The following is a 56,912-nucleotide window of genomic DNA, read 5'->3' as shown; positions in this document are numbered from 1 at the left end:
GTCTCGCGGAGCCGCGCCCCGTCGATGCGGTTCGAGGGGCCGATGACCGTTATCGCCCCCTTCACGTCGCCCTCGAAGACGACCGGCGATGCGACCGACGAGACGCCGGGGACGGTCTCGTCCTGCTCGGTGGCGATGCCCGTCTCGCGGACCGTCTCCAGTTGCTCGGACAGCGCCTCGCGGTCCGTGACTGTGTGTTCCGTCCGGGCCGGCAGGCCGTGCTCGTCGAGTATCTCGTCGACGCGTTCGTCGGGGAGATGTGCGAGGATGGCTTTCCCCGCCGCGAGGTGGTGGAGCCCCGACCGGCGGCCGATTCGGGCGTGAGTCTGGACCGCCCGCTCGCCCATCGCCCGGTAGAGGAACACCGCGTGCCCGTGTTCCTCGACGACGAACCACACCGCCTCGTCGACGTCGGCCGCGAGTTGGGTGATCACCGGCTCGACCACGCCCTCCATGCCGGCGCGGTCCCGGATGTAGACGCCGTGGTCGAGAAACCGGAGACTCAGCCGGTAGGTGTCGCCCTCCTTCACGACGTACTCCTTGCGTTCGAGCGTCGCGAGGTGGTCGTACACCGTGCTCTTGGCCATCCCTATTTCGCGTGCTAGCTCCGTGACGCCCGCACCGTCCCGCCGCTGTAACTCCTGGATGATGGTGAACAGCGTATCGGCGGTTTTCACCGTGCGGGTCGGCTTCATGCGTTGGGAAAGGCGACAACCCTACTAAAGCGTTTTGCGAGCGCCGTCGGGCCACCAGCGCCGCCCCGCGACCCGTCCTGCCAGGGTCGAGAAATCCGGGCCGCTGACGTCCGAACCGGGCGGTTCCCGATTCGGTATGCGGGAACGTCCGCCACGAACGATGATAACAGACACCACGGCCGAGAAACACCCGATTCTCCGTGACAGCGGCCCGTTATCAGGTATTATCGGCAGTGTTTGCCGCGACGTTCGTGTCAGTAGGCCATCTTGTGCGGTTTGGTATTACCGAACACGGTCTGCCGGCCGCATATCGACGTTCGTCCAGTTCCATCGGGAACCGTGACGGCGGATACGGGAGCCGCCACCACCCCCATAACAAGATTACTTTTGTTATTTCTTCGGCGGGGTCGCGGCGAGGGGAACGCGACCACTACGTCGACACCACTCGGACTTCTGCCACGCCACCTCCGGAGATGCACCGCGGCGGCCGCCTCACTCCGACCGGCTTGCAATCGTTGAGTTCTCGGCCGGAGCCAGCGCCGTCGACGGGAGCGGTCTGTGAGGAATATCCGGGTTCACATACCGTTTCTATCACGTATCGTTCGGTGGGCGTGGCTACGGTACCGGAGCGTTCCAGTCGAGGGGAGAACTCCGGATAGCAATATCTATCTTGCTGGCTCACGAAGCGGGGGTATGGGCGATTCGACATCGTCGACGACGGGGTCCGCCGGGCGGCGCACGAAGGTCGGGCGGCTCATCGATGAGTACGACCTCGTCGGCGTGGGCGGGGAGATGGAACAGCGTTGGACGGCGGAGGGCGACGAGCGGTCGAGCCTGCGTGACCTCGCGGACTACTTCAACCGTCGGCTACTGGAGTCGGCGATGGACGAGGCGGGGCTCCAGCCGCTCGCAGGGGAGGTGGAGAACGTCTACCGGTTGCTCGACGGCGAGGACGTCAGCGAGGCGGACCGGACGCGAGCGACGCGACGCCTCGAACGCGAAGGGGTCGACATCGAGCAACTCCGCGGCGAGTTCGTCACCTACCAGGCGGTCCGCACGTATCTGAAGGACCACCGCGGCGCGGAGTACGAGCAGGCCGACCGCGACCGGACCGAAGCGGAGACCGAGAACCTCCAGCGCATCAAGGGCCGGGCGACGACGGTCACGGAGAGCAAACTCGAGCAGTTGCGGACCGCCGACGAGATAACTCTCGGCGAGTTCCGCACGTTCGTCGACATCAACGTGCTCTGTGAGGAGTGCGACGCCCAGTACGGCGTCGAGGAACTCCTCCAGCGGGGGGGCTGTGACTGTCCGGACGACTGACGGTTGAGACGCTGTACCGTCCGTTACACTTCAAAAAGATTTATACAAAATACACACGAGTGAATCAGTATGGAACTCCAGCAGACGGGACTGCCAGACGGAACGGCACACATACGGAACATCGGCGGTATCCGGGACGCCGAGGTGACGTTCTCGCCCGGCGTGACCATCCTCGTCGGGCGGAACGCGACGAACCGGACGTCGTTCCTGCAGGCGGTCATGGCGGCGCTCGGTAGCGACAACGTCGCCATCAAGGGCGACGCCGACGAGGCCGAGGTGGAACTGGAACTCGGCGACGAGACGTACACCCGCCGGCTCCGGCGCCAGGGGGCCGGCCTCGTCACTGACGGCGAGCCGTACCTCGAAGACGCGACGCTTGCGGACCTGTTCGCCTTCCTCCTCGAATCGAACGAGGCGCGCCGTGCGGTGACCACCAGCGACGACCTGCGGGAACTCATCATGCGGCCGGTCGACACCGAGGACATCCAGCGCGAAATCGACCGCCTCGTCGACCGCCGGCAGTCCCTGCAGGCAGACCTCGAGGAGATCGACGACCTGAAGGGCGACCTCCCGGACCTGGAGGCGAAACGGAACCGGCTGGAGGAGCAGATAGACGAGAAGAAGGCGGAACTGGAGGCCAAGGAAGCCGAACTGGAGGAGGCCGACGCCGACGTCGAGGAGAGCCGCGAGGAGAAGTCGGAACTGGAGGAGAAACTGGAGGAACTGCGCTCGAAGCGGTCACAGCTCGACGACGTCCGGTACGACCTCGAGACGGAACGCGAGAGCCTCGACGCGCTCGAAACCGAGCGGCGTGAACTCGAGGACGACCACGACGAGCTACCCGAGGCGCCCGCCGGCGAGATACAGGAACTCGACGACGAAATCCGTCGGCTCCGCCAGCAGAAACAACAGCTCGAGACCGAGGTGAACGACCTCCAGAGCGTCATCAGCTTCAACGAGGAGATGCTCGAGGAGGGCGGCTCGAGCGCCTTCGCGGAGCTGACCGACTCCAGCGACGACAACGTCACCGACCAGCTGGTCGACGACGAGGTGTCCTGCTGGACCTGCGGCAGCAGCGTCGACCGCGACCAGATAGAGGCGACCGTCGACCGGCTCCGCGACCTCAGTCGCTCGACGGTCAGCGACGTGAACGAGCTCGAAGACGAGATCGAGGAGTTGCGCTCCGAGAAACGCGAGTACGAGCAGGCCCAGCGCGAGCGCGACCGCATCGAGCGCCGCCGGAGCGAACTCGACGAGGAGATCGAGGCGACCGAGGACCGCATCGAGTCCCTCCAGGAGCGGCGCGACGAACTCACCGAGGAGGTCGAAGACGTCGAGGCCGAGGTCGAGGAACTGGAGGACGAGGACCACAGCGCCGTCCTCGACCTCCACAAGGAGGCGAACCAGCTGGAGTACGAACTCGGCAAGCTCGAGACCGACCTCGAGCGGGTCGACGACGAGATCGGCGACATCGAGGACCGCATCGACGAGGAGGACGACGTCGAGAAGCGGCTCGACGACGTCAACGCGCAGGTCGAGGAGCTACGGACGAAGATCGAACGCATCGAGCAGGGCGCCGTCGACCAGTTCAACGAGCACATGGACACCGTGCTCGACCGGCTGGGCTACGCGAACCTCGACCGCATCTGGCTCGAACGCGTCGAGCGGGAGGTCCGCGAGGGGCGCCGGAAGGTGACCAAGAGCACCTTCGAACTCCACGTCGTCCGCACCGCCGAGTCGGGCGCCGCCTACGAGGACACCGTCGACCACCTCTCGGAGAGCGAACGCGAGGTGACCGGCCTCGTGTTCGCGCTGGCGGGCTATCTCGCCCACGAACTGTACGAGGAGTTCCCGTTCATGCTACTCGACTCCCTGGAGGCTATCGACTCCGAGCGCATCGCCGCGCTCGTCGATTACCTGACCGACTACACCGGCTACCTGTTCGTCGCACTCCTCCCCGAGGACGCCGCCGCGCTTCCCGACGAACACGAGCGCGTGACCGAAATCTAACGGTCAGGCGGTGTCTCTCGACGGCTCTATCACCCACCGGGAGCCACCGGCAAGTTGCGGGAGAGGTCGATAGAATTAATTGTATCCCATCATAAGGTCAGAGATACGATAAGACGGAGTCACATCAATCTCCGGGACGGACCAAATGTGGCTATTTCTTCGATAAAGCACGCAAATACGCCAAAATTGAGCGACGAGAGATATCCGTTCGCTCTGATAGCTCTGGATATTTCAGAATAACTCCTCACAAACAGAGAAGCACACATATATTCGAACTATCTTCGATATTATACAATTACACACCCAATACCAACCTACTGTACTAATTCTATCAAAATATTCGAGTAGACATACTAATGCTGTGGACCCCTCGCCTCGAATAGGACTTACAATTAATTCTGTTCGTTTTCGAGGTCACACACGCGACCCGGAGCCGGGACGAAGGCCGTCCGATGATGTTCGGGGTCACGACCGAGTCGGTTCCGGCCCGAACCTCGAGCATGTCCGACACTCGAACGCCGTTCCAGGGCATCGACCGCTTCCGTGCCGGCGTCGTCGCGCTGGCAGTCGGCATCGCGTGCATCCTCTCGCTGGCACGGATTACCCGCGACGTGGGCGGCCTCGAAGCGGCCGTCGCGTTCGTCGGCGTGGCACTGCTGGCGTCGGGGACCGTCGCCGTGGGGTCGTCCGCGGGGACCGGGGTGTGACCCGACCCCACCTCAAACGGTTTCCACGAGGCCCGCGATGGGTGTGACATGGAGAGCGTGAATCCGGCGACGGGCGAGCGCGTCGACAGCTACGAGACGGCCGACGACGGCGACGTCGAGGCCGCGCTCGAACGGGCCGACGAGACGTTCGAGGAGTGGCGCGACACCTCGTTCCAGCACCGGCGGGAACTGCTTGTCGACGCCGCCGACGTCCTGCGCGACCGGGTCGACGAGTACGGCGAGTTGATGACCCGAGAGATGGGCAAGCCCATCGAGCAGGCCCGCGCCGAAGTCGAGAAATGCGCGTGGGTCTGCGAGTACTACGCCGAGACGGCCGAGGCGCACCTCCAGGACGAGCAGGTGCGCGGCGACGAGTCCGCGAAGACGTACGTCTCGTACGAACCGCTCGGTCCCGTCCTCGCGGTCATGCCGTGGAACTTCCCGTTCTGGCAGGTGTTCCGGTTCGCGGCGCCGAATCTCGCGGCGGGCAACGTCGGCCTGCTGAAACACGCCTCGAACGTCCCCGGCTGTGCGGAGGCCATCGAGGCGGTGTTTCGCGACGCCGGCGTCCCCGAGGGCGCGTTCCAGTCGCTGTTGATAGGGTCCGACCGCGTCGAGGACGTCATCGAAGACGACCGCGTTCGGGCGGTGACGCTCACCGGGAGCGAGCCCGCGGGCCGTGCGGTCGCGGAGACCGCCGGCCGCGAACTGAAGAAGACGGTGCTGGAACTCGGCGGGTCGGACCCGTTCGTCGTCCTCGACGACGCGCCCGTCGAGGAGACGCTGGAGAAGGCCGTCTACGCCCGCACCCAGAACAACGGCGAGTCCTGCATCGCGGCCAAGCGGTTCATCGTCCACGAGGACGTCTACGAGGCGTTCGTCGGCGGCCTCGTCGAGAAACTCGACGCGCTGACGGTCGGTGACCCACTCGACGAGGACACCGACATCGGCCCGATGGCGCGTCCGGATTTGGTCGACCAGTTGCACGATCAGGTCCAGCGGAGCGTCGACGCCGGCGCGGAGGTGGCGCTGGGTGGCGAACCCCTCGACCGCGAGGGCGCGTTCTACCCGCCGACGGTGCTGACGGACGTGCCCCGCGACGCCGCCGCGGCCTGCGAGGAGACGTTCGGCCCCGCCGCCGCCGTGTTCGCCGTGAGCGACGAGCAGGAGGCGCTGGAACTCGCCAACGACGTCGACTACGGGCTCGGTGCGACCGTCTGGACCGCCGACCCCGAGCGCGGCGAGCGGTTCGCCCGCGAGTTCGAGGCCGGCTGTTGTTTCGTCAACGAGTACGTGAAGTCGGACCCGCGGCTCCCGTTCGGCGGCGTGAAGGACTCCGGCTACGGCCGGGAACTCTCGGCGCAGGGCATCCGGGAGTTCGTCAACCGCAAGACCGTCTGGGTCGACCACGGGCTGACCGATGAGTGAGACGGGCGCGGAGCTACTGGTCGACTGTCTGGAAGCGGAGGGCGTCGAGTACGTGTTCGGCCTGCCGGGCGAGGAGTTGGCGGAGCTGATGGTCGCGCTCGAGGACTCCTCCGTCGCGTTCGTCCCCGTCCGCCACGAGCAGGGCGCGGCGTTCATGGCCGACGTGTGGGGCCGGCTCACCGGCGAGGCCGGCGTCTGTCTGTCGACGCTCGGGCCGGGCGCGACGAACCTGCTGACGGGCGTGGCGGACGCTCACCTCGACAAGTCGCCGCTGGTCGCCATCACCGGCCAGGGCGCCCGCGAGCGGCTCCACCAGGAGAGCCACCAGCGGCTCGACGTGGTCGACATGTACCGGGCCATCGTCGAGTGGAACACCCAGCTCGACGACACGGCCATCATCGCCGAGTCCGTCCGCAAGGCGTTCAAGCTCGCCGAGTGGGAGAAGCCGGGTGCGACCCACCTCGAACTGCCCGAGGACGTGGCCGCCGAATCGGTCGCGGGGGAGCCGCTTCCCACCCGCCAGCCGGTCGCCCGCGCGGAGCCGAACGAGGGGGCCATCGACCGCGCGGTCGAGCATCTGGCGGCGGCCGACCAGCCGCTCGTGCTGGCGGGCAACGGTGCCGTCCGTGCCGACGCTTCCGAGCGGCTCCAGGCGTTCGTCGAGGCGACGGGCGTCCCCGTCGTCTCCACGTACATGGCGAAGGGCGCCGTCCCCGACTCCGACCCCCACTCGCTGATGACGCTCGACTCCGGCCCCGACGGGCAGGCGGGCGGCGCCGTCGCGGCCGCCGACTGCGTGCTCGCGGTCGGCTACGACATCGCGGAGCACGACCCCGAGGGGTGGAACCCCGACGGGCAGAAGACGGTCCTGCATCTCGACCACGAGCCAGCGGAGGTGTACGAACACTACAATCCGGAGGTGGAACTCGTCGCGGACGTGGCCGCCGGCCTCCGCCGGCTCACCGACGCCGTCGACGTCTCGTGGGACACGTGGTGCCGGGACGCCCACGACGCGGTGGTGGCGGCCGCGACCGAACGGCCCGACCCCGAGGAGCCGTTCTCGGTGCGGGGTACCCTCCCGCTCCTGCGCGACGCGATGGCCGACGACGACGTGCTCGTCTCGGACGTGGGGAGCCACAAGATGGCCATCGCCAAACACTACCCCGCCTACGAGCCGAACACCTGCATCGTCTCGAACGGGCTGGCGAGCATGGGCATCGGCGTCCCCGGCGGCGTCGCCGCGGACCTCGCGGTCGACGGGAACGTCGTGGTAGCGACGGGCGACGGCGGCTTCCTGATGAACGCCGCCGAGTTGAACACCGCCGACCGCCTGGACGCCTCCTTTACCGTACTGCTGTTCAACGACGACGAGTACGGCCTCATCACCGAGGAGTTCGAGCGGGAGGTCGGCGAATCGCCCGGCACGCGGCTGACGAACCCCGAGTTCGTGACGTTCGCCGAGAGCTTCGGCATCGAGGCCCGCCGCCCGGAGACGTGGGACGATCTCGACGCGACGCTGGAGGCGGCCGTCGACAGCGAGGAGTTGACGCTCGTCGAGGTGCCGCTCCCGTAGCGGGGCACGGGGCACAAGCTATTGGGCGCTCCTCGGAGTACCGTCGGCCATGCCCACGACGGACCCGCCGCCCGACGACGACCCCGGCGACCTGCCGCTCGTCACGGAGTCGGCCCGCGTCGTCGACGTGTCGCCGCTGGACCACAACCGGACCGACGAGGTGGCGCGCCGCGCCGCCGACCTGCTCGTCGAGCGCGACCGCCCGGACCTCCTCGACCGCGACGGCGACGGCCCCCCGGACGTCGACTGGGACGGCGTGGCTGACCTGCTGGACGACGACGAGGGCGCCGAGCAGTTGCGCCACCTCCGCGAACGCCACGAGCGACCGTACCCGTCGCTTCTGTCGGTCAGCGTCGACGTCGACGACGCGGTCGAGTTCCTGCCGGGCCAGTTCTTCGCGCTCCGGTTCGACGACACGCCGCGGGCGTACTCGGCGGCGAACTCCCCCGCGGACGGCGGCATCGAGTTCTGCATCCGCCGAGTGCCGGACGGCCGACTCACCGCCGACCTGTTCGAGCACGTCGAGGTCGGCGACGAGGTGACCGTCCGGGGGCCCAACGGCGAGTTCGTCGCCCGCGACCCCTCCGACAGGGACGCGGCACTGCTGGCGACGGGCACCGGCGTCGCCCCGCTCCGGAGCATCATCCGCTACGTGTTCCAGGAGGGCGAGGACAGCTTCGAGGGGGAACAGCGCGACATCTGGCTGTTCCTCGGCTGTTCGTGGGCCGACGACCTGGCGTACCACGACGAGTTCCGGAAACTCGCCGACGACCACGACAACTTCCACTTCGTGCCGACGCTCACCCGGGAGTCGTACCTCACCGACTGGGACGGCGAGACCGACTACGTCCAGCAGGCGTTCGTGAAGTATCTCGCGGACGACGCCGACGCGGACCTCTCGGAGGAACTGGCACCGTACCGCGAGGAGTCGCCGAACACGGACATCGAGGCGCGCATCGACCCCGAGAGCCTCGACGTGTACGCCTGCGGCGTCTCGGCGATGGTCGAGCAGTTGGTCGACGCGGTGACCGACGTCGGCGTGCCCGACGAGTTCGTGAGCGCCGAAGGGTACGGGTAGCGTGCTACGAGCGGCGACCACAGGGAGCCGCGAGTAGCACGGAACGGCGAGCGAGCGCGGCCGAGCCGTCGGTGGAGGCTTAACCCTCCACGTATCCCCGGCAGTAGCCCGATACGTCGGTGCGGACACCACACAGTATGGAGCGACGGACGTTTCTCCGGACCACGGGGCTCGCGCTCTCGGGAGCGGCCGCGACCGGGACGGCCGCGGGCGACGGGGAGACGAACCCGACGCCGGTCGACGGGAGCGAACCGTACCAGCCGAAGATACGGACACTGCGGGCGCCGCTCGCGGGCGTCCCGGCCATCGAGGAGGCCGGCGACGCGCTCCGCGTCGAGTTGGACGCGGAGGCGGGCGTCGACCCGGCGACGGTCACCGCTCGCCTCGTCCCGAGTTTCGGCGCGGTGACGACCCCGACTGAACTCGACCGCGAGACCGCGACCGAGGGCGCGACCAGCGAGGTCTGGAACGCCACGGAGGGCGAGGCGGACGCCGTCACCGCCGTCGAGTTCCGGATACCCGGCCTGCGCCCCCACGAGGGATTCACGCCGGGGCTGTACGACCTCGAAGTGTCGTGGGACGGGGGAGGCGACCGCCAGCCACGCGCCGTCAGCGTCCGCGAGCGGATACCCGACGAGCCGGAGGTCGCGGTCGTCGCGGACCCGCAACTGGGGGACCCGCGGGCGGGCCGGAGCGGCTTCCAGGAGGCACAGCGCGAGCAGTCGCCGGAGCCGTTCGTCACCCGGACGAGTCGGATGGCGGGCACGCCGACCGAGCGGTGGGGCGCGACCCGGCGGGCCATCGCGGAGGTGAACGCCCTCGACCCGGACCTCGTCCTGGTGGCGGGCGATTTGACGCTCGGGCAGGACGCCCCCGGGAAGTACTACCTGGAGTACGAGGACGCCTGGAGCATCCTGAACGAACTGCGGGTGCCCTCGTTTTGCACGCTCGGCAACCACGACGGCATCGTCCAGGGCGGCGTCGACGGGAAACGACTGTACAGGGAGACGTTCGGCCCGCCCTCCTACAGCGTGGACGTGGGCGACCTGCATCTCGTGGTCGCGGACACGTTCGACTGGACGTATCTCGACCGCCTCGGCGGGTCGGCGGCCGTCTCGACGTACGGCGGGCAGGTGCGCGACGCGCAACTGGAGTGGCTCCGCCGTGACCTCGCTGCCTACCGCGAGCGCAACCCCGACGGCACCGTCCTCGCGATGGGGCATCACAACCCCTCGTGGATACCCGACCCGGAGAACCGGGTCCGCGAGGAGACGGACGGCCGGCCCGTCCTCGAACAGGTGGGCCGCGGCAGTCGCTACGCCGAGAGCGGCCAGCTGTGGACCGGCGAGAACCAGTTCGCGCTCCGCGAGACGCTCGACGCGTTCGACGTGGCGGCGTACGTCTGCGGCCACAGCCACCGGGACCGGCTGGCCCGCACCGTCGGCGACGGCGTCGCGGACGTAATCGAGACGCCCGGTCCCCGCTCGGGTGGAGACCGCTACAACCGGGTGCGCTACGAGCGGACCGGCCCCTCGGAGTCGGACCCGGACGGCGAGTACAGCGAGTACGACTGGACCGTCGAGGACGCCCCCGCCGAGGCGGCGCTGTCGACGCTGTCGGACACCGGGGCGGGCACGCTGTACGTCAACTGCACGACCACACAGTCCTCAACCGGCCAGTACTGGGGGTTCCGGCCGTTGACGGTCGACACCGAAAGCGAGGGTATCGACCCGACCGACTTCGGCTACCCGTGGACCGAGGCCGAACTCGACGAGCGGGCGGTGAGTCCGGGCGCGTGGAGCGCCGACCTCGCGGCGTCGGGGCTGTACTCGCACCCATCGTATCGGCTGGCGGTCCAACAGCGCGAGGTGGACGCCCGCGAGACGGTCGTCGAGGTGACCAACGACCTCGCGACGCCGGTGGCGGGCGCGACGCTGGTCACGCTCCCGAACTACCCCGGCGTGCGCGTCGAGAACGGCGAGGCCGTGTGGCGCCGCCGGGGCGACGGCCGACAGACCGTGAAGGTGGCGTTCGAGGCGGCCGCGGAGGCAACGACCAGAATCGTCGTCGAGGGGCGGCCCCGGCGCTAGGCGTCGGCGGCCTCGACGACCTCGTAGCCGATGTTCTGCTCGCGGAGGCGGTCGGTGTGGGCCGACAGCAGGTTCGTCGCCGCCAGCAGTAACACGTCGAGCCCCTTCGCGGCGGCCTCCTCGACGGCGGCGGGCGTGCCGAACCGGACGTCCGGGTCCAGACCGGCGGCGTCGGCCGCCGCGAGCGCCTCCGTCCCGGCGACGGCCAGCAGGTCGTGGTCGGCCGCGAGCGCCCGCACCCGGCCGGGGTCGACGACCGAACTGCCGCCCTCCTGTACGGGAGGAACCGAGACGACCGTCACCGTGCCGAGTTCGTAGTCGACGACGCCCTCGAAGTTCGCCACGCCGACGTCCCGGCCGGCGTCGGCGTCGGTGACCGCGACCGCGGTCGCGCTCCCGGTGTCGCCGGCCCGCGCCCGGAGGACGCCCTCACGCATCGTCAGCGACACCGTCTGGCCCTCCTCGATGTCCGTGGTGGCCAGCGCCGTCTCCACGTCCACCTGCCCGATGACGTCCTCCGAGACGTGTTCGACCACCTCCCGGAGGGTGTCGGTCCGGGAGATGAGCCAGTCGACGCCCTCCTTGGTCACCTCGTAGCGGCCGCGGCCGTGTTTCTCGACGTACCCTTCCGCGACCAGTTCCTGCAGGTAGTCACTGACCGCCTGGGCGGTGATGCCGATGGCGTCGGCTACCTCCTGCTGGCTCACCGCCGGCTGTCGCTCGGCGATTTCGACGAGTATCTGATAGCGGGTGGCGTCGCGCTTGCTCCGGAGCACGCCGAACGCGGCGGGCCCCTCGTCGGGGTCTGCCATCGCCGACGGTTCGGCGCCCGAGGTAAAGTAGTTTTGCACAATCCCGACGAGAGTTGCGGAAACGGCCGCTTCTCTAGGCAGAAGCACAACTCCAGTTGCGACACGACAGCGACATTTGAGCCGGACCACTACCAGAGTTGGACGCGGCGCGGATGGGCCGCCGCCCGAACGGGTCACCCCCACGCCGTCACCGACCGACTGCGGAGCCGGGCGGGTCGAGCCCCGGTGAGGGGTCCATGGTCCGACAAATATCTTGTCCCGGTTCCAGCGTGGGCTGGAACCGACGAGGGGGAGTTTTGTCGGGGAGTGCAACCCGGAACCGCCGATGTCAGAGGACCACTCACAGAACAACGTCGTGGTGACCCGGCGGCGGGCACTGGTCGCGCTTGGGACCATCGGCGTCGGGAGCGCCGCGGCAGGGGCGGGCACGTTCGCGGCGTTCAGCGACACCGAGACCACGTCGACCGGAGATTTCAGCGCGGGAGAGCTCAACCTGAAACTCGGACAGGACGACTCGCTGAGCTTCAGCGCCACCGACATCGTTCCGGGCGACAGCGGGAGCTCCTTCGCCGACGTCAACAACACGGGCGGCGTCAACGGAACGCTGACGGTGTCGGTCACCGGCGTCTCGGGAACCGACAACACGGGCTCCGAGTTCGAGACGGTCGACGACGGTAGCGAACTGCCGGACAACCTGGAGTTGAAGATGTGGCTCGACAGCCCCAGTAGCACCGACGGGACGTTCGACTCCGCGAGCGACTACGGACTCCGGTCGGACGGCACCGTCGCCCACCAAAACAACACGAACAGCTCGGTCAGCTTCGCGACCGCCAGGAGCTACGACGGCGTCTCGTGGTCGCCAAGCGTGGACCTCGTCAACAACGAGTACAAGTTCTACGTCAGCTACCAGCTCCCGAGCGGCACGGGGAACAAAGCACAGGGCGACACCGCCACCGTCGACTACAAGTTCGAACTGAAATCGTAACGGGCGCGTGAGCCAGCCGTCACGGTTCCACGGGATGTCCATATGAGACCGGCCGGAGCAGAGCTCTCCCGCCGCGAACTGCTCGCGGGCGTCGCCGGCGTGGCCGGCGCGAGCGGCATCGCCGGCGCCGGCACCACGGCGGCGTTCACCGACACCGCGACCACCGACGGCTCGTTCGAGGCGGGGACGTGGATAGAGAAGGTCGCGTTCGGCGACGGGAAACTCGCGGTCGCACGCGACGAGGCGGGGACCGAGACGTTCGGCGTCTCGGGGGCGACCGTCGCCGGCCCCCCCACCGACGCGTTCGCCGGCGAGTCGGAGATCCCGTACACCACCGGCGGCGGCGAGCTCGGCCTCGTCGACGACGCGGGCACCCGCCGGACCCTGAACACCGGCGCCACGACACCCCGCTCGTCGAAGTCCATCGTCGCAACCGGACGCTGGGACGGGAGCCCGCAGTCCGTCTTCTACACCGACCCGCCGGCCATCTACCGGGTCGCGCCGGGCGAATCGTCACCGACGCAGGTGGCCAGCCTCGGCAACGGCGCGAAGGCGGTGCTGGGCGTCGTCGACATCGACTCCGACGGCACCGACGAACTCGTCTACGTCGACGGCTCGGCGGTCGCCCGCTACCTCAAGCCTGCGAGGAACACCGAACACAAGATAGGCGGCTTCGGGGCGAACAACCAGTACGGCGTCGGCGCGCCGATACGGATACCGGCCGGGCCGCGGGTCCCCCACATCGGGGGGAGCGGACAGGTCGCCGTCTTCGAACCGGACGGGACGCGGGTGTCGTTGACCCCCGGGTCGACCGCCAAGAAGACGTCGGTGGCCGGCCGCGACGTCGACGGCGACGGCTCGCTCGAAATCGTGTTCGTCGACCCGAACGGCTACTTGGAGTACATCGAGAAACTCGACGGGAAGAGCACGCCCAAGCGCATCGAAGACAGCGCCGAGAACCCAATCTCGGTGAGCGAACCCGCCGTGGGGGTCCACTGATGGACGCCGACCGAGCCGGGAGTGCCGGCCGGCATCTGCTCGCCGTGGCGATGCTGGCGGTGCTTGCGGTCGTCGCCGTGGTCGCCGTCCCGTCGGTCGTCGGCGCGGAGGCGAGCTACGTCGTCCTCTCGGACAGCATGGAGCCGGCGTTCTCGTCCGGCGACGTGGTCGTCGTGCGCTCCGTCGCGCCCGGTGACGTCTCGCCCGGCGACGTCATCACCTACCGGTCGCCGGCGGCCGACGGGTCGGACGTGCGGCGGGTCTCCCACCGAGTCGTCGCCGTCGAACGGGTCGACGGCGAGGTCGTCTACCGGACGAAGGGCGACGCCAACGAGGCGCCCGACGACTACGTGGTCGAGGAGTCGGCGCTCGTCGGCCGCGTCTGGGTCGTCCTCCCGCACGTCGGCCACGCGGTGCGGTTCGCGGGGTCGACGGTCGGCATCCTGACGCTGGTCGTACTTCCCGGTGTGGCGCTGGTGGCGACCGAGATATGGTCGCTGTACCGGGAGCTGACGGAGGGGGACGCGGCGTGAGACACGGCGGGCGCGGAGGGAGCCGCTGATGGCCCGACGGCGCCGACGGCTACTTCTCGCGGTGCTCGTGTTCGGGCTTTGTCTCGGGACGGTCGCGTCGCTGGAGCGGGCCGGCGACGACTCCGCGCTCGTTCCGGGCGACCCCCCGTCGGTTGACGTGCCGGCGCCGACGGCGACCGGACCGACGGCCGCGACGCCGACGCCGGGGGCCGGGACGCCGGCGACTGCGACCCCCGGAGCGCCGGCCGACACTCCGGCGACCACGCCGTCCCCCGACGCCCGACGCCTCGACCCGACGCTGTCGGTGTCGGTGCCGGAGACGCTCACCGTCCGCTCGGCGACCGGCGAGGTCGGGGCTCTTCGCGGGGAGTTCGGCGGCCGCCTCTCGTGGCACGGCTCCGCCGACAGCGCCGTCGTCGTCGTCCGGACGTGGGTGCCGGGCGACGGCTGGAGTCGGGTCGTCACGGCGACGACGACCCGCGGGACACCGGTCGACCTCGGGGCGGTCGTCGACCGGTCGCTGACGTACGCGACGGCGAACCGGACCGGCGGCGTCGACGCCCACGGCGACGGGACGACCGCCCGGCACCGGCTGGCGGTGGCGGTCACGGCCGTGCTGTTCGACGAGGGGGTCGAGCGGGCGCGCCGCACCCGGACGCGCAACGTCACCGTCGCGGTCCACGACGAACCATCCCCGCCGTCCGGGGGCGTCGACGTGGGGGTCCGGCTCGGTGGGTCGGCCACCCCGACGGACGACGGGAGCGGCACGACGGTCCGGCGGTCCCACGTGAAGCCCGGCTCGGCGTTCACCAGTTCGGTTCGGGTCACGAACACCGGCTCCGAGACGGGGAGTGTCGGCGTCGCCGCGAGCTACCGGTCGCTGGAGAACGGCATCGCCAACGAGGCGGAGGCCGCCGTCGACGACTCGGGCGGCGACCCCGGCGTCGGCAACGGCGAGCTACACGGCGAACTGGAGCTCCGCATCGCAGTCGTGACGGCGGACGGCGACCACCGCTACGTGTTCGGAACCCGGTCGGCGTTCCGCGAACTCGAGGACCTCACGGACGGGAGCGTGCCGCTCACGACGCTCGCCCCCGGGGAGACCGTCTCGCTCCGCATCGAGTACCGGGTCGACCCCGACGCCGGCAACGAAATCCAGACCGACCAGCTGACGGTCGACCTCGCGTTCGGCATCCGGGAGTGACGCAGTGGGGCTACGACGGTCCCTCGGCCGGCGGGTGCCGCTCGGTGTAGGTGGTGTCGGGTGTGGCGACGCGTATCTCCTCGTTCCACAGCGACACCTCGAGCGCGTCGACGCGACAGGCGTAGATGCTGTGGTGGTGGCCGTCCGGGTCGATGCGCGTCTCCTCGTCGAGCAAGTCGTACTCCGTCAGCACCTCGACCCGACGGTAGATGCCGGAGAGACAGCCGTCACACCGGTCGGCCAGTTCCCGGGCCGACCGCGGCGACGCCCTGGTCGACGCGAGTATCTGCCGGGCGGTCTCGTCAGCGAGGACGTCGAACGGGTCGTCGGGCGTCCACTCGTGGTTCACGGTCGCCCACCCCGACCGACGCGACCCGACGCGGTGGCGGCACAATCCAGTTCGGTTCCGTCTCGACACAGTCCCCCGTTCATACGACTACTGTCCGGCATTCGAGCCAAGGGCGTTGTTGCTACATACGGAAAGGTCGGCGCTCACCGGCTGTGCATACGTTCACCGGGGCATGTTCCCCGCCGCCGCCAGCCCCATCACATCGTCTCGAACAGCTCGACGAGGAGCCGCCGAAGCGCCTCGCGCAGGTGGCGGCTGGCGGTCGGCCGCGAGACGCCGAGCATCTCGGCGAGCTCCTCGGCCGAGCTGTCGCGGGGCCACTCGAAGTAGCCGGCGTGGTGGGCCGTCTGGAGCGCCGCCCACTGCCGGTCGGTGAGCGCGGTCTCCAGGTCCTCGCGGAACCCCACGTCGGGTCTGGCGTCCCGGTCGCGGCGTTGCTTGGCGAGCAGTTCGGCACCGGGGTACTCGGCGTCGAGCAACTCCGTGAGTTCCCCCCCGGCGTCTCCGGCAGGCACCTCGAGCGTGAGCCGCGTCGCGTCGCCGTCGACCGCCATCGACCGCGGGACGACGTTGTGGTCGACGAGCGTGGTGAGCGAGGCGCTGTCGTTGACCGTACACTCGTAGAGGTAGGCGCCGTCGCGTTCGGTCACCAGCCGTACGTCGTCGACGGAACGCGCCCGGTCCTCGAGCTGACGGACCCGCTCGGGCGGGGCGCCGATGGTCGCGTACATCTCGAACGAGCCCGCCCCCGCGGGCACGAGCCGCTCGAGTTCGAACCGGCAGTCGTCGGGCTCGAACTCGCGGACGAACGCGACCTGCTCGCTGGGTATCCGCAGTTCGACCTCGGCGACCCGGCGCCCGACCAGCGCCCGCTTCCGCTCGGCGCTGTGGATGCCGTGACCGACCAGCCGGGCGATGCGTTCGAGCGCCGCACGGGTCGTCTCCGTGACGGTGCCCGACTCCGAGACGTACAGCGACAACACGCCGTGGAGTTCGCCGTCGTACGCCAGCGCGAGGCTGACGGCCGACTGGACGCCCCGCCGGAGCGCCTCCTGTTGCCACGGGTGTTCGGGCGCGTCCTCCCGGATGTCGGGTTCGAACTGGTGGTCGCCGGTCGCCGCCGCCCGGAGCGTCGGCTCCCCGCCGGCCCACTCGCCGTCCGGCACCACCTCGTCGTAGTAGCCGTCGGGCGCGCCCGCGGTGTAGACGTGGTCGAGCGCCCCCGTGGTGGCGTCGATGGCGCCGATCCACGCGAACGCGACGCCGTCGGTGGCGGCCACCTCCTCGCAGACGCCCCGGCGCATCTCGGCCGGCGTCGACCCCTCGACCAGCACCGCAGTCAGGCGTTCGAACAGTTCGGTGAGGCGTTCGAGGCGAGCGAGCCGTTCGTCGCGGCGCCGGAGTTCGGCCGTGCGCTGTTCCAGTCGGTCCTCGTACGCGTGGCGGGTGAGCGCGGCCTCTGTCACGCCGGCAACCGCACGCAGGGCGTGCATCTCGGCGCCGGCGACGTCCCACGGCGGCGGGGCCGCCGCCACCAGCACGCCCTGACTGCTGAGCGGGAGCGCGACCCCCTGGAGCGGCGTCCCGTCCTCGGGCGGGGAGGGGACGGCCCGCTCGAACGGCACCACAGCCCGTTCGGTGAACGCCTCCCAGAGCGCGTCGTCGAGCGCGCCGTCGAGCGCGCCGTCGAGCGCGCCGGGGTCGAACGACGCCAGCGAGCAGGAGTCGGCGACGAGTTCGAGTCTCGCGTCGGTCTCGTCGTACGTCCAGACGGCGGCGACGTGGGCGTCGAACGCCGTGGTGACGGTGTCGGTGGCGCTCTGGAGCGTCTCGGCCGGGCCGGCGTCGTTCAGTCGCCGTATCGCCCGGTCGAGCGTCCGGAGGTGGTCGCGGTGCTCGACCGCCGCACGCTCGGCGTCGCGGTGGGCCGACACCATCCCCAGCTTCCGGTCGAGCGACGACTCGTGGCCGCCGGTCGACGGGCGATAGAAGGGGTTGCGCGCTGGCTCGGGCCCGTCGAGGACGCCGGTGTGTGCAGACAGCGTCTCCGAGAGGAACTCCGCCGGGAACGCCGACCGGTCGTAGATGCAGACGCCGTCGATCGGGCGCTCCTCGACGAGGTCGTTCACCGCCCGCTCGTAGGCCGCCCACGCGTCGAAATCGATGTCGTGGTCGCGGAGCCACGACTGCTCGCCGACGAAGCTGAGCCCGTCGTAGCCGTCGGCCAGCGCCTCCTCGACGGCGCGCTCGATACTCGCCATCGTCCGGTCGGTGTCGAACGTCCCGCCGTCGAGATACATCTCCGCCGGTGGGCGGAGCGAGAGGCGTCCGTCGGCACGCTCGGCGTCGACGTCGACGCCCGCCTCCGCCAGCGCCTCGAGGACCGACGCCCGCGTCTCCTCGTCGCCGACGAAGACGCATTTCCAGTTCGCGGCCAGCCCCTCCTGGACGAACGAAACCACGGAGTCGAGAAGCTCCGCGTGCGACTCGTAGATGAGCGTCGAGTGGTCGTGCGACGCGTGGTGGCTGGCCATGGGCGTTCGGTGACCACGGTCGACGCGGTGAACGGGCACCTCGGCAGTTCCCCCCGTCGGTTCCGTCGTCTCGGGGAAGACACGTCGCGGTGAAAAGCGTACTCCTTTATCAAGTCGAAGCGGACGATGAATGTATTCTCGGAACCGCACCGGGCGGAGCGGGCGCTCGGCCGGGCGGCTCCGGAGCCGCGTTCAGAGCAGGCGGAGCGGCGCGCTGACGGTCCGGGCGGCGACGGCGAGCGAGCGGCCGACCGTCGAGGCCAGCGTCCGCGAGGACCGCTCGGCGAACGCGGGCCGCCGTTCGATGACGGCACCACAGACCGGGCAGACGAACTCGGCGGCGCCGTGCCGTCGGCTGACCGTCCAGTCGCCGTCGACGCCGCTCCGGTGCCCACAGTCCGGACAGAACAGCACGGCCTTGGAGGGGCGGGATGACCGAGCCATGCCACGTCGTAGGGGCCGCCGACGGATAATCTTTCGGGGACAGAAACCATCTGTAACCATCGAATGGTATTGAAATCCATCCTCTGGAAGCCCTTCCGGGCCGCTCGAACCCACAGAGGGGCACGCGGCGGGCCGGTGTGTCCCCTGATGTAACCGAATCCAGTTTCCATCCCTAGACAACATCTAACAGAGTTTGGGCCGTAGTAAATGTTGCACGTAACTATGACAGATCTAGGCGGGTTCCACGACCACGTCGGGAGGGTCGACCTCTCTTCGGGCGAGGTACAGTACGAGAGCGTCGACGACGAGGACGCGAAGAAGTACATCGGCGCACGCGGGCTCGGCGTGAAGTACGTGTTCGACCAGGGGCCGGACGTGGACCCGATGGGGCCGGAGAACCTGCTCGCGTTCATGAACGGCCCGCTGACGGGGACGCAGGTGACGATGTCCGGCCGCATCGCCATCTGCACGAAGTCGCCGCTGACGGGCACCGTCACCGACAGCCACCACGGCGGCTGGTCGGGCGCGCGGCTGAAATGGGCCGGCTTCGACGGCCTGCTGTTCGAGGGGAAGGCCGACGACCCCGTCTACGCCGTCGTCGAGGACGGCGAGGTGGAGCTGCGCGACGCCTCCCACCTGTGGGGCCAGGGCGTCCACCAGACGATGGACGACATCGAGGAGGAACTCGACGGCGCGTACGGGAAGAACCTCTCGACGATGGCCATCGGCGAGGCCGGCGAGAACGGCGTCAAGTACGCCTGCATCGTCAACGAGGACGACCGCGCGTCGGGCCGTGGCGGCACCGGCTGTGTGATGGGTTCGAAGAACCTCAAGGCGGTCGTCGTGAAGTCGACGACGAAGATGCAGAAGCCCGCCGACCCCGAGACGTTCCAGAAGGGCCACAAGCAGGCGATGGAGGTCATCCAGGAGTCGGAGGTGACCGCGCCCAACGAGGGCGGCCTCTCGCTGTACGGGACGAACGTCCTGATGAACGCCACCGAGGAGATGTCGGGTCTGCCGGCGCGCAACGCGAAGTTCACTTCGACGAAGGACGCCCGCGACGGCGGCTACGGCGACGACGAGTACGACTCCGAGAAGGTGTCCGGCGAGAACGTCCGCGAGAACATCCTCGTCGACGAGCCGACCTGTCACTCCTGTCCGGTCGCCTGCAAGAAGGAGGTCGAGGTCGACGTGATGCACAAGGGCGAGGAGCTGAACGTCCGCACCGAGTCCTACGAGTACGAGTCGGCGTGGGCGCTGGGACCGAACTCGGGCCACACCGACCGCGACGAGATCGCGGTGATGATCCAGCGGTGTAACGACCACGGCATCGACACCATCGACGGCGGCAACATCCTCGCGATGGCGATGGAGATGACCGAGGAGGGGAAACTCGACGGCCTCGGCGAGGGCATCGACTGGGGCGACTCCGAGGAGATGATAGAGATGCTGACGAAGATAGCCAACCGCGAGGGCGAGTTGGCCACCCAGCTCGGCGAGGGGCCCGACCACATGGCCGAGGAGTTCGACGCCCACGACAACTCGCTGGCCGTCAAGGGCCAGTCGATGGCCGCCTACGACCCCCGCTGTATGAAGGGGATGGCCATCGCATACGCCACCTCGAACCGCGGTGCGTGCCACCTGCGAGCCTACACCCCGGCCGCCGAAATCCTCGGCATCCCCGAGAAGGTCGACCCCTACGCCTGGGAGGGGAAGGGCGAACTCGCGGCGACGTTCCAGGACATGCACGCCATCTCCGACTCGTTCGACATCTGCAAGTTCAACGCCTTCGCCGAGGGCGTCGAGGAGTACGTCCTCCAGTACAACGGGATGACCGGCCTCGACGTCGGCGAGGAGGAACTGATGACCGCGGGCGAGCGCATCTGGAACCTCGAACGCTACTACAACAACCTCGCTGGCTTCGACGGAAGCGACGACAGCCTCCCGAGCCGGTTCGTCGAGGGCGACAACGCCATGCCCGGCCAGGGCGCCAGCGACGGTGAACTCGCGGAACTCGACCAGATGAAAGAGGAGTACTACGAGGTGCGCGGCTGGGTCGACGGCGTCGTCCCCGACGAGAAGCTCGACGACCTCGACATCGACGTCGGTCCGGGGACCGGCGTCTCCAGCGGCGATTCGGCGGCCCCCGCCGACGACTGACGACTCGGCGATACTCCCCCAGTCATTTCCGTTCGTGATGCGTGTCAACGTGTATGCTGGTGTATCTCCACGAGTACCGGACGGACGACGCTGGCAACAAGCGGACGGGCACGGGCGATTCGGTCGACCACGACACGGAGACGTACTTCGAGGTGGACGAACTCGAACTCGACGAGTGGGAGGTCGTCGAACGTGACGGCACGCGCCTCCAGCGCCGGCCCCGCGAGTTCGAGGACGTGACGGCCGTCTCGCTCCCCCACGAGTCGAGCGACGACGACCTCCCGGGACAGACCATCCAAATTCGGACCGGCGGCGACACCGAGTACGTCGAGCACGCCGAACTCGTCGAGGTGCAGGACCCCGACCCCTGACGACCTCGGCACGGATTGACACGGCCGTGTGTGTTTTGTACGATGATGACAGATGACGCGGTACATGGACGACATCTTCGCGGCACGCGTCATGACCTCGGACCTGCACACCGTCTCGCCCGACACGCTCGTCGAGACGGCCGCAGGCGAGATGCTCGACCACGACATCGGCTCCGTGGTGGTCGTCGACGACAGCGGTCACTTGGAGGGCATCCTGACCACGACGGACTTCGTCCGCATCGTCGCCGAGCGGAAACCCAAGGACAACACGCCCGTCGCCGAGTACATGAGCACGGACCTCACCACCGCGAACGCGCAGGACTCCATCCGGGAGGTGGCCGACACGATGGTCGAAGCGAGCGTCCACCACATGCCCATCGTCGACGACACCGAGGGCGTCATCGGGATGGTGACGACCGCCGACCTGGCGGCGTATCTCGCTGACGTCGAAACGCCCGCCCCGCTCTGATTTCCCGCCTCGTTCCGGGCCGCGGAGTGTCTAAAAGAGGGGAGTATAGACGGCAGAAGCGTCTTGCTGTGGTACATGATATCAACCTTACATGGGGACCGCTCTGGCCCGGCCGCGACGGCTTCGTGTCACGGTTACACCCACGCGGGGGTGGCTCCACCCGCTCGACCGGGCGTTGCGCGACGAGCCCGGCGTCCGCCAAGAGGCGTTCCACGGCGTCCGCGAACTCGGTGACGGGACGGTCATCACGCTGGCCGAGTTGACCGGACCGGGCGACCGCATCGAGCGGGTCGCGGCCGACGCCGACGGCGTGGTGTCGTACACCCTGTCGCCGCTCGCGGACGGCTGGCTCCTGTTTGCGTGGATAGAGCCGACGCCGGTCGTCGAGCGGATGCTCCGGCTCCGCCGAGAGACGGACGTGGTGGTCGAGCCGCCGCTCGAGCCGGCCGAAGGGGGGAGTCTGGAACTCGACGTCGTCGGCGCCGAACCCCGGGTCCGCGGCGCCGCCGACCGCCTCCAGGACGGCCTCCGTGTCTCCGTCGACCCGGTCGACGAGTCGGGCCTGACGCCGGCCCACTACGCGGCCGTCGAGGCGGCGCTCCGGACCGGCTACTACGATAGCCCGCGGACCGCGAGCGTCGAGGAGGTAGCCGCGAGCGTCGACGCGCAACCGGAGGCGACGGAGCGACGCCTGCGCGAGGCCGAGGCCAGCCTGTTCGCCCACGCCGTCGGGGAGTGACTACCGGCGGCGCTCGCCGAGGCTCCGCTGGGCCATCCGCGCCGACTGCCGGACGCCCCGGTTCGAGCGCGACCGGAACGAGTACGCGAGCGCGAGCACGACGACGGCCGACCCTCCAGCGGTCCCCAGCGCCGCGGTCGGGAGCCCGAGCACGTACAGCGCCGTCGTCGCCGTGATGCCGAGCCCCGCGAACAGCGCCAGCAGCATGCGCCACGCGAACGTCGTGAGCACGGCCGGGTTCGCCCGGAACGCCGCGACGAGCACGCCGTCGCCGCGCTGGGTAGCGTCGAGTATCCGCTCGAGTGCCGGCGGCACCTCGAACAGTCCCTCGGCGGCGGCCGTCGCTTGCGCCTCTATCTCGGCGGAGACGGCGCCGCCTGCTTCCCGGTACCCCTCGCGTTCGACGTACTCGGTGACGGCCTCGATGAAGTCGTAGTCGGGGTCGAGCGTCCGGGTCACCCCCTCCAGCACCGTCGAGACGCGGACGATGAGCGCGAGGTCCTGGGGCAGGCGGAACGGCACTTCCTGCATCGCGCCCTGGAACTCCCGGACGTACGCCTGTATCTCCGCGCGCTCGAACTGGCGGCCGCGCAACTGCTCGAACACCAAATCGAACACCTCGCGGATGAGGTCGCGGTCGGCCGCGGGGTCGAGCGCGCCCATCCGGACGAACGCGTCGATGACGCGGTCGGTGTCGTCGGCCGCGAGCCCCAGATACATCTCGACTATCTGTTCGCGGCGGTCGGGGCCGAGCGTGCCGACGACGCCGAAGTCGTAGAACACGACCGTTCCGTCGGGCTGGACGGCGAGATTGCCGGGGTGAGGGTCGGCGTGGAAGGTGCCGTCCTCGACTATCATCTGGAAGTACGTCTCCGTCAGCGTCTCGACCAGTTCGGTGCGGTCGAGCCCCATCGCCTCCAGGTCGTCGACGTCGGTTATCTTCGTCCCCTCGACGTACTCCATCGTCAGCACCCGGTCGGTCGAGTACGCCGAGCGGACGGCGGGCATCCGCACGGCCGGGTCGTCCCGGAAGTTCGCGCGGACCGCTTCGAGCAGGCGCGCCTCGTGGTCGTAGTCCATCTCGCCACGGAGGGTCGCGGTGAACTCCTCGGCGAGGTTGCGGAGCGTGAACGCCTGCCCACGGGGGGCGAACCGAACCAGCACCGGCAACAGCGTGCGGACGACCACGAGGTCGGTCTCCACCCGCTCCCGGATGTTCGGCCGCAACACCTTCACCGCGACCCGCTCGCCGTCCGCGACAGCAGTATAGACCTGCCCGAGCGACGCGCCGCTTATCGGCTCGGTGTCGAACTCGTCGTACACCTCGTCGACGGGCCCGAGTTCGGCCTCGACGACGGGGCGTATCTCCTCCCAGTCGGCCGGCGGCACCCGGTCCTGTAGCTGGGACAACTCCTCGATGTAGGCGGGGCCGACTACGTCGGGCCGCGTCGAGAGTATCTGGCCCACCTTGATGAACGTCGGCCCCAGACGGACGAGCGTCTCGCGGAGATAGCGGGCTCGCTCGCGGGTCGTCTCCTCGTCGACCTGCCGGGACCGGCCAACGAGGAGAAAGCGGTTGCGGTCCCTGGCGTACGCGACGACCAGCGGGAGGAACGCCCGCACGACGGCGACGAACCGGACGACGGTCCGCCACCTGTTCGGCTCGACCGTCTCCACCTCGCTACCGGTGCGTGCCACGCCTCTCGGTACGCGGCCGCAACCCAAGGGCGTTGCCCTCGCGGACATAAACGGCCGGCAGAGTTCGGCTACAGAGCCTTCCGCCGGAAGCGACAGCCACCTGCATGGACGAGCCGACGCGACGCCGACTCCTGCGGGCCGCCGGCGCGAGCGCGGCGGGACTGGGGCTGGTCGCCCCCGCAAGCGGCGACGAGGCGGGCGACGACGCGAACGACGACCCCGCCTACCCGTCGCCCGCGTGGTTCGAACGCGAGACGCGCAACTACGCGAGGGTGCGACAGGCGCCACGGGAGCAGGCGAGCGACCCCGCGTTCCAGCGCCGCTGGCAGACACAGAGCGCCGCCAACCTGGAGGCGTACCTCGGCCGGACGCGGACGGAACCGGGCTGGCACAGCGAGGGGAACCTCTGTGCGCAGTACGCCGAGCAGTGTACCGGCGACCCGTATCTGTATCCGGCGGGCGACGACTACGACGGCCACCCGGTCTACGAGCGGGCGGTCCGCGAGCGGGTCGTCTTCCACGACCGGGAGGGGGCACGGCTCGCGGGCTACGTCTGGGCGCCGGACGACGCCGACGCCCGGCATCCGCGCCCGGCCGTCGTCGTCACGAACGGGTCGGTGCAGGCGCCACAGACCGCCTACTGGTGGTTCGCGGCGACGCTCGTCGAGGCGGGCTACGTCGTCCTCACCTACGACCCTCGGGGGCAGGGTCGCTCCGACACGCTCGCGGGGAACGGCGACCCCGGCACGAACGTCGACGCCTCGGTGTTCGTGGCGAACCAGGTCGACGCCGTCGACTTCCTGCTGTCGACGCCCGACGAGCCGTATCCGCACACGGCAGGCCGGACGGACGTGCCCGCACCCGTGAGACGCTACAACCCCCTGTACGAACTCGTCGACCCCGACCGCGTCGGCATCGTCGGCCACTCGGCGGGCGCTATCGGCGCCAGCGTCGTGCAGGGACTGGACCCCTGGCCGGGCGCGCTCGACGCGAACCCCGTGGGTGCGGCCGTCGCGTGGGACAACCTCGGGAGCGTCGAGGACACCAACCCCTACCGCTACGGCGGCCTCGTCGACGAACTCGGTCAGGAGATAGCCCCCACCCGCGAGGTGGAGCCGCGGGTGCCGACGATGGGCCAGTCGGCCGACTACTTCCTGTCGCCGAAGCCGAAGGAGCGGCCGCCCGACCCCGACGAGAAGCGGCAGGGCTACCTCCGGTGGGTCGAAGCCGAGGTGCCGACCTACCAGCTCGTCGTCCGGGGCGGTACCCACTACGAGTGGAGCCGGATACCGACGTTCCCCGCCACCTCGTGGGACGCGGGCAACGCCCTCGCGGACCACTACTCGCTGGCGTGGCTCGACCGCTGGCTGAAAGCACCCGACGAGCCGGGCTACCACGACGCCGACGAGCGCCTGCTGGCCGACGAGCGGTTCCGCAACCGCCTTTCCTTCTACTACAAGTCGTCGCGGGCGTTTCCCGACCGGCAGGGGACGGAACATCGCGTCGCGGACGTCCGGGGCGACGTGGCCTGACCCCGGCGTCCCGGGTCAGAACCCGATGTGCGACGTCGAGTCGGGCATCCCGTCGTCGTCATCGATGCCGCCGTCGTGGGCGAACTCGACGGCGTCGTCGGTGAGGAACACGTCGCCGTGCCGGACCGTCACGTCCACCTCGACGAGCGTCTGCCCCTTCGCGTCGCCGTTGTCACAGTAGCCCGTCTCGGCGTCGAACATCGAGCCGTGGCGGGGGCAGATTATCTCGCCGCTTCGCATCGCCGCGCCCCCCTCCAGCCCGGTGTCGAGTCGCTGGTCGGGTTCGTGCATGCAGAAGTTCTTCCAGGCGGCGATGCCGTCGGCGGCGTGGACGAGGATGACCTCCTCCTTCCGGCCGCTGGGCTCCGTGACGGTGAACAGGTACGAGCCGTGGTCGGGCACGTCCTCGACCGTCGCTATCCGTTCCATACCGGCGCGAGAACCCGAACCCCCGTGGCGTTTTCGACGTAGCTACCGCTCGGGGGCGTGGGACCGGCCCGCGGTTCCCGACTTCGTCGGGCTACGATGGCACTCCCGACTTCGTCGGGTGTGCCCTCGCTCCACGGGCCGAAGGGGCGGAGCCCCGACGGAGTAGATGACAACTCCGGAAATAAACGTACCGCATCGACCCGTGGCCTGTAACCCGAGGCGAAACCTATACCTGCCGCGCCGGTGCCTCTCGGTCCATGTCGACAGTGTTCTTCACCGGGTTCCCGGGGTTCCTCGGGTCGGCGCTCGTCGGGCGCGTCCTCGACCGCTCCGACGAGGAGACGACGGTGACGTGTCTCGTCCAGTCGAAGTTCCGCGACGAGGCCGAGCGGCGGGCCGAAGAGGTCGCGGCCGACCACGACGCCGAGGGGCGCATCGACCTCGTCGAGGGCGACATCACCGACCCGGAGCTGGGGCTCGGCGACGCCTACGACGACCTGCAGGCCGACACCGTCGAGGTGTTCCACCTCGCGGCCATCTACGAGTTGACGATGGACCGCGAGCCCGGCAAGCAGGTGAACATCGAGGGCACCCGCCACATGCTCGATTTCGCCGAGGGGGCCGACGTCGACCGGTTCCAGTACGTCTCGTCGGTCGTGGTCGCCGGCACCTACGAGGGGGAGTTCACGGAGGCGATGCTCCAGGAGGGACAGAAGTTCGCCAACTACTACGAGACGACCAAACACATGGCGGAGGTGCTGGTCCGCCAGCGGATGGACGCGGTGCCGACGACCATCTACCGGCCCGCACCGGTCGTCGGCGACAGCGAGACGGGCGAGACACAGAAGTACGACGGCCCGTACGCGTTCCTCGACGCCCTGACCGACCAGGGGAACAACGCCGTCGTGCCCGCGCCACGCGGCGCGAGCGACGCGGAGTTCCAGCTTGCACCCCGCGACTTCATCGTCGACGCCATCGCGTACCTCTCGGACATCGACGACAGCGAGGGGAAGACGTACCACCTCGTCGACCCGGACCCGCCCTCGACGGTCGACGTCATCAAGCGGTTCGGCGAGGTGCTCGACAAGAATCGCACCGTCGTCGTCCCGTATCCGAAGGGTATCGTCGAGGGGCTGATGGCGTCGCTGACGCCCGACGCCGACCTGCTGAAGTCCGGCGGCCTCCACTACCAGACGTGGCCCGCGACGTTCGACCCCTCGAACACGCGGGCGGACCTCGCGGACTCGCCCGTCGAGTTGCCCCGGTTCGACGACTACGTCGAGAACATGGTCGAGTTCTACCTCGACAACCCCGACATCGACGACGAAGGGATGAACTAGTCGCCCAGCAGCGCCGGCCCGATGTCGTCGTAGGCGACGACGCGGCCACCGTACTCAGCGGCGGCCGACTCGGCGTCGGCCTTCGACGAGAACGGGACGAAGTCCCTCCCCATCGCCCCACGGAGGTCACTCTCGACGACGTACCACAGTTCCCTCGCGTCGGCGAACGACGCCGCGTCGGTGTGTGAACTGATGGTTGGGTCACCCGCATCGCGTATCTCGTAGTCGACGGCGCTGTAGTCAGTGACATAGACGGCCGCCGCTGTCCAGCCCTCGCGCTCTCGGGCCCGGAGATACGGGAACAGACAGCTCTTCAGCGCGTCGAACCGCGCGGGGTTGTCGTGTCCCTCCGGGCTGTTCGACTCGAAGAACACCTCGCCGTTCGGCCCGGGGTGCTGGGAGATGACCATTCCACACTGGTCACAGCCCCAGTCGCTCCCGACGGCGACGGCGGCGGGGGTCCCGCCGTCGTCAGTCAGCCCGGAACAGCCGGCGGTGGCACCGACCGCGAGCGTCGCGCCGGCGGCGAGCACCCGCCGCCGCGAGAGCGGGAGGTCGTGGGTGTGGTCGCACATGGGTCCGCGTTCGAGTAGGCTCCTGACCGTCTTGTGCCCGTCGCACAATCCCATCGACTGAGAACCGACGGGAACGGCTTACGTCGACGGGGCGCCTTCTCACGTATCGGGTGCTACTGATGTCGACAGCCAGTTCCACAGTTCGGACCGATGCGCGCTAGCTACGCGCTCGGGACGGCGGCGCTGTTGCTCGCGCTCACCGGGAGCGCGATGCTCGTCGGTGCGGGCACCGGCGGCTACGAGCCGGTGCCGTTCCGGGACACCATCACGACCGGGCTGACCGACACCGCCGTCCAGCAGGTCCGGGACACGAACGCCTCCATCCCGCGAGCGGAGGTGTTCTACGCGCAGTACCGCTACGTCGTCGGCTACCACGGCGTGACCGAACTGACCGCCAGCCTCGCCGACCCGGCGACCGAACGCCAGCTCGGCCGGCCGCTCGCCGTCTACGTCAGCGACTACACCGGGACAGGCGTCCACCTGCAGGCCGACGGGACGCTCGCCGTCGCTTCCGCCCCGGGGTCGGACCCCGGCTGGGTGCGCGCACCCGACGCCGTCTACGTCGTCGACAGCCGCGCCCGGACGCCCGCCGGCGCCGCCGTCGTTCCCTTCGCCGACCCCGGGACCGCCCGCGCGTTCGCCGACGAGTACGGCGGCGAGGTGGTCGACTGGGCGACCGTCAGGGACCGCACCCGGTCGGCCGAGCGGCTGACCGAGGCGTCGTTCCGGGCCGACGTCCGCACCCGGACGGCCTGGGCCGACGAGCGCGTGGCCGCCGCGCGGCCGCTGCTCGACCGCCCGGTGTCCGTCACCGTCGGCGAGGACGCGCCGACGCTGGCGGCGGCTATCGCGGCGGCCCCGCCCAACACCACCGTCCGACTCCCGCCGGGCACCTACGCCGGCCCCGTCACCGTCGACAAGCCGCTGACGCTGCGGGGCGCTGGCAACGACACCCACGTCGTCGGCCCCGGCAACGGGACGGTCGTCCGGGCGACGACCGGACGGGTGGCCGTCGCCGACCTCGCCGTCTCGGGCGTCGGCCCCGTCGGCTCGCCCGACCCCGCGAACGTCTCCGCGAACGCCTCCGACTGGGACTACCGGGTCCAGATCGGCTACGGCTACGGCGACGCCGGCGTCGCGCTCGTGGACGCGCCCGACTCGTACGTCCGGGACGTATACGTGCGGACGCCCGCCGACGGCGTGCTCGCGCGGGACGCCGACGGCTCGGTCGTCGAGAACCTCACCGTCCGCGGGAGCGACGAGTGGACCGACGGGTTCATGGGCGTGATGGCGATGCGCTCGCGGCTCGTCGTCCAGGACTCGACGTTCGTCGGCGGCCGCGACGGCGTCTACACCCACCTCGCGGACGGCATCGTCGTCCGCGACAGCCACATGTCGTCCCAGCGGTTCGGCGTCCACCTCATGTACACCAACGACGCGCTCTTGGCGAACAACACGGCCCGCGACGACAGCATCGGCCTCGTCGTGATGACCCGCGTCGAGGGGAACGCGCTCGTCGGCAACGACGTGCGCGAGAGCGGCTACGGCATCTCCGTCGACGGCGCCGAGAGCTTCGTCGCCGACAACGTCGTCGTGAACAACCGCGAGGGCATCGGTTCCGCCTCCGTCAGGAGCCGCTACACCGGCAACCTCGTCGCCGACAACGAGGTGGGGATGGGCGCGGGGTCGCTGCTCCCGACCAACTACGTCGTCGGAAACGACTTCGTCGACAACGACCGCCACGCAGCCGCGCGGCTCGGCCCCCTGCGCGTGTGGACCCACGAGGGGCGGGGCAACTACTGGGCGAACGCGCCGGGACTCGACCGGAACGGCGACGGCGTCCTCGACCGGAGCTTCCGGGCCACCGGCGCCGTCGACGGCCGCGTCGACCGGGCGGCCGGCGCCCGCACGCTGGCGCACTCGCCGGCGCTGGCCGGCGTCCGTGTCGTCCGGGCGGTCGTCCCCGGCCTCGGCGAGACGGGCGTCGTCGACACCGCGCCGCTCGCCCGCCCCGTCGACCCGGAGCGGGTGGCGAGCTACCGCAACGCGACCGGGGGTGTCCCGGCGTGAGCGACGCCCTCAGCGTCGCGGACCTGCGGGTCGCGTTCGGCGAGTTCGAGGTGTTCGCCGACGTGTCGTTCAGCGTCGAGGCGGGGTCGGCCGTCGCGCTCGTCGGCCCGAACGGCTCCGGCAAGTCGACGCTGCTGCGTGCCGTCGCCGGCATCCAGCGGTCGACCGGCACCGTCTCGGTCGCCGGCGACGCACCCCGCACGGTCGGCTACCTGCCGCAGAACCCGCGGTTCCGGGCCGGCTTCACCGCCCGCGAGACCGTCGAGACGTACGCGGACCTGCTGCCCGACCCGCCCGACCCCGACGCCGCGCTCGCGCGGGTCGGCCTCGGCAGCGAGGACGGGGGCCTCGGCGCTGCCGACCGGCGCGTCGAGGCGCTGTCGGGAGGGATGCGCCGCCTTCTCGGCATCGCCGTCGCCCTGCTGGGCGACCCGCCGCTGGTCGTGCTCGACGAACCGACGAGCGACCTCGACCCGGTGATGTCCGCCCACGTGTTCGACGTGGTCGACGACCTGACGGCCGACGGCACGGCGGTCCTGCTCGCGACCCACGACGACCGCAGCGTCACGCGGACCGACCGCGTGCTCGCCGTCCAGGACGGGGCCGTCACCGAACCGGAACTCGACCGGACCGCCGACGACCCGCTGGCGGCGCTGTTCGAGGTACCCGAGCCGACGGCCGCCGTCGACGGGGGTGAGGAGGCGTGACCGCCGCCGCCGTCGCCGCGCTCGTCCGCCGCGAGGTGGCGACCGTCCTCCACACCCGGACGTATCTCGTGCTCGCGGCGGCGGTCACGCTCGGCCTGCTCGGACTGACCTGGGTCGCCGGCGCGGCCGGCTACGTCCCGACGGCGCTGGCGCTCGTCACGCCCGTCGAACTGCTGGTGCCGGCGCTCGCCTTCGCCGTCGGCTACCGCGCGGTCCGGGGCGACGAGGACCGGGGCGAACTCGACATGCTCCGGACGTTTCCCATCTCCCGGGGGACCTACCTCGCGGGCGTCTATCTCGGACGGGCGGCGGCGCTCGTCGTCGCCGTCGTCGGGTCGCTCGTCGCCGTGCTGCTGCTCGTGACGGTCGTGGGCGGCACGAAGACGGACGTCATCGCGGCCCACGGCGGCGCCGACTCCGTCGTGCTGTTCGTCCGGTTCACGTTCCTGACGGCGGTTCTGGCGCTGGTCGCGCTGGGGATGGCGCTGCTCGTCTCGGTCGTCGCCCGCTCCTCGCGGAGCGCGCTGGCGCTGGCGCTGGTCGCCGGCGGCCTGCTCGTCGTCGGCCTCGACCTCGCGCTCGTCGCAGGGGTCGGCAGCGGCACCATCTCCGGGGGCGCACTCGGTCCGCTGGTCGCGTTCAGCCCCGCCAGCGCCTACCGAGGGCTGGTGCTCGAATCGGTCGTCGGCGCAGTCCAGGGCGGCGCCGTCACCGGCGTCCCGGCGTGGCTGTACGGGGTCGGTCTCCTCGCGTGGCTGGTCGCCCCACCGGCGCTCGCGGCACTACTGCTCCGGTGGAGCGACCCCCGCTGAACCCGACAGAGTGCCGACCAGCCTGCTGTCGGCGCTCCAGCACAAACGCTAACCGCACGGCCGTCGTACGTCCGTGATGGGTGTGAGAATATGACTGGCAAGAAAATCCTGGAGATAGTCGGCGACTTCGTCGAGGACTACGAGGTCATGGTCCCGTATCAGGCGCTGGAGATGGTGGGCCACGAGGTGACCGCCGCCGCCCCCGAGAAAGGCGAGGGCGAGACGGTGAAGACGGCCATCCACGACTTCCGTGGCGACCAGACGTACCTCGAGGAGCGCGGCCACGACTTCACCGTCGACGCGGCCATCGAGGACGTCGACCCGGCGGAGTACGACGCCCTCGTCGTTCCCGGTGGGCGCGCCCCCGAGTACCTGCGGACGTACGACTCGGTGATCGACGCCGTTCGGCACTTCTTCGAGGCGGACAAGCCGGTAGCGGCGCTGTGTCACGGCCCGCAGATACTCGCGGCGGCGGGCGTGCTCGACGGCTACGAGATGACCGCGTATCCGGCGGTGCGCGCCGAGGTCGAGGCCGCGGGCTGTTCGTGGGCCGACGAGGTGACGACCGACCGCAACCTCGTCACCGGGCCGGCGTGGCCAGACCACGCCGAGTGGCTGGCGGCGTTCCTCGACGTGCTCGGCACCGACATCGAACACGGCCCGGCGGCGGCCGCGGCCGACGACTGAGCCCCCGCGCTCGGTCCGCTTTCTTCGCGTGACGGACGCGTCCCGCGAGCCGACCGCTCAGTCCTCTTCGTCGTCCCCTCGACCCGGCAGGCGACGGACGGCCTTCTCCCAACTATGTTTGGCCGCCTGCCCGGGGTCGGCGATAGGGTCGTACGCGACGTCTCCGGCCGTGCCGAGATGCTCCGGCTCCCTGTCGGTCCGGGTCCGCCACGCGCGGACGACCCCGGCACCGAGTAGAACCGCGAACAGCGCCGCCAGCGCGGCGTCGCCGAGCCCCTCAATCGGGAACACCACCATCGACAGGAGCGGCACGAGCACGGCCAGCGAGACGGCGTAGAAGACGTAGAGGAGCGACCGGCCCGATATCTCGAAACTGCGGTCCATCCCGTGTCGGCCGAACGGTCGACGGCCGGATAACAGTTTTCGACCGGGGCGGATACCGGGCTCGGCCGGCGCCGTCCGGGCGACTCAGCTACTGTGCGTCCCGCTCGGCTTCCAGCGCCCGGAACGTCTCGTAGGCGTCGACGGCGTACGTCATCGCGGGGCCGCCGCCCATCACGACGGCCACCGTGAGCGCGTCGACCACCTCCTCGTGGCTCGCGCCCGCTTCGAGGGCGGCGTCGGTGTGCCAGAGGATGCAGTGGTCGCACCGAACGACGACGGAGATGGCCAGCGCCATCAGTTCCTTCGTCCGGTGGTCGATGCTGTCGGTCGCCTCCGCGGACTCGATGAAGCCGGCGAATTCGCGGAGTTCGGGCGCCTCCTCGAGCAGGTCGGACATCGACTGTCTGAACGTCGATAGCTGTCGTGTCTTCGACATGGCCGGAGCTACGACGGGCGAGCAGATCAACGCGCCCGGCGAGTCCCACGGGCCGGGACTCGGCGCTCAGTCGCCCGCGGCGGCGAACTCGTAGGGGAGGCGTGCGTACACCTGAGCGTTGCCCGCCAGCGCGTCGAGGGTGGTGTACTCGTCGACGGCGTGGGCGGTGTCGGTGCCGAGGCCGAACTCGACGGTCGGGATGCCGGCGTGCCGGAGCGTCTTCGCGTCGCCGCCGCCGGTCGCGCTCCGCCGGTAGATGCGGTCGCCGGTGACCGCCTCCGCGGCCGCCGTCGCGGCGGTCACGAGCGGGCCGTCGACCGGTTCGTACGACCCGCGACTCCACGAGACGTCGGTCACCTCGATGCCCTCACAGGAGCGGGCACAGTCGTGGAGGTCAGCGAGCACCACCCGGGTGTCGACGCCCGCGGTCAGGCGGACGTCGAGGCGGGCACGTGCCGACGCCGGCACCGTGTTCACCCCCTCGCCGCCCTCGACGGTGCCGAGGTTGATGGTCGGGTACGCGAACAGTTCGCGCGTGGCGTCGGCCCCGAGCGTCGGCGCGTAGTAGGCGACCGACTCCTCGATGATTGGCTCCAGGGCGGGGTCGACGTCGAGCGGGCGGCGACCGAACTCCTCGCGGACCCGCTCGATGCCCGCGTACAGGCGGTCGATGGCGTTGGTGCCGAGCATCGGCCGCGAGCCGTGGGCCGCCTCGCCGGTCGCCGCCAGCGTGAGCCAGATGCTCCCGCGGTCGGCGACGGTGACCGAGTGGCGCCCCTGCGAGCAGGTCGTCTCGCCGATGACACAGCCGTCCGCGTCGATGCGGCCAGCGTCCACGAGCGCCGTCACCCCGGCGGCACCGCCCGTCTCCTCGTCGCTGACGAACGCGAGCCGGAGCGTCACCGGCGGCGTCGTGTCCGACTCGACGAACGCCCGGGCCGCCGCCAGCATCGCCGCCAGCGGCCCCTTCATGTCGGTCGCGCCCCGGCCGTACAGCCGGTCGCCGTCCCGTTCGCCGAGCGGGTCGTGTGCCCAGTCGGCGGCGTCGTAGGTGACGGTGTCGAGGTGACCGTTGTAGCAGAGGGTGCGGTCCGTCTCGCCGGGGAGCGTCGCCAGCAGGTTCGGCTTCGCCGGGTCGACGGCGTACCGCTCGACGTCGAGTCCGAGCGCGTCGAGTTCGGCCGCGACGCGGTCGGCCGCCGCGCGGGTGTCGCCCGGCGGGTTCTGCGAGTCGGCCGCGAGCAACTCGACAGCGAGGCCGGCGACGGCCTCGGCGTCGGGCACCGCCTCGCGCACCGACTCGGGGACGGGGGGCATGGTCGACGGTACGCCAGCGCCGGGCGTAAGCGTTCGGCGCGTGGGCACCTGACGGACATCGGCGACCCGCGAGCGCCCGACCCCGGAAGGGTTACGGCCCCGGCCGAGCAAGAGCCGACCACATGAACACGGCGGACGAGGGACCCGGCGACCTCGACGGGATGGCGCTCGACGCGGCCGTCGAGCAGGTGGTCGCAGCCGACCCGTCTCGCGACCGGGAGGCGGTCCGTTCGGCGCTGGAGTACGTCGCCGAGGAGGGCGTCGTCACCGACGCGGCCGTCGAGGACGCATTCGCCCACCTCTCGAAGGTGGTCGCCACGCCGGAGACGCGGGTGGAACTCGCGGGCGACGCGCTCGCTGACGCCCACGAGACGGCCGCCCCGGTCGCTGACGTCGACACCGTGGCCGCGCGCCTCGACGCCTTCGGGACGCGGGTCGACAATCTGGAGGCGCGCGTCGACGACCTCGGCGCGGACCTCCAGTCGGCACTGGACGCCCGCGAGGGGTCGCTGTACGAGACGGCCGAGCGCGTCCGCGAGCTGACCGAGCGGGCGAACGGCCTCCAGCGCGCCGCCGACGACCTCCAACTCGAGATAGAGGAGTTCGAGACGTGGCTGACCGACGAGGAGAGCCGGCTCGACGCCGTCGCGGCCGACCTCGAGTCGGTCACGGAGTCGGTCGACGACCTCGAGGCGCGCGCCGCCGACCTCGAGGCCGGCAACGTGGCCAGCGACGCCGCCGTCGAGTGGGCCGACGCGACTGTCGCCCGCGGCGTGACCGCTCTGCTGGTGGCCGACATCCGGGCGGAACTCGACGACCTTCGGACGTGGCCCGGCGGCGTCGACGCCGAGCGCCGCCTGTCGGAGCTCGACCGCGACGCCGAGCGGATGGCCGACCGGCTCGACGCTCTCGACGGCCGGCTCGAGTCGGTCGACGACGACGGCTGGCACGACCGGTTCGAGCACCATCTCGACCCCGTCGACGCGGTGCTGTCGGGCGCGGAGCCGCCGGTCGACTGGGGCGCGGTCCACACCGAGGTTCGACCCCACCGGGCGGCGATACGCGACGCCGGGTAGTCAGAGCCGGTCGTCGCGGAGCGAGGCACCGACGGCCGCCTCCGCGACGCCGCCGCCCGCTCGCGCGGTCGCACGGAGCGCGTCGACGACGCCCGCGGCCGCGACCGATCGCGTCTCGAACAGCGTCGCCTCCACGGCGTCGAGCCGGTCGACCGTCGCGTCGCGGCGGTCCAGCGCCGCGTGGGCCGCCGCCGCGTCGGCGTCGTGCAACAGGGCGGCGACGGCGTCGTCGACGACGCCCAGCGCCGCCTCCCCCGCGTCGCCGAGGGCCGTCGCCGTGTCGTCGTCGGGCGGGTCGCCCACGCGGGCCGCGAGCGTGGCGACCCGGCGACCCTGCCGTGCGACCCGTTCCAGTTGTCGGGCGGCGACGCGGGCGTCGAACAGTTCCGGGCGGGAGGTACCCAACCGGTCGACCTCCTCGAATGAGACGAGCGCGCGGTTGCAGTGGCGGGTCACCATCCCGGAGAGCCGCCGCGCCTCCGCGGCGCGGTCCGCCAGCCGGTCACCGGCGCCGCCGTCGGCCTCGAGGAACGCGGCCAGCGCGTCCCGGTGGAGCGAGCAAGCGAGGAACCGCAACTGGTCGACCGACTGCCGGACGGAGACATCGCTGGCGTCGAGCATCGTCCGGACGACGAGTTCGGCGGCGGCGACGCTGGCGTCGGCACCCACGAGTCCCCGCGCGGCCTCGCGGGCGGCGCGTCGCTGGGCGTCGGTGAACCCCGACTCCCGGACCAGCCGTATCGTCTCGAAGCCGGCGGCGTGGGCCGCCCGTATCGTCCGCCCGACGACGGCCGGCGAGTCGGTGTCGACGGCGACGCGAGCGGCGTCGAGCCGTTCGCCCTCCTTGCGGGCGCTCCGGACGACGATGGAGCCATCGCGGTGCCGGTAGAGGTGGACGGGCGTGCCCGCCTCCAGCGACTGGTTCGTCGCCCACTCCTTCGGGATGGAGACCGTGTAGGTGCCGCCGCCGACCATCTGGAGCTTCCGGGTCTCCATGTCAGCCGAACTTCCCGGTGATGTAGTCCTCGACGCGCTGGCTCTCCGGGTCCTCGAATATCGTCTCGGTGGCGTCGTACTCGACGAGTTCGCCACCGGTGAGGAACACAGCCGTCTGGTCGGAGATGCGCGCGGCCTGTTGCATGTTGTGCGTGACGACGACCACCGTGTACTCCTCGGCGAGGTCGTCGATGAGGTCCTCGATCTTCGAGGTGGCGATGGGGTCGAGCGCGGAGGCCGGCTCGTCCATCAACAGCACGTCGGGGTCCGTCGCCAGCGCCCGCGCGATACAGAGCCGTTGCTGTTGGCCGCCCGAGAGCCCGAGGGCATTGTCGTCGAGGCGGTCCTTCACCTCGTCGTAGAGCGCGGCGTCGCGGAGACACCGCTCGACGAGCTGTTCCTCGGCGGCCTCGTCGTCGCGGCCGAGCAGTCGCGCCAGCAGGCCCGTCTCGAGGTCGCCGTGCTTGCGCGGCCCGTAGGAGACGTTGTCGCGGATGGACTTCGGGAACGGGTTCGGCGACTGGAACACCATCCCGACGCGCTTGCGGAGCTCCACGAGGTTGATACCGTCCTGGTATATTTCCTTGCCGTCGACCCGGACGGAGCCGTCGATGCGGGCGCTCGAAACACGGTCGTTCATCCGGTTGAGACACCGCAGGAACGTCGACTTCCCACAGCCCGAGGGACCGATGAGCGCGGTGACGCTCTTCTCGGGAATCTCCATCGAGACGCCCTTCAGCGCGTGGTCGTCGCCGTAGTGGACGTCGAGGTCCTCGACGGCGACCTTCGTCTCGCCGTCGAACTGGTAGTCGAGCCACGCCTCGCGCACCTGCTCGTCCGTCTCGCCGCTCGTCGTCTCGAGCGGGCGGTCCATGCTCTCGTCGGGTGTCTGGGTTGTCTCACTCATGGTGGAGCTTCCTCCGGAAGTAGTACCGCGTGACGATGCCGACCGCGTAGAAGGAGAGGACGACGACCAGAAGCACGAGCGCCGTCGCCCACTTGAACTCCTCGGGGTGGGCGACGTTGCTCGAGGCCCCTACGCCCGCCTTGATGAGCGCGTACAGCTGATAGGGGAGCGCCGTCGTCGACTCCAGCAGTTCGGGGTTGCTGACGAACGGCGGCGAGCCGGTGAACTGGAAGCCGCCGAAGACGTCGGCCCGCTGGCCGCCGGCGACGAACACGCCGCCGACGGCCGTCAGCAGGATGGGCGCCGTCTCGCCGGCGATGCGACCGACGCCGAGGATGATGCCCGTGACGACGCCGGGCAACGCCGCCGGCAACACGACGCTCCGGACCGTCTGCCACTTCGTCACCCCGAGCGCGGCGCTGGCGTCCCGGTACTCGTCGGGGACCGAGAGCATCGCCTCGCGGCTCGTGATGACGACCAGCGGCAACAGCATGAACCCGAGCGTCAACATCCCCGCCAGCAGTGACTTCTGGTTGCCGAACCGGGGGACGAGGAAGGCGAAGCCGAACAGCCCGAACACGATGCTCGGCGTGCTCCAGAGGCCGTTCGTCGCCACCTCGACGACCTGCGTGAACCGGCCCTGCTCGGCGTACTCGGTCAGGAAGACGGCCGCGCCGATGCCGAGCGGCACCGCGAACAGCACCGCGCCGACGACGAGCCAGACCGTGCCGACGATGGCCGGCAGGACGCCGTTGAACTCGTTCAGAAGCGCGATGCCGTTCATCACGAACGGCCACGAGACGGGCCAGGCAAAGGAGAACGCGAACCCGACCGCGGTGTCCGTGAACGGGATGCCGACGAACAGGTCGATGACCGTCGTCGGGCCGACCCCGAGGCCGACCTCGAACCCACGGAACAGCCCGGGAATGCCCTTCATGACGGTGAAGGCGATGAGGACGAACAGCACGCCGACGATGGCGAGGGCGTTCAGGTAGACGAGCAGGTACGCCCCCATGTGGCGGCCGCGGGCGCCGAACCCGCCGTACGCCTTCGCGGACGACCAGCCCGCGAGCAGCGAACAGAACAGCGTGATGGCGGGGACGGTGAACTCCGCGGTGAACGACGCCTGGTCCGCCCAGCCGAGGTCCCAGACCCACGACGGGCCGATGGTGCCGGTGAGGAACACGAGGCCGGCGAACGCCGTCAGCGCACCGGCGGGGAGTGTCGAGCCGACGTCCTCGCGGGGGAACGCCGTGGCGGCGAACGCGACCGCGCCCGTCAGGAGGGCCGCGGCCAACCAACCGACGGTGCCGAGCCCGAACGTCTGTGAGGCGACCAGCCCCCCGACGACGAACCAGAGACCCCCGAACGCGCCCGACGCGACGACCCCCGCCGTCGGTCGTGGGGTCGTCTGGACGTACCCCAGTCGGGAGCCGACGCCGAACGTGGCGACGGCCCCGCCGAGCAGGACGAGCAACGCGCCGATGACGACGACGAGCGAGACGCCGGCCACCGGGTCCGCGAGGTCCACCTGCTCGAACAGCGCGGCCAGCGCCAGCGCGAACAGGAGGGCCGCGATACCCACGGCCGCGGCGGCGACCGCGCCCGTGCCGGTCGTGTCCTCGGCGACGAGTTCCGTCTCGGTCGCGCCCGCCATCAGCGGTCACCTCCGAGTTTGCGGTTCATCCGCGCCTCGATGTACTGGGTGCCGATGGACAGCGCGAGCACCGTCACGAACAGGATGACGCCCGCCGCGAACAGCGCGTCCATCTGGAGGCCGTCGGCCTCCCCGTAGTTGTGTGCGATGAGCGACGTGAGCGTCTCCTGGCCGTAGAAAGCGTTGTAGATGGGGTCCGTCAACTCGGGGACGCCCCGGAGCATGACGGTGGCGGCCATCGTCTCGCCGATGGCCCGACCCACGCCCAGGAGGACGGCCGCTGAGACGCCCGAGAACGCCGCCGGCAGGGTGATGGACGTCATCGTCTGCCAGTCGGTCGTCCCCATCGCCAGCGACCCGCTCTTCATCGACTCGGGGACGCTGTTCAGGGCGTCCTCCGCGACGGAGACGACGGTGGGTAGCGCCATCAGACCGACGACCACGCCGACGAACAGGTAGGTGCCCTGCCCGACGATGCGGAACTGGTCGGAGGCCCACGGGCTGAGGATGGTGAACCCGATGAAGCCGTAGACGATGGAGGGGATGCCAGCGAGGATTTCGACGCCCGGCTTGACGAACTCGCGGACCGGCGCGGGCGCGATTTCGGAGAGGAACAGGGCGGCGGCGACGCCGAGGGGACCGGCGACGGCGGTGGCGATGAGCGTCACCATCACCGTCCCGTGAATCAGCGGCACCATCGAGTAGCGGATGGGCGGGGAGACGGCGTCCCACGTCGTCTCGGTGAACATCCGGAGCGCCGGCACCTCCACGCCCAGCACCGTCTTCGACTCGTAGAGGAAGACGGGGATGGCCTCGAAGAAGATGAAGACGGTGATGAGCACCAGTATCAGTATCGTCGACGCCGTCATCATCAGCGTGAGCACGCGCGCGGTCACGCCCTGGTGACGGAGCCAGCCGTACCCCGCCGCCACCACGGAGACGAGGAAGGGAACTATCGTCCAAGCCGAAACGAGCAGGAAGCCGACGAAGGCGGCCAGTATCGCCGCCGCCATGACGCCGACCGTGACCAGCGCCTCCGGCTCCGTGTCGTCGACGAAGTCCCGGAACCGCCGCACCAGACGGGCGAGCTTCTCTGCCCCCGTCGGCTCCCGGCTAGAGGTCTGTGTCATTGGGTTGTACGTGTGGAAACTGTGTGTGCGTCCAGCGGTAGTCGAACGACGAAAGCGGAATGACAGACGACGAACCCGTTACGCCTGCGACGGGAGCTTGCTCTTCTCCTTCTCGATGTCCTTCGTCGGAAGCGGGATGTAGTTGTTCTGCTCGACGAACACCACCTGTCCGAACGTGGTGAGGAACATGTTGATGAACGCCGCCTCGCGCTTGTCCGTCCCGTTGGGCGTCTCCTCCGTCTTCTTCGTGTACATGTGGAGGTCGCGGTTCAGCGGGTACGAACTGTCGAAGATGGTGTTCTGGGCGTCCTTGTCGGGCTTGTACACCGTCCCCTCGAAGTTGATGGCGATGGGCTTCACCTGCGGGCCGGTGAACGCCAGCGCCATGTACGCGATGGCGCCCTCGTTCTGCTGGACCGCGGTGGCGACCTGCTGGTTCTGGCCGAACCGCGTGTCGACGCCCGACATCGACGCGTCGGCGCTCCCCAGCATGTTCAGCCGGAACGAGGTGTCCGTCCCGGAGCCCTCGGCGCGGCCGATGGCGTAGATCTCCTGGTCGGGGCCGCCGACCTCGCTCCAGTTGGTGATCTCGTTCTGGTAGATCTTCCGGATCTCCTCACCCGTGAGCTGGGTGACGCCGGCGTCGTAGATGTCCTTGCTGACGACGACCGGCTGACCGTCGCGCCCGACGACGTGGTCGACGACCTCCTCGTTGGCCTTCGACTCGCTCCAGCCGAGCTCCGCCGTGATGGGACCCGAGGAGTTGCCGATGTCGACCAGCCCGTCGCGGACGGCCTTGCAGCCGGTCCCGGAGTGGCTCAGGCCGATGATGGTCGCGTACGGCGGCTTGGACCGCTGGTCGGTCGTCTCGAAGCCGTAGAGGCTGGCGAAGTAGTCGGCGATCTTCTTGTCGGTCTGGATCTCGTCCCAGCCGGGGACCGAGGTCTCGCTGTTCTTCCCCCAGTACTCCCCGTCGCTCGGCGGCGCGTTGGAGTTCCAGTAGGAACTGCCCTTGTTCGAGATGGGGTACACCGTCGAGGACCCCTCGGCGCGCAGCGTCGCCGTCGCGGACCCCGAGGTCTCCCCGTCCGAGTCGTCGCTCTGCCCGGCCGGCGAGTCGGTCGACTGGTCGTCGTCGTTGTTGCTGTCGTCGTTGTTGCTCTGGTCGCTGGTACAGCCCGCGACCCCGGCGGCGCCGACGGCGCCCGTGGTGGCGATGAACTTGCGGCGCGATACCCCGGTGACACCCTCCGTCTTGCGGGTCATCACCTGAGACCACCCGATTACTGATTAAAGCGGTTTATAATACCCCACCCCATTCCTGTATCGAGAAACTGTCCCATACTTGCAGAATGACGGCTCCGGAGAGCGGTTTGTCGACAAGTGAGCTATATAGCGATACGTCGGCGTCCGGAGTCGCCCGAGGGGTCTTTGCCCCGCGGCCGCGACCACCCCGTATGCACGAGCGCGAGTCGGTGACGTTCGAGTCGCGGGGCACCGAGTGTGCGGCGTGGCGCTACCGGCCCGAGGCGGCCGACCCGCCGGTCGTCGTGATGGCCCACGGGTTCGGGGGGACGCGCCGGATGGGCCTGCCCCGGTTCGCGGCGCGACTGGCCGACGCCGGCGTCGGGGTACTGCTGTTCGACTACCGCGGGTTCGGCGACAGCGGGGGGACGCCCCGGAACCTGGTGTCGCCCCGCAAGCATCTCGCCGACTGGGACGCCGCCGTCGACTACGCCCGCTCGCTCGACGGCGTGGGCGACGGCCTGGGGGTCGCCGGCTGGTCGTTCTCGGGCGGCCACGCTCTCGTCACCGCCGCCCGCCGCGACGACGTGGACGCGTACGCCGGCATCGTCCCCTTCTCGGACGGCCCACGGACTCTGCTGTCCGTGGTCCGCCAGCAGGGGCTCGACTTCGGCCTCCGGGCGACGGGCGCGGCCCTGCGTGACCTCGGGCGGGCGGCCACGCTCCGGTCGCCCCATTACGTCCCCCTCGTCGGGCAACCCGGCGAGGTTGCGCCGCTGGCCACCGAGGGCTCCGAGGCGGGGTATCGCGCCATCGTCCCCGACGACCTCGACGAGGCGGAGTGGAACCGCTGTGCGGCCCGGATACTGCTGACCGTCGGCCTGTACCGCCCCGTGAGCTACGCCCGCGAGGTGGACTGCCCCGCGCTCGTGGTCGAAGCCACCGACGACCAGTTGATTCCCGCGGGCACCGTCGCCCGCCTCGTCGACCGGTTGGACGACGTGGAGCGGGTGCGCGTCGAGGGCGACCACTTCGCGCCGTATCTCGACCCCCTGTTCGACACCGTGGCCGACCGGCAGGTCGCGTTCTTCGAGCGGCAGTTACGGTAGGTGATAACCGCCCCCCGATAGCAGGGGGAACATTGAGGGTGGGCGACTCCACAGGGTGTGACGTGATACCGTACGTACACGCTCCGGAGGTGGGACCGTGAGCTACACCCGGGGGACGTTCGCGGCGTTCGTCGACAGCGTCGTCCCCGAGACGCCGGGGATGGCCGACCGCGGCGAGGAACACGTCCCCGGCGGCCTCGCGGCGGACCTCGACGAACTGCTCGTCGAGGAGGTGAACGACCTCCAGCCCGCGAGCGGCCCGCTGGCGGCGCTCGGCTACGACACGACGCCGCTTGCGCCGGTTGTCGCCCTCCTGCTCGACGTGGCGGCGCTGGAACTCGTCGTCAGGCGGCGCGCCGAGGAGGGGTTCGGCTCGCCCGACGACGCGTACGCCGGCGGCCCGTTCTCGCGGCTGTCGGCGCGCGACCGCCTGCGGGCGGTCCGGATGCTCGAATCCGAGGGGGTGTTCCCGGCGCTGGCCGACCGGCTGGACGCGCCCGGCCTCGGCACCATCCAGTACCTCGCGGGCGCGCTCGTCGCGCTGACCGAGTCGCTGTACTACGGTGAACTGACGGGCGACGGCGAGGGGTCACAGGGCTGGACGCAGGCCGACTATCCCGGGCCGGCGGACGGCTACGCCGTGATGCTCGGCTACGAACTCGACGAGTTCGAGGAGGACGACTACTGATGCGCTCGCAAACGCGGGACGTGGTGGTCGTGGGTGCGGGCGGCGACGGCCCCGCGCTGGCGTGGCGGCTCGGGCAACTGGGCATCGACGTGCTCGTCCTCGAGGCGGGGCCGTTCTACGGCAACGAGAACTGGGAGGCGCCGCGCGAGGCGCCCGGCGGCGAGTCCTCGGCGGACCCGTCGGACCTCTCGGGCGAGCTGTACGACGAGCAGTTCACCGCGAAAGAGGGCGAGATGAACGACCCCGTCCGGGGGAAACTCCGGTGGGGGCCAGCCGACGCGGACGCGCCGCCGTGGGAGCGGACCGTGCCGGGCCACGCGCTCATCTCCCAGCTCGCGGGCGTCGGCGGCACCACCCAGCACTACTACGCCAACCACCCGCGGGCGTTCGTCACCAGCGTCGAGGACCAGCCCCACTGGCCCATCGACTACGCCGAGTTGGTCCCGTACTACCAGCTCCTGGAGGAGACCCACCCCGTCGAACCGGCCCCGACGACGCCGAAGGCCGAACTGTTCTTCGAGGGCGCACGCCGCGACGGCTACTCGCTGACCGAGGGGTACAACGTCACCGAGGAGGGGTACCGGCCGTTCCCGAACGCCATCCCCCAGCCGGACGAGCGGCTGACGCGGGACGGCGAGTACGACGGCGACTACCGCTACCCGGACGTGGAGGGCGACACGATGGCGGCCCACGAACATCAGGGCGGGCCCCAGCCGCGTGACGCCCCCTTCGAGGAGCGGGCGCGCCGCTCCTCGAACGTCTCGCTCGTGCCGCGGGCGATGGAGACGGGCAACGTCGAGATACGGCCGAACGCGTTCGTCTCGGAGGTGCTGACCGAGGGCGGCCCCGGCTCCGTGGAGGCGACGGGCGTCGAGTTCCGCGACACCTGGGCCGGCACCACCGAGCGAGTCGACGCCGACGCCGTCGTGCTCGCCGCCGGCTGTATCGAGACGCCCCGCCTGTGGCTCAACTCCGGACTCCCGGACAACGGCTGGGTCGGGAAGGGGCTCACCACCCACTGGTTCGACTTCGTCGCCGGCACCTTCGACCCCGACACCCTCGAGGACGTCATCGGCCAGCGCGCGGTCGAACCCCATCAGGGACAGGCCGCCGGCTCGCGGCTCGACGTGCCCGACGTGGGCGGCATCGCGGTCAACACCTTCGCGCCCGGCATCACCGCGCTGTCGATGTACGGCTCCAGTCAGGGGGGCTGGTGGTTCGAGCGCGACACCGCGGGCGAACCGTGGGACACCGAGGGTCGGCTGGCGGGCCGCGAACTGAAGGAGCGGATGGCCGACTACCGGCGGACGCTCACGCTCATCTGTCACACCGACGACCGTCCACGGAAGAAAAACGGCGTCTCGCTGGACCCTTCGACGGCGGACGAACACGGGCAGGTGCCCCTCGTCGAGTGGGAGCCCCACCCCGACGACGACGAGCGCCGGGACGAACTCGCGCGCCGCGCGGCACGTCTGCTCGATGAGGCCGGTGCCGAACACATCCATCGGACGGACGCCGCGCCCATCCTGTTGCACATGCAGTCGTCGATGGCGATGGGGAAGGTCGTCGACGAGGGCTGTGAGGCGTACGACGTGGGACGGCTGTTCGTCGCGGACCACTCGGCGCTGGCCAACGGCGTCGGCGGCGCGAACCCGACCCACACGGGGCAGGCGCTCGCGCTGCGGACGGCCGAACGCGTCGCCGAGCGCTACTTCGACGGCGTCGACGACCCCATCGCCTGAGTCGCCGTCCGGCGCACCTCGACGGCGACCTCGTTCGTCCGCAGGAACGGCGGCGTCCACGGCGGGTCGTACTGCATGCAGAACGGCTCGCCAGCGACGGCCACGTCGGCCGAGTCGAGCGCGGCAAGCAGGTCGCGCTGTTTGCGTGCCACCCGACCGTCGGTCGCCCACCACGAGAACGACAGGACGGCGAGCGTCCGGGCCGGCCGCTCCACGAGCGCCACCCGGTCGTCGGTCGGGCGGGGTGCGGTCTCGTACTCGTAGTCGGCCGGGAGGTAGAACGCCATCCGCACGCCCTCCTCGGCGTCGTCGGTCTCGACGGGCGCGGTCATCGCTATCTCCGCGCCGGTGGCGACGGGCGCAGTCATCGCTATCTCCGCGCCGCCGTCGTTGCCCCCGTCGATGTAGCGGAACAGGCGACCGAACGCCTCGCCCGTCGAAGGCGCGACCGTCTCGACGGTCAGCGTGGTGGGGTAGCGGCGGAGTTCGACGCCGTCGACCCGGTCGAGCGTCTCGTAGGGGACGCGCTCGGTCTCGCGGCCGGCGCGGCGACTCCGGGCGGCGACCGCGCCCAGCACCAGCAGGGCAACGCCGCCGAGCAGGAGCGTCGAGTTGCGAACCATGGCCCCGATACGCGCTCCGGGGACAGAACCCTTGCCGTCGAAATCGCGCGGTAACGCGGGCTTACCCGGACCGTGGACACGCTAGCCACGACATTACAATCCCGGCCAGCGGGCAACCGCTCGCCGATGCGCAACACCACCCCGGTGCTACTCGTGGCGTTGCTGGTCGTCGGCGCGCTGGCAGTCGTCGCGCTGGTGGCAGGCGCGCCGCTCACCGCCGAGCAGACCGAGCAGGTCGACAACGCGACGACCACGCCGACCGCCACCGTCTCCGCGTCCGGGACCGGCGAGGTGACCGCCGACCCCGACGAGGTGGTCGTCTCCGTGGCGTCGACGGCCACCGGCCCAACGCCGTCGGCGGCCACCGACCGGCTGGCGCGCAACACCAGCCGACTGCGGGCGGCACTGGTGAACGCGACGAGCGAGGACGCCGTCCGGACGACCGACTTCGCGCTGTTCGAGCGCCGGGACGACAACCGCACCACGTACGTCGCCCGCCAGTCGTTCGCGGTGACGCTGTCGAACACCAGCGCCGCCGGACGCGTCGTCGACGTCGCCGTCGAGAGCGGCGCGACGGAGGTGCTCGGCGTCCGCTTTACCCTCTCCGAGAACCGCCAGCGTCAGCTCCGCCAGCGCGCCATCCAGCGGGCCGTCGCGGACGCCCGCGGGCAGGCCGACGCCGCCGCGGCGAGCGCGGATCTCTCGATAACGGGCGTCCGCTCCGTCGACGTGGGGGACGGCGGCGCGACGCCGTTCGTCGAACGGACGGCCGACGCCACCCGCATCGACCCGGAGCCGGTGACCGTCTCGGCGCGCGTCTCGGTCACGTACAACGCGACCGCACGCTAGAGAACGACCGCGAGCGAGAGCACGACCAGCGGGACGTGGAACACTCCGTGGGCGACCATCGCGGCCTCGAGGCTCCGGCGCCAGTAGAGCCAGCCGAACGCGACGCCCGCAACGGCGTTGAGCAGGACGGTCCGGACGACGAGCAGGGGTGTCAGTTCCCCGAACGCCGCCAGCGCCGCGGGGAGGTGGCCGACGCCGAACAGTAGCGCCGAAACGAGGACTGCGGCCCACATCACGCCCGCGCCGGGGGCCTCCCGGCCGAGTGCCCGGCCACCGAGATACGCGAGGCCGGTCATGAGTCCGAACCGGAGGAGGAGTTCTTCGGTGATGCCGCCGTAGAGGAACCGGACGGGGGCGAACGCCAGCACCGACGCGACCGTTGCGGACTCGGACGGCAGGCGGGCCAGGTCTGCGGCGAGAAGCGGCGCGAACGCCGCGTCGAGCGCGAGCACCGCGGCGACGGCCCCGAGGCCGACGCCGGCCGCCAGCGGGAGGTCCGCCCGGAGCGACGACGCCGGCGCGGGGTCACCCGCGGTCCGCGCGAGCAGATGCGAGCGGAGCCCGACCCGGGGCGCGGCGAACGCCCCGGCGAGCACCGCCACGAGGACGAGCAAGCCGTTGTTCACCACCGTCGCCGTGAACGCCAGGAGCGGCGAGAGACCGCCCGGCGGGTCCGCAGCAGTGTACGCGCCCAGCGCCAGCAGACCCGGGAGCGCAAGCAGGGCCGCGACGCCGACGCGGCGTGGATAGCCGTCGGCCGACTCCGGTGTGGTCATCGTCTCGGTGTCGGTCGCCATACGCTTCAATCGGACGGGTGACACGATACCCGTTACCCGACGGGTGGTGACACGATACCCGTTACCCGACGGGTGGTGACACGATACCCGTTACCCGACGGGTGGTGACACGGTACACGACGGCCAGCAGGCCTATCCGACGGCGACCCGTCCCACGGGTCGATGTTCGGGCCACAGGAGCAGGTGACCGTACGGGAGTTGATGACCGAGAACCCGGAGACGGTGCCGGCGGGCGCCACCGTCGCGGACGTCCACGAGTGGCTCGACGACCGGGGGTACACCGCCGCGCCCGTCGAGCGCGAGGAGCCGCCGTACATGTTCGTCGACCGGGAGACGCTGGCCGACGCGCTTCCCGACGCGGGCGACGAGGCCGTCTACAAACACGCCGAGCGCATCAACCTCGGCCACCTGCTGTCGCCGGACCTCGGCTTCGAGGGACTGCTCGAGGAACTGGAGGCACGCCCGTTCTACTTCGTCGGCTGGCACGGCGAGGTGGCGGGCATCATCACCCGCTCGGATTTGAACCGGCCGGCGGCCCACGCCTTCCTCTACACCCGCGTCGGGGAACTGGAGATGCGTCTGCGAGACCTGCTTGCTGCCGAATCGAGCTGGGAGGGGACGCTGTCGACGCTCCCCGTCGACGGCGGGCCGGAGACGGAGTACGACGCCGTCGTCGAGGAGTACGAGGCGCACGCCGACGCCGACCTCCAGTTGCGCGAAATCGACTACACGACGTTCTGGCACCTCCAGAAAGCCGTCGAGGCGGACCCGGAAGCGCTGGAGCGCCTGCCGTTCGACGACGGCGAGGCGGCGTTCGAGGCGCTCGACGCCGTCCGCGAACTCCGAAACCACGTCGCCCACTACGGCAACGTCGTCCACAACATGGACGCCGAGTACCTCTCCAGCGGGCGCACCATCCACGACCTCCACGAGGTGTACGGCGACGTAATCGCGACCCTCGACGCCCTGCAGGCGTGGGGCGAGGGGGAGCGGGCCGCCGACTGACCGAGACGACAACGCCTGTAACCCCCCCGTCCCAACCGGCGGCCATGCCCCACGAGGACCACGACCCGGACGCCGAGCAGTTACGGCCGATGCGGAACACCCACTCGGACCGCCGCCGGCGCACCGTCCGTCAGATGCTGTTCGTCATCGCGGGCGCCCACACCGGGGGGTTCCTCGGGTCGGCCATCCCGTCGTTCGGCCTCCCGGGCGACGTGGTCTCGCTGCTGCTCATCGTCCTGCTGTTCTCGCTCCCGTTCCTGGTCGACGGCAACTGGGAGCGCATCGAGGCCACGTACGAGCGGCTCGGCGGCGACCTACAGTAGCGGTTCGACGGCCGCCATCGTCGCCTGCTTGTCCTCGTCGCTCATCCCGCCGACGAACCCCACGCGGACGGCGTCGACGCCGTCGACCGCGTGGTGGCGTTCGAGGCGCTCGCGCACCTCCTCGGGCGTGCCCGCCGCCGCGAGTTCGTCGAGCACCGCGTCCGGGAGCGCCTCGGCCATCGCCGCGGTGTCGCGGTCCGCCCACGCGGACCGGATCTCGTCGACGACGTCCTCGTACCCCTGTTCGGCGACCGACTGGCCGTAGAACGGGCCGTATGCGCCGACGAGAAACGCGACCGTCGAGCGGGCGGCCTCGCGGGCACGCTCGCGGTCCTCGCTGGCGAACGTTCGCACGATGGGTGCGACCCGCAGGTCGTCGACCGACCGGCCGCCGAGGTCGGCACCCCGCTCCAGGTCCGCCATCCGGTCGGCCAGCCCGTCGGGGGTGAACAGCTGTGGTACCCACCCGTCCGCGAACCGGCCGACGAGTTCCGTCGCCTTCGGCCCGAGCGCCGCCACGTCGATGCCCGGCGGGTCGTCGGGGACGGACTTCTCGTAGGAGAGCCCCCCGACCTCGAATATCTCCCCGTCGTAGGAGACCTCGCCGCCCGCGTACACCTCCCGGACGATGTCGATGGTCTCGCGCAGTCGGCGCAGGGGGCGGTCGAAGTCGGCGCCGTGCCACCCCTCCGCGATAGCCGGCGAAGAGGTGCCGAGGCCGAGACGGAAGCGGCCGTCGGTGGCGTCGTGCATCGTGAGCGCGGTCTGTCCGAGGACGGTGGGCGCGCGGCCGAACGGCGAGAGCACGTCGTTCGAGACGCCTATCGAGTCGGTGCGCTCGCCGACGACGGTGAACGTCGTCACCATGTCCCAGCCGGTGGTCTCGCCCGCGGAGACGCGAGCGAAACCGTGCTCCTCGGCGCGTTGCGCCACGTCGACCAGCGAATCGAGCGAGTCGTGGGCGTCGGTCTGTAACACCAGGTCGTACGTCATACCGGTCTCTCGGCAACCGGGGGCTTGAAAGTTAGCGCCCCCGGAAGACGGGGCGAGCCGTCTCAGCCGAGAACGCCCGCGGACCTCGCGGCCGCACGAGCACGCACCGAGGAGTAGCTACCGCCAGACGACGACGCCGTCGGGGCGATAGCGCCCCTCGCTCGCCGCGCCGCAGGTGTCGCAGTCGAGCGTGAACGCGTTCGACTCGCCCAGTTCGACGGCCGCTCTGTCCCCGCAGGCGCGACAGCTGACCTCGGCCAGTTCCTGGCTCATACGCTCTGTACGCCGCGATTCGCACTTAGTTCTTGTTCAAAAAGAGACAGTTCCCCAGGGGACCGCTCGGGAGGCGTCCGGAGGCCGATAGACGGCTACTCGTTCTGCGCGTCGACCACCGCCACGCCCGCGAGGTTCACGATGTCTTTCACCTCGTCGCCGCGCTGGAGCACGTGGACGGGTTCGTCCATGCCGACCAGCATCGGGCCGATGGCCTCGGCACCGCCGAGCCGCTGGAGGAGTTTGTACGCGATGTTCCCCGCCTCCAGATTCGGGAACACGAGCACGTTCGCCGGCCGGTCGAGCTCCGAAAACGAGTAGTCGCCGGTGAGCATCTCCTCGACGACGGCCGTGTCGGCCTGCATCTCCCCGTCGACGGGGAACTCGACCGTCGGGTCCGCCCGGAGCATCTCCGCGGCCCGTCGCGGCTTGCGGGTGCCTTCGTTGTCGACGGTGCCGAAATCGGAGTACGACAGCAGGGCGACCCGCGGGTCGACGTTGAACCGGCGGGCGAGTTCGGCGGTGTGGCGCGCCACCTCCGCGAGCACCTCCTCGTCGGGGTCCTGATTGACCGTGGCGTCCGCGACGAACAGGACGCGGTTCTTGAACGTCAGCATGTAGACCCCCGCGGCGTAGTCGGCGTTCGGCGCGGTGCCGACCACCTGCAACGGGGGCCGGAGGGCCGTCGGGTAGTGGTGGGTCAGGCCGGTGAGGAGGGCGTCGGCGTCGCCCATCTCGACCATCACGCTCCCGAGCCAGTCGCCGTCCCGGAGCATCTCCTCGGCCTCGCGGCGAGTGACCCCTTTGCGCTGGCGGAGTTCGTACAGCCGGTCGGCGTACGGGTCCAGCGCGTCGGCGTCCGGGTCGACGATTTCCGGGTCGAAGTCGAGTCCGAGGTCGGAGGCTGTCTTCCAGATGCGCCGCTTGTTCCCGACGAGGACGGGGTCGGCGATGCCCTCGTCCGCGAGCTGGTAGGCCGCGCGGACGATTTTCTCGTCGTCGCCCTCCGCGAACACGACCCGCTTCGGCTCGTTCTTCGCCTTGTTGAGGACGACGCGCATCATCTCGCGGCTCTTGCCGAGCCGCGCCTCGAGTTCGTCGCGGTAGCTGTCGAGGTCGCGCTCCCGTCGGGCGACGCCCGACGCCATCGCGGCCTCGGCGACGGCCGCCGACACTTCGAACAGCACGCGGGTGTCCAGCGGCTTCGGGATGATGTACTCGGGGCCGTACTGGAGCGGTTCGTCGCCGTACGCCTTCACGACGGCGTCGGGCACGTCCTCGCGGGCCAACTCCGCCAGCGCCTCCGCCGCCGCGACCTTCATCGCCTCGTTGATGTCCGTGGCTCGCACGTCCAGTGCGCCCCGGAAGATGAACGGGAACCCGAGGACGTTGTTGACCTGATTCGGGTAGTCCGAGCGGCCCGTCGCCATGATGACCGTGTCGTCTCGGGCCTGTTTCGCCTCCTCGTAGCCGATTTCGGGGTCCGGGTTCGCCATGGCGAAGATGACGGGGTCGTCGGCCATCGACCGGACCATCTCCTGGCTGACGATACCACCGACGGAGAGCCCGACGAACACGTCAGCCCCCGCCATCGCGTCCGCGAGGGTGCCGCCCGTCTCGTTGGCGAACGGTTCGAGATACCCCGATAGCTCGCCGGCCGCGACCCGCTCGGCCGTGACGACGCCGTCGACGTCGCACATCGTGATGTTGTCGGCGTCGACGCCCAGCGACCGGTAGAACCGGGCCGTCGCCGTCGCCGCGGCGCCCGCGCCCGCGAACGTCACCTCGACATCCGAGAGGTCACGCCCCGTGAGGTCACAGGCGTTGACCAGCGCCGCACCCGAGATGATGGCCGTCCCGTGCTGGTCGTCGTGGAAGACGGGGATATCCATCGCCTCGCGCAGGCGCTCCTCGATTTCGAAGCAGGCGGGCGCCGCGATGTCCTCCAGGTTGATGCCGCCGAACGTCGGTTCGGTCTTCGCGACGGCGTTCACGAACTCGTCGGCGTCCTCGGCGTCGTCGAGTTCGACGTCGAACACGTCGATGTCGGCGAACCGCTTGAACAGCACGCCCTTCCCCTCCATGACGGGTTTGGAGGCCTGCGCGCCGATGTCGCCCAACCCGAGGACGGCAGTGCCGTTCGAGACGACGCCGACGAGGTTCCCTTTCGTGGTGTAGGTGTACGCGTCCGTCTCGTCGGCGGCGATGGCCTCACAGGGCGCGGCGACCCCCGGCGAGTACGCCAGCGAAAGGTCGCGCTGGGTGTTCGTCGGCTTCGTCGTCGATATCTCCACTTTCCCGGGTGGGTCCGCGCTGTGATACTCCAGTGCGTCCTCGTCGAGTCCCATACCGGCCCCATGGCCCGGAGGGTGAAAGCGGCACCTATGGGGCGAACGTCCGTGAGAGACCGGACTCAGAGGTCGGTCGCGTCGCTCGTCGCCTCGCCGGGGTTGGTGGAGGCGCCGACGACCGTGTTGGTGTCGGTGCCGCCCACCGGCGAACTCGACCCCTGCACGTCGGGCACGTCCGTCACGAGTTCGACGCTCCCGGCGCCGAACGTGTACCGGCCCGTCGACGCGGGTGCGTCGACGAAGTAGCTCTTCGTGACGCCGCCGTCACGGATGGCGCCGGCCGTCGTCGTCCCGAGGTGGACGGTGCCGTCGTCGGTGCGTTTCGTCGCGTCGCCGCCGTCGAACTCGTTGAGTTCCCACGGCGAGGTGTCGAACAGACGGACCGTCGCCCCGTCGGGCACCTCCTCGTTGATGCCGTCGACGGTGACGTCGACCTGGTTCGTCTGGCCGGCGGTGAACACCGAGCCGTCGTCGCTCCGGGAGCCCTCGACCGCGAACGACGGCTTCGGGAGCGCGCCCGCCGCTGTGAAGGAGACGTCGAGGTCGAACTGCGACTGGACGTCGTAGCCGTTGACGACGCCCGGCACGTTCACCAGTTTGGCGACGACGAACAGCGTCCGCGTCTCCGACTCGTCGGCGCCGGTCGTCGGGTCGTCGCGCTCGGCGCTCACGTCGACGCTCACCGACGCGGACCCCTGCTGGCCCTGCGCCGACGCGAGGGTGTTCGGCGTGCCGGCGCGGCCGGGGGTCTCGGCGTCGTAGACGAACAGGTCGAGCCACGGCACGTCCTTCGCCAGCCCCTTGTTGCCCCCCGAGTAGTGGCTGTGGTCGACGGACACCTCCAGCGTGCCCGCGGGCACCTCGACGTGGCCCGCGACCGCACGGGAGTCGTCGGGCACGTCCAGCCCCACCTCGCCCGAGACGGTGACCGAGGGGTCGTTCGCGGGGTCCGCACCCGCGAACAGGTCGCGCGTGAGCGCATCGACCGCGGCGTCGGGGTTGATTCGACCGTACCCCTCGTAGGTGTCGCGGCCGTCGTGCCGGTAGGTGACGGCGTGTTTGTGGTACGGCGCCGCGGTAAAGGCCGTCGAGGAGGCCGTCGCCAGCAGGGTCTGCTTCAAGCGGAGGACGTGCTCCAGCCGCTCGCTCGCTGTGTGGTTCGCGTGCAGGTTCGACGGCGAGGGGAGCCGGATGGAGTCGGGCGCCCCCTCCTCCATCGCCTGCGCGATGAGGCCGACCGCGCCCGTCGTGTACGGCGACGCCATCGAGGTGCCCGCCTTGTTCGTGTAGTCGCGGACGCCCTCGGTGCCGGCTGGGACGCCGTCCGACTCCGCACGCACCGCACGCGCACCGGTGACGAGCGTGCCGCCGGGCGCACAGACGTCGGGCTTGCCGTACGCGCCCTGCGAGTCCTCGTCCTGGGCCTGTGCGCCGCCGTCGGTGTAGCCGGTGATACCGTCGAGGTCGTCGACCGCCGCCACCGACACCGCCTCGTCGGCGATCGCGGGGGCGGTGTTGATGGTCCCGAAGTTGTTGCCCGCCGCCGCGACCAGCAACACGCCGCTCTCCGCGATGCGTTTGACGGCCGCTTCGAGGCTCGACCCGCCGACGGTGCCGCCGCCGGGCACCAGTCCGCCCCACGAGCTGTTCATCGCCCGGAGGTTGAACGTCGGGACGAGTTCGTCGCCGTACAGCGCCAGCGACGCGACCGGGCCCGACAGGCCCTGGATGCCCATCAGGCTCGCGTCGGGCGCTACCCCGGAGTGGAGCGACACCTCGCCGTCGGTCCGGTCGCCGGGTGCCGTCTCGGGGTCGGCGAACGCGCCGACGACCACCTCGTTCACACGGCCGGTCGAGGCGGCCTCGCCCTCCAGCGGCCGGACGATGACGGTGTACGTCTCCGTGCCGTCGTGTCGGTCGTCGACCGTCGGGTGGTCGACGCGGGCCTCCTCCAGCGGCGGGACGTTCCCCGAGACGCGGAGGGTCCGTCCGTCCGGTCCCTCGACGAGCACCTCGATACCCTCGCCGGTGGCGACGCCGAACACGCCGGTGCCGGCATCGGCTTCCACCTCGTAGGAGAGCACGTCACCGGCCGTGAGGACGGTCCGCGGTGACTCCTGCTGGAGCGTCTCGACGGTGCTGGCCCGGCCCGACCCGCCGGTGATGCCGGAGACGTGCGAGCCGTGGCTGTCGGGGTCCTCGGGTTCGAGATGGCTCCCGTACCGCGACCCGGAGTCGAACCAGCCGACCGTCTTCGGGGCCGGCCCGGAGCCGTCGCCGGTGAACTCGACGCTCCCGTCGAGCGTGTCGAGGTCGTCGTCGTACGTGTGGAACGAGTAGGTGACCTCCCCCTGTGCAACGACGTTGGCAAACTGGCCGGCGACGAACCGGTGTTCCTTCCCGGGGATGGCCGTGATGTTCGTCAGCGTCTCCGGGTTCGACCCGGTGTCGACGGTCTTGAGCGTGATCCACTGGCCGTCTATCTTCACCTCCGCGCGGAACGACTGGTCCTCGCCGGCCGACGAGAGCACCGGCGTCGCGCTCGGGAGCGGGACGTTCTGAGGCGTCCACGACAGCGTGGCGTCCATGTCGACGACGCCCTTCCCGTCGGGGAGCGGGTCGATGTCGTCCCGTTGCTGGAGCTGTTCGCGCGTCGGGACGGTGAACGCCGGGAACGGGGTGTCGCTCCCCTCGACGGTCGTTCCGGGCCCCAGGACCGCCGTCTGGCGCTTCTCGTCGCCGACCATCCGGCGGGAGTCACGCCACGTCGCCAGGTCGTCGGGGCTCGCGAGCTTCACCGTCGGCTTCCCGCCGTCGCCGCTCCCGATGGCCGTCACCCCGTTCCACGGGCCGAGGTCCGGGTGGTCGACGTCGATGCCGGAGTCGTTGATGGCGAGCGTCCGCTCCGGACTCCCCCGGAACCCCTCGCGCCACGGCTTCGACGCCCACACCTTCGCGGCCTCGCGGACCCGCGGGTTGGCGAACTCGGTGTGGAACGTGCCCTCGTGGGCGGCGCCGCTCCCGGTCGCGCTCGCGCCGAGCGCCGCGGCGCCGGCCGCGACCCCCACGCCCTTCATGAAACTGCGTCGAGAGACGTCGTCGTTCGTGTCGTCGGTCATGCTGGTGTGGCTGGACCGACTTCACGCCGTCTAAAGGCGATTCTGACAACACCGTCCAAAAGCCCCCGTCGCGAGCAGTCAGCGGGGCCGCTATCCGACCAGCGACCCGGAGGCCTCGGCCGACCCGCCGTCGGCGCCGGCCGAGACGTTCGCCGGCCCGGCGGCGACCGACACCGAGCCGTCGCCGGCCGTCACCGTGACGGGCGCGTCGACGCCGTCGTCGGTCCGCATCTCGTAGACGAGTCGCCGCTCGCTGGTCACCGTCTCGCCGGTCACGCGGCCGTCCGCGAGCGTCCGGTCGGTCACCGTCACGCCCCGAAGCGTGACGTTCCGCAGGGTGACGTTCCGCAGGGTGACACCGCGGAACGTGACGTTCTCGAGGGTCGCGTTGACCAGCCGGACGTTCCGGAGCGTGCTGTCGCGGACCCGGACGTTCGAGACGCGGTTGTCGCCGGGGGAGACGTCCGTGCGGGCCGCGTCGTAGCGCCCCTCGACCGTCTCGACGACCGACCGCGTCGAGAGCAGGTCACCGACCGCCACCGCCGGGTCGTCGCCGGCCCGTCGGGGCGCACGGTCGACGACGGCGACGCCGTCGAGCGTGCTGTCCGCGACCGCGAGCCCGTCGACGCGCGTGTCGACGACCGCGACGCCCGTCGCCTCGACCCCGCGGAGGTCGGCGTCGGTCACGTCGGCGCCGACGACCGCGGCGTCACGGAGCGTGCTCTCGGTGACGGTCGCGTCACACAGGCCGGCGCTCTCGAACGCGACCGACCGGTAGGTGGAGCGCCGGGAGGCCACGTCCGCGAGCGTGCTGTCCGCGACCGACACGTCCCGCCAGCGGTCGGCGGTCGTCGTCACGCCGTCGAGCCGCGTCGCCGTCATCGTCACCTCCCGGAGCGAACTCCGGGCGAGCCGCGTGTCGTGGAGCGTGCTCCCGCGGGCGACGACCCGCTCGACCGACGAGCGGGGCGCCGTCGCGTTGCGCACCGCCGAACCGGGCGCGGCGAACGGCGTCACGCGGTACTCCGTCGCGGCAGTGTGGGTGCCCGCCGTCGTTGCGACGGTGACCTCCGCGTCGTAGACGCCCGCCCGTTCGGGGTTGCTGATGCCACCGAGCACGAGGACGATTCGGTCACCGCTCGACAGCGTGACGTCCACCTCAGGAGCGACGTGGACCGTCCCCGAGCGGACGCCCACCGCGGCGGGGAACTGCCGGTCGACGAGGCCGTCGCCGTCGCGGTCGACGCCCAGCGAACGGACGGTCACGCCGTCCACGTCGCCGGCGCCGCCGTAGGCGACTCGCACCCGCGAGAGGTTGCCCGCGTACGGGCCGTCGGCCGTCACCGTGTGGGTCGAGGCCGCGTTCGCCGCTCGCGGTTCGGGCGACACCGTGGCCCCCGTTCGGTCTGCCGTCGCGTTCACGATGCCTGTGCCACCGACGAGCGCCGCGACCACGAGGACGAGCACCATCGCGGTGCGGCCGGATGCGAACTGTCTCATCGTCGTGTGCCAACGCTGGACACACTCCGTATAGGCTGT

At 70.4% G+C, this 56,912-nt stretch carries 51 protein-coding genes (1 of these 51 only partly in view); 28 read left to right on the top strand and 23 right to left on the bottom strand.

The window, feature by feature from the left end:
- On the bottom strand, positions 1-695 hold the 5' portion of the coding sequence (locus NL112_RS07560; protein ID WP_255152041.1) for an IclR family transcriptional regulator. 61 nt of this gene lie to the left of the window's left edge; 695 of the gene's 756 nt are visible here — the first part of the coding sequence; the start codon lies at positions 693-695; the stop codon falls past the left edge of the window.
- Positions 696-1,388: 693 nt separating this feature from the next.
- Here NL112_RS07560 and rdfA point away from each other — a divergent pair.
- From rdfA to NL112_RS07525, 7 genes are all read left to right on the top strand, one after another.
- A complete protein-coding gene (rdfA, locus tag NL112_RS07555; protein ID WP_255152040.1) occupies positions 1,389-2,018 on the top strand; it encodes a rod-determining factor RdfA in 630 nt (209 codons plus the stop codon).
- 69 nt (positions 2,019-2,087) lie between these two features.
- Positions 2,088-4,028, top strand: coding sequence for an archaea-specific SMC-related protein (locus NL112_RS07550; RefSeq protein ID WP_255152039.1), 1,941 nt, complete (start codon positions 2,088-2,090; stop codon positions 4,026-4,028).
- Positions 4,029-4,528: 500 nt separating this feature from the next.
- Positions 4,529-4,735, top strand: a complete 207-nt coding sequence (locus NL112_RS07545) for a hypothetical protein (protein WP_255152038.1) — start codon at positions 4,529-4,531, stop codon at positions 4,733-4,735.
- A gap of 48 nt (positions 4,736-4,783) precedes the next feature.
- Positions 4,784-6,163, top strand: a complete 1,380-nt coding sequence (locus tag NL112_RS07540; RefSeq protein ID WP_255152037.1) for an NAD-dependent succinate-semialdehyde dehydrogenase — start codon at positions 4,784-4,786, stop codon at positions 6,161-6,163.
- Positions 6,156-7,736, top strand: coding sequence for an acetolactate synthase large subunit (locus NL112_RS07535; protein ID WP_255152036.1), 1,581 nt, complete (start codon positions 6,156-6,158; stop codon positions 7,734-7,736). Before NL112_RS07540 ends, NL112_RS07535 begins: the two co-directional genes overlap by 8 nt.
- Positions 7,737-7,785: 49 nt before the next feature.
- Positions 7,786-8,814, top strand: coding sequence for an FAD-binding oxidoreductase (locus NL112_RS07530; RefSeq protein ID WP_255152035.1), 1,029 nt, complete (start codon positions 7,786-7,788; stop codon positions 8,812-8,814).
- A gap of 137 nt (positions 8,815-8,951) precedes the next feature.
- On the top strand, positions 8,952-10,904 hold the full coding sequence (locus tag NL112_RS07525) for a metallophosphoesterase family protein (RefSeq protein WP_255152034.1): 1,953 nt from the start codon (positions 8,952-8,954) through the stop codon (positions 10,902-10,904).
- Here NL112_RS07525 and NL112_RS07520 read toward each other — a convergent pair.
- On the bottom strand, positions 10,901-11,716 hold the full coding sequence (locus tag NL112_RS07520) for a DUF7839 domain-containing protein (RefSeq protein ID WP_255152033.1): 816 nt from the start codon (positions 11,714-11,716) through the stop codon (positions 10,901-10,903). The genes NL112_RS07525 and NL112_RS07520 overlap by 4 nt on opposite strands.
- 325 nt (positions 11,717-12,041) lie before the next feature.
- Between NL112_RS07520 and NL112_RS07515 the strand changes: the two genes are divergently transcribed.
- Genes NL112_RS07515 through NL112_RS07500 form a run of 4 tightly spaced genes read left to right on the top strand, consistent with a single transcriptional unit; the run spans position 12,042 to position 15,437 of the window.
- Complete coding sequence (locus tag NL112_RS07515; RefSeq protein ID WP_255152032.1) at positions 12,042-12,701, top strand: TasA family protein; 660 nt, start codon at positions 12,042-12,044, stop codon at positions 12,699-12,701.
- A 42-nt stretch (positions 12,702-12,743) separates the two neighbouring features.
- Entirely contained in the window at positions 12,744-13,700 is a 957-nt protein-coding gene (locus NL112_RS07510) for a SipW-dependent-type signal peptide-containing protein (RefSeq protein ID WP_255152030.1), read from the top strand.
- Entirely contained in the window at positions 13,700-14,233 is a 534-nt protein-coding gene (locus tag NL112_RS07505; protein ID WP_255152029.1) for a signal peptidase I, read from the top strand. Before NL112_RS07510 ends, NL112_RS07505 begins: the two co-directional genes overlap by 1 nt.
- Positions 14,234-14,261: 28 nt before the next feature.
- On the top strand, positions 14,262-15,437 hold the full coding sequence (locus tag NL112_RS07500; protein WP_255152028.1) for a superantigen-like protein SSL4: 1,176 nt from the start codon (positions 14,262-14,264) through the stop codon (positions 15,435-15,437).
- Between the two features lie 10 nt (positions 15,438-15,447).
- Here NL112_RS07500 and NL112_RS07495 read toward each other — a convergent pair whose 3' ends face one another.
- The 3 genes from NL112_RS07495 to NL112_RS07485 all read right to left on the bottom strand — a co-directional run bounded on the left by NL112_RS07495 (position 15,448) and on the right by NL112_RS07485 (position 18,764).
- Positions 15,448-15,786, bottom strand: a complete 339-nt coding sequence (locus NL112_RS07495) for an ArsR/SmtB family transcription factor (RefSeq protein WP_255152027.1) — start codon at positions 15,784-15,786, stop codon at positions 15,448-15,450.
- Positions 15,787-15,983: 197 nt separating this feature from the next.
- A complete protein-coding gene (locus NL112_RS07490) occupies positions 15,984-18,320 on the bottom strand; it encodes an MEDS domain-containing protein (RefSeq protein WP_255152026.1) in 2,337 nt (778 codons plus the stop codon).
- Positions 18,321-18,512: 192 nt separating this feature from the next.
- Entirely contained in the window at positions 18,513-18,764 is a 252-nt protein-coding gene (locus tag NL112_RS07485) for a TFIIB-type zinc ribbon-containing protein (protein WP_255152025.1), read from the bottom strand.
- Positions 18,765-18,986: 222 nt separating this feature from the next.
- Between NL112_RS07485 and NL112_RS07480 the strand changes: the two genes are divergently transcribed.
- The 4 genes from NL112_RS07480 (at position 18,987) to NL112_RS07465 (ending at position 22,503) form a co-directional block, all read left to right on the top strand.
- Positions 18,987-20,924, top strand: coding sequence for an aldehyde ferredoxin oxidoreductase family protein (locus NL112_RS07480; protein ID WP_255152024.1), 1,938 nt, complete (start codon positions 18,987-18,989; stop codon positions 20,922-20,924).
- A 53-nt stretch (positions 20,925-20,977) separates the two neighbouring features.
- Positions 20,978-21,295 carry a hypothetical protein gene (locus NL112_RS07475; protein WP_255152023.1) on the top strand — a complete coding sequence of 106 codons (318 nt, stop codon included), beginning with the start codon at positions 20,978-20,980 and terminating at the stop codon, positions 21,293-21,295.
- Between the two features lie 64 nt (positions 21,296-21,359).
- Positions 21,360-21,764: a CBS domain-containing protein gene (locus tag NL112_RS07470; protein ID WP_255152586.1), complete on the top strand. Its 405-nt coding sequence runs from the start codon at positions 21,360-21,362 to the stop codon at positions 21,762-21,764.
- Between the two features lie 91 nt (positions 21,765-21,855).
- Entirely contained in the window at positions 21,856-22,503 is a 648-nt protein-coding gene (locus tag NL112_RS07465; RefSeq protein WP_255152022.1) for a helix-turn-helix domain-containing protein, read from the top strand.
- Here the strand turns inward: NL112_RS07465 and NL112_RS07460 are convergent, their stop codons facing one another.
- Positions 22,504-24,201 carry an ABC1 kinase family protein gene (locus tag NL112_RS07460; protein ID WP_255152021.1) on the bottom strand — a complete coding sequence of 566 codons (1,698 nt, stop codon included), beginning with the start codon at positions 24,199-24,201 and terminating at the stop codon, positions 22,504-22,506.
- Between the two features lie 104 nt (positions 24,202-24,305).
- Between NL112_RS07460 and NL112_RS07455 the strand changes: the two genes are divergently transcribed.
- Complete coding sequence (locus NL112_RS07455; RefSeq protein WP_255152020.1) at positions 24,306-25,733, top strand: alpha/beta hydrolase family protein; 1,428 nt, start codon at positions 24,306-24,308, stop codon at positions 25,731-25,733.
- Positions 25,734-25,748: 15 nt separating this feature from the next.
- Here NL112_RS07455 and NL112_RS07450 read toward each other — a convergent pair whose 3' ends face one another.
- On the bottom strand, positions 25,749-26,162 hold the full coding sequence (locus NL112_RS07450; protein WP_255152019.1) for a Rieske (2Fe-2S) protein: 414 nt from the start codon (positions 26,160-26,162) through the stop codon (positions 25,749-25,751).
- 257 nt (positions 26,163-26,419) lie between these two features.
- Here NL112_RS07450 and NL112_RS07445 point away from each other — a divergent pair, with 257 nt between their 5' ends.
- Entirely contained in the window at positions 26,420-27,502 is a 1,083-nt protein-coding gene (locus NL112_RS07445) for an SDR family oxidoreductase (protein ID WP_255152018.1), read from the top strand.
- On the opposite strand, the gene NL112_RS07440 is transcribed toward NL112_RS07445, so the two are convergent.
- Entirely contained in the window at positions 27,499-28,077 is a 579-nt protein-coding gene (locus tag NL112_RS07440; protein ID WP_255152017.1) for a nitrous oxide reductase accessory protein NosL, read from the bottom strand. The genes NL112_RS07445 and NL112_RS07440 overlap by 4 nt on opposite strands.
- Before the next feature lie 150 nt (positions 28,078-28,227).
- Between NL112_RS07440 and NL112_RS07435 the strand changes: the two genes are divergently transcribed.
- The 4 genes from NL112_RS07435 to NL112_RS07420 all read left to right on the top strand — a co-directional run bounded on the left by NL112_RS07435 (position 28,228) and on the right by NL112_RS07420 (position 32,353).
- On the top strand, positions 28,228-30,147 hold the full coding sequence (locus NL112_RS07435; protein WP_255152015.1) for a NosD domain-containing protein: 1,920 nt from the start codon (positions 28,228-28,230) through the stop codon (positions 30,145-30,147).
- The gene (locus NL112_RS07430) at positions 30,144-30,854 is read left to right on the top strand and encodes an ATP-binding cassette domain-containing protein (RefSeq protein WP_255152014.1); all 711 of its coding nucleotides are present in this window, start codon (positions 30,144-30,146) and stop codon (positions 30,852-30,854) included. The genes NL112_RS07435 and NL112_RS07430 overlap by 4 nt, the downstream gene beginning before the upstream one ends.
- Entirely contained in the window at positions 30,851-31,666 is an 816-nt protein-coding gene (locus NL112_RS07425) for an ABC transporter permease (RefSeq protein WP_255152012.1), read from the top strand. Before NL112_RS07430 ends, NL112_RS07425 begins: the two co-directional genes overlap by 4 nt.
- Before the next feature lie 90 nt (positions 31,667-31,756).
- Positions 31,757-32,353, top strand: a complete 597-nt coding sequence (locus NL112_RS07420) for a DJ-1/PfpI family protein (protein ID WP_255152011.1) — start codon at positions 31,757-31,759, stop codon at positions 32,351-32,353.
- 57 nt (positions 32,354-32,410) lie between these two features.
- Here NL112_RS07420 and NL112_RS07415 read toward each other — a convergent pair whose 3' ends face one another.
- The 3 genes from NL112_RS07415 to NL112_RS07405 form a co-directional block, all read right to left on the bottom strand.
- Entirely contained in the window at positions 32,411-32,737 is a 327-nt protein-coding gene (locus NL112_RS07415) for a DUF8000 family membrane protein (RefSeq protein ID WP_255152010.1), read from the bottom strand.
- Between the two features lie 88 nt (positions 32,738-32,825).
- Complete coding sequence (locus NL112_RS07410; protein WP_255152008.1) at positions 32,826-33,173, bottom strand: carboxymuconolactone decarboxylase family protein; 348 nt, start codon at positions 33,171-33,173, stop codon at positions 32,826-32,828.
- A gap of 66 nt (positions 33,174-33,239) precedes the next feature.
- Positions 33,240-34,490, bottom strand: a complete 1,251-nt coding sequence (locus NL112_RS07405; RefSeq protein WP_255152007.1) for a M20 family metallopeptidase — start codon at positions 34,488-34,490, stop codon at positions 33,240-33,242.
- 122 nt (positions 34,491-34,612) lie between these two features.
- Between NL112_RS07405 and NL112_RS07400 the strand changes: the two genes are divergently transcribed.
- Positions 34,613-35,566, top strand: coding sequence for a hypothetical protein (locus NL112_RS07400; RefSeq protein ID WP_255152006.1), 954 nt, complete (start codon positions 34,613-34,615; stop codon positions 35,564-35,566).
- Here the strand turns inward: NL112_RS07400 and NL112_RS07395 are convergent, their stop codons facing one another.
- The 5 genes from NL112_RS07395 to NL112_RS07375 form a co-directional block, all read right to left on the bottom strand.
- On the bottom strand, positions 35,567-36,562 hold the full coding sequence (locus NL112_RS07395) for an AbrB/MazE/SpoVT family DNA-binding domain-containing protein (RefSeq protein ID WP_255152004.1): 996 nt from the start codon (positions 36,560-36,562) through the stop codon (positions 35,567-35,569).
- 1 nt (position 36,563) lies between these two features.
- Positions 36,564-37,469 carry a phosphate ABC transporter ATP-binding protein PstB gene (pstB, locus tag NL112_RS07390; protein ID WP_255152003.1) on the bottom strand — a complete coding sequence of 302 codons (906 nt, stop codon included), beginning with the start codon at positions 37,467-37,469 and terminating at the stop codon, positions 36,564-36,566.
- Positions 37,462-39,126, bottom strand: a complete 1,665-nt coding sequence (pstA, locus tag NL112_RS07385) for a phosphate ABC transporter permease PstA (protein ID WP_255152002.1) — start codon at positions 39,124-39,126, stop codon at positions 37,462-37,464. Before pstA ends, pstB begins: the two co-directional genes overlap by 8 nt.
- A complete protein-coding gene (gene pstC / locus NL112_RS07380) occupies positions 39,126-40,256 on the bottom strand; it encodes a phosphate ABC transporter permease subunit PstC (RefSeq protein ID WP_255152001.1) in 1,131 nt (376 codons plus the stop codon). The genes pstA and pstC overlap by 1 nt, the downstream gene beginning before the upstream one ends.
- A 78-nt stretch (positions 40,257-40,334) precedes the next feature.
- On the bottom strand, positions 40,335-41,522 hold the full coding sequence (locus tag NL112_RS07375) for a PstS family phosphate ABC transporter substrate-binding protein (protein WP_255152000.1): 1,188 nt from the start codon (positions 41,520-41,522) through the stop codon (positions 40,335-40,337).
- A 191-nt stretch (positions 41,523-41,713) separates the two neighbouring features.
- Between NL112_RS07375 and NL112_RS07370 the strand changes: the two genes are divergently transcribed.
- The 3 genes from NL112_RS07370 to NL112_RS07360 all read left to right on the top strand — a co-directional run bounded on the left by NL112_RS07370 (position 41,714) and on the right by NL112_RS07360 (position 45,040).
- Positions 41,714-42,610, top strand: a complete 897-nt coding sequence (locus NL112_RS07370; RefSeq protein ID WP_255151999.1) for an alpha/beta hydrolase — start codon at positions 41,714-41,716, stop codon at positions 42,608-42,610.
- A gap of 97 nt (positions 42,611-42,707) precedes the next feature.
- Positions 42,708-43,298, top strand: coding sequence for a hypothetical protein (locus NL112_RS07365; RefSeq protein ID WP_255151998.1), 591 nt, complete (start codon positions 42,708-42,710; stop codon positions 43,296-43,298).
- The gene (locus NL112_RS07360; protein WP_255151997.1) at positions 43,298-45,040 is read left to right on the top strand and encodes a GMC family oxidoreductase N-terminal domain-containing protein; all 1,743 of its coding nucleotides are present in this window, start codon (positions 43,298-43,300) and stop codon (positions 45,038-45,040) included. The genes NL112_RS07365 and NL112_RS07360 overlap by 1 nt, the downstream gene beginning before the upstream one ends.
- Here NL112_RS07360 and NL112_RS07355 read toward each other — a convergent pair.
- The gene (locus tag NL112_RS07355; RefSeq protein WP_255151996.1) at positions 45,007-45,663 is read right to left on the bottom strand and encodes an SOUL family heme-binding protein; all 657 of its coding nucleotides are present in this window, start codon (positions 45,661-45,663) and stop codon (positions 45,007-45,009) included. The two genes, NL112_RS07360 and NL112_RS07355, sit on opposite strands and share 34 nt — an antisense overlap.
- A 126-nt stretch (positions 45,664-45,789) precedes the next feature.
- Here NL112_RS07355 and NL112_RS07350 point away from each other — a divergent pair, with 126 nt between their 5' ends.
- Positions 45,790-46,512 (top strand): SIMPL domain-containing protein, encoded by a 723-nt coding sequence (locus tag NL112_RS07350; RefSeq protein ID WP_255151995.1) that lies wholly within the window; start codon positions 45,790-45,792, stop codon positions 46,510-46,512.
- On the opposite strand, the gene NL112_RS07345 is transcribed toward NL112_RS07350, so the two are convergent.
- Complete coding sequence (locus tag NL112_RS07345; RefSeq protein ID WP_255151994.1) at positions 46,509-47,309, bottom strand: CPBP family intramembrane glutamic endopeptidase; 801 nt, start codon at positions 47,307-47,309, stop codon at positions 46,509-46,511. The two genes, NL112_RS07350 and NL112_RS07345, sit on opposite strands and share 4 nt — an antisense overlap.
- A 162-nt stretch (positions 47,310-47,471) precedes the next feature.
- On the opposite strand from NL112_RS07345, the gene NL112_RS07340 reads away from it, so the two are divergent.
- Positions 47,472-48,314 (top strand): CBS domain-containing protein, encoded by an 843-nt coding sequence (locus NL112_RS07340; RefSeq protein ID WP_255151993.1) that lies wholly within the window; start codon positions 47,472-47,474, stop codon positions 48,312-48,314.
- Between the two features lie 44 nt (positions 48,315-48,358).
- Complete coding sequence (locus NL112_RS07335) at positions 48,359-48,637, top strand: hypothetical protein (protein ID WP_255151991.1); 279 nt, start codon at positions 48,359-48,361, stop codon at positions 48,635-48,637.
- Here NL112_RS07335 and NL112_RS07330 read toward each other — a convergent pair.
- The 5 genes from NL112_RS07330 to NL112_RS07310 all read right to left on the bottom strand — a co-directional run bounded on the left by NL112_RS07330 (position 48,629) and on the right by NL112_RS07310 (position 56,873).
- Positions 48,629-49,630 (bottom strand): TIGR04024 family LLM class F420-dependent oxidoreductase, encoded by a 1,002-nt coding sequence (locus tag NL112_RS07330; RefSeq protein ID WP_255151990.1) that lies wholly within the window; start codon positions 49,628-49,630, stop codon positions 48,629-48,631. The genes NL112_RS07335 and NL112_RS07330 overlap by 9 nt on opposite strands.
- A 117-nt stretch (positions 49,631-49,747) precedes the next feature.
- Positions 49,748-49,903, bottom strand: coding sequence for a hypothetical protein (locus NL112_RS07325; protein ID WP_255151989.1), 156 nt, complete (start codon positions 49,901-49,903; stop codon positions 49,748-49,750).
- A gap of 95 nt (positions 49,904-49,998) precedes the next feature.
- The gene (locus NL112_RS07320; protein WP_255151987.1) at positions 49,999-52,251 is read right to left on the bottom strand and encodes an NADP-dependent malic enzyme; all 2,253 of its coding nucleotides are present in this window, start codon (positions 52,249-52,251) and stop codon (positions 49,999-50,001) included.
- Positions 52,252-52,316: 65 nt separating this feature from the next.
- Positions 52,317-55,373, bottom strand: a complete 3,057-nt coding sequence (locus NL112_RS07315; RefSeq protein ID WP_255151986.1) for a S8 family serine peptidase — start codon at positions 55,371-55,373, stop codon at positions 52,317-52,319.
- Positions 55,374-55,463: 90 nt separating this feature from the next.
- Positions 55,464-56,873, bottom strand: coding sequence for a pentapeptide repeat-containing protein (locus tag NL112_RS07310; protein WP_255151985.1), 1,410 nt, complete (start codon positions 56,871-56,873; stop codon positions 55,464-55,466).
- Positions 56,874-56,912 lie beyond the last annotated feature (39 nt).

Origin of the sequence: Halorarius halobius (assembly GCF_024298865.1) — an archaeon.
In the GTDB taxonomy this organism is placed as follows: Archaea; Halobacteriota; Halobacteria; order Halobacteriales; family Haloarculaceae; genus Halorarius; species Halorarius halobius.
The sequence above is the reverse complement of the archived record's forward strand: the minus strand, read 5'-3'. Positions and strand labels throughout refer to the sequence as shown.

Bases quoted from the DNA above. Each gene is read 5' to 3' on its own strand.
- NL112_RS07450 (WP_255152019.1), bottom strand. From the start codon at position 26,162: ATGGAACGGATAGCGACGGTCGAGGACGTGCCCGACCACGGCTCGTAC.
- NL112_RS07475 (WP_255152023.1), top strand. From the start codon at position 20,978: ATGCTGGTGTATCTCCACGAGTACCGGACGGACGACGCTGGCAACAAG.
- NL112_RS07505 (WP_255152029.1), top strand. From the start codon at position 13,700: ATGGACGCCGACCGAGCCGGGAGTGCCGGCCGGCATCTGCTCGCCGTG.
- NL112_RS07525 (WP_255152034.1), top strand. From the start codon at position 8,952: ATGGAGCGACGGACGTTTCTCCGGACCACGGGGCTCGCGCTCTCGGGA.
- NL112_RS07455 (WP_255152020.1), top strand. From the start codon at position 24,306: ATGGACGAGCCGACGCGACGCCGACTCCTGCGGGCCGCCGGCGCGAGC.
- NL112_RS07310 (WP_255151985.1), bottom strand. From the start codon at position 56,873: ATGAGACAGTTCGCATCCGGCCGCACCGCGATGGTGCTCGTCCTCGTG.
- NL112_RS07370 (WP_255151999.1), top strand. From the start codon at position 41,714: ATGCACGAGCGCGAGTCGGTGACGTTCGAGTCGCGGGGCACCGAGTGT.
- NL112_RS07400 (WP_255152006.1), top strand. From the start codon at position 34,613: ATGAACACGGCGGACGAGGGACCCGGCGACCTCGACGGGATGGCGCTC.
- NL112_RS07545 (WP_255152038.1), top strand. From the start codon at position 4,529: ATGTCCGACACTCGAACGCCGTTCCAGGGCATCGACCGCTTCCGTGCC.
- pstB (WP_255152003.1), bottom strand. From the start codon at position 37,469: ATGAGTGAGACAACCCAGACACCCGACGAGAGCATGGACCGCCCGCTC.
- NL112_RS07510 (WP_255152030.1), top strand. From the start codon at position 12,744: ATGAGACCGGCCGGAGCAGAGCTCTCCCGCCGCGAACTGCTCGCGGGC.
- NL112_RS07435 (WP_255152015.1), top strand. From the start codon at position 28,228: ATGCGCGCTAGCTACGCGCTCGGGACGGCGGCGCTGTTGCTCGCGCTC.
- NL112_RS07535 (WP_255152036.1), top strand. From the start codon at position 6,156: ATGAGTGAGACGGGCGCGGAGCTACTGGTCGACTGTCTGGAAGCGGAG.
- NL112_RS07330 (WP_255151990.1), bottom strand. From the start codon at position 49,630: ATGACGTACGACCTGGTGTTACAGACCGACGCCCACGACTCGCTCGAT.
- NL112_RS07420 (WP_255152011.1), top strand. From the start codon at position 31,757: ATGACTGGCAAGAAAATCCTGGAGATAGTCGGCGACTTCGTCGAGGAC.
- NL112_RS07335 (WP_255151991.1), top strand. From the start codon at position 48,359: ATGCCCCACGAGGACCACGACCCGGACGCCGAGCAGTTACGGCCGATG.
- NL112_RS07355 (WP_255151996.1), bottom strand. From the start codon at position 45,663: ATGGTTCGCAACTCGACGCTCCTGCTCGGCGGCGTTGCCCTGCTGGTG.
- NL112_RS07410 (WP_255152008.1), bottom strand. From the start codon at position 33,173: ATGTCGAAGACACGACAGCTATCGACGTTCAGACAGTCGATGTCCGAC.
- NL112_RS07320 (WP_255151987.1), bottom strand. From the start codon at position 52,251: ATGGGACTCGACGAGGACGCACTGGAGTATCACAGCGCGGACCCACCC.
- NL112_RS07520 (WP_255152033.1), bottom strand. From the start codon at position 11,716: ATGGCAGACCCCGACGAGGGGCCCGCCGCGTTCGGCGTGCTCCGGAGC.
- NL112_RS07470 (WP_255152586.1), top strand. From the start codon at position 21,360: ATGGACGACATCTTCGCGGCACGCGTCATGACCTCGGACCTGCACACC.
- NL112_RS07415 (WP_255152010.1), bottom strand. From the start codon at position 32,737: ATGGACCGCAGTTTCGAGATATCGGGCCGGTCGCTCCTCTACGTCTTC.
- NL112_RS07515 (WP_255152032.1), top strand. From the start codon at position 12,042: ATGTCAGAGGACCACTCACAGAACAACGTCGTGGTGACCCGGCGGCGG.
- NL112_RS07530 (WP_255152035.1), top strand. From the start codon at position 7,786: ATGCCCACGACGGACCCGCCGCCCGACGACGACCCCGGCGACCTGCCG.
- NL112_RS07500 (WP_255152028.1), top strand. From the start codon at position 14,262: ATGGCCCGACGGCGCCGACGGCTACTTCTCGCGGTGCTCGTGTTCGGG.
- NL112_RS07360 (WP_255151997.1), top strand. From the start codon at position 43,298: ATGCGCTCGCAAACGCGGGACGTGGTGGTCGTGGGTGCGGGCGGCGAC.
- NL112_RS07325 (WP_255151989.1), bottom strand. From the start codon at position 49,903: ATGAGCCAGGAACTGGCCGAGGTCAGCTGTCGCGCCTGCGGGGACAGA.
- NL112_RS07345 (WP_255151994.1), bottom strand. From the start codon at position 47,309: ATGGCGACCGACACCGAGACGATGACCACACCGGAGTCGGCCGACGGC.
- NL112_RS07540 (WP_255152037.1), top strand. From the start codon at position 4,784: ATGGAGAGCGTGAATCCGGCGACGGGCGAGCGCGTCGACAGCTACGAG.
- rdfA (WP_255152040.1), top strand. From the start codon at position 1,389: ATGGGCGATTCGACATCGTCGACGACGGGGTCCGCCGGGCGGCGCACG.
- pstA (WP_255152002.1), bottom strand. From the start codon at position 39,126: ATGGCGGGCGCGACCGAGACGGAACTCGTCGCCGAGGACACGACCGGC.
- NL112_RS07485 (WP_255152025.1), bottom strand. From the start codon at position 18,764: ATGGCTCGGTCATCCCGCCCCTCCAAGGCCGTGCTGTTCTGTCCGGAC.
- NL112_RS07550 (WP_255152039.1), top strand. From the start codon at position 2,088: ATGGAACTCCAGCAGACGGGACTGCCAGACGGAACGGCACACATACGG.
- NL112_RS07405 (WP_255152007.1), bottom strand. From the start codon at position 34,490: ATGCCCCCCGTCCCCGAGTCGGTGCGCGAGGCGGTGCCCGACGCCGAG.
- NL112_RS07315 (WP_255151986.1), bottom strand. From the start codon at position 55,373: ATGACCGACGACACGAACGACGACGTCTCTCGACGCAGTTTCATGAAG.
- NL112_RS07440 (WP_255152017.1), bottom strand. From the start codon at position 28,077: ATGTGCGACCACACCCACGACCTCCCGCTCTCGCGGCGGCGGGTGCTC.
- NL112_RS07465 (WP_255152022.1), top strand. From the start codon at position 21,856: ATGGGGACCGCTCTGGCCCGGCCGCGACGGCTTCGTGTCACGGTTACA.
- pstC (WP_255152001.1), bottom strand. From the start codon at position 40,256: ATGACACAGACCTCTAGCCGGGAGCCGACGGGGGCAGAGAAGCTCGCC.
- NL112_RS07490 (WP_255152026.1), bottom strand. From the start codon at position 18,320: ATGGCCAGCCACCACGCGTCGCACGACCACTCGACGCTCATCTACGAG.
- NL112_RS07350 (WP_255151995.1), top strand. From the start codon at position 45,790: ATGCGCAACACCACCCCGGTGCTACTCGTGGCGTTGCTGGTCGTCGGC.
- NL112_RS07480 (WP_255152024.1), top strand. From the start codon at position 18,987: ATGACAGATCTAGGCGGGTTCCACGACCACGTCGGGAGGGTCGACCTC.
- NL112_RS07375 (WP_255152000.1), bottom strand. From the start codon at position 41,522: ATGACCCGCAAGACGGAGGGTGTCACCGGGGTATCGCGCCGCAAGTTC.
- NL112_RS07445 (WP_255152018.1), top strand. From the start codon at position 26,420: ATGTCGACAGTGTTCTTCACCGGGTTCCCGGGGTTCCTCGGGTCGGCG.
- NL112_RS07395 (WP_255152004.1), bottom strand. From the start codon at position 36,562: ATGGAGACCCGGAAGCTCCAGATGGTCGGCGGCGGCACCTACACGGTC.
- NL112_RS07340 (WP_255151993.1), top strand. From the start codon at position 47,472: ATGTTCGGGCCACAGGAGCAGGTGACCGTACGGGAGTTGATGACCGAG.